Origin of the sequence: Halorhabdus utahensis DSM 12940, from assembly GCF_000023945.1 — an archaeon.
Classification (GTDB): domain Archaea; phylum Halobacteriota; class Halobacteria; order Halobacteriales; family Haloarculaceae; genus Halorhabdus; species Halorhabdus utahensis.
Map to the genome: position 1 here is coordinate 337,326 of NC_013158.1, position 57,671 is coordinate 394,996.

Consider the following 57,671-nt stretch of genomic DNA (forward strand, 5'->3'; position numbering starts at 1 on the left):
GCGTGGCTCCCACCGTTGATATCGACCTCCGAATCCGACAGACTCCCGCCACCGTCAACAGGTTCGATCATGTACTGGGCCGTTACAGTCCCACGGCCGAGCATCCCACATCCACTCACGAGCACAAGCGCGCCTGTCCCCACGGTTCCCAGAACCGTCCGTCGGGTCGGATCGGTGTTCGATCCCATAGCGCCACATAGGATTAAATGTTATATAAATCATGCGTAATGTTTTCTGAACCATTTGATCCCCATGAATGCACAATCCCCTGTCGGAGCAGTCCTCAATTCGTCAGCTCGCATGGCTTGGGATTCCCGTCGCACGCGATGACAGAAGGCTCGCACTCAGATCATCGGCGTCGATCCCACCGCGAGCCGGCGAACTCGGCGAGGAGGAGGCCGATGCCGCCGGCGACCGCGGCGATACCCAGCGCGAGAACGACCGCGAGCGTCGGATATCGGCTGGCGACCAGCGCGAGGACCACGAGCGGGACCGCGACCAGCGCGATCGCCGCGGCGAAGACGGCGAATCGAGCCACGTCGAACAGTAGCGCCGTCGCCGACAGACCGGCCACCATCGCCGAAACACCGAAGACGTAGACCGCGACTGCCGGCAAGATGAGGATCCCGATGGCTACCTCGGCCACGGGAAACCAGACGGCTGCGACAGCGAGCACAGCGAGTCCGCCAGGCACGGCAAGCGCGAGGAAGGCCAGCAACTTCTCCCGAAAGAGTCGACGGGGCGCGAGCGGATAGCGATCGAACTCGGCGGCGTCGTCGAACTGGGTAATCCATGCGTAAGTCGTGAACGTCCCAAGGCCGAGCAACGTCCCGAACGCGATCCCGGGCGCGAGTTCGAGCCCCCCTGCGTCCGCGACAGCGACCAGTAGCCAGCCGGTGATTCCCCCGAACAGCGACAGCGAGAACAGCACCTTCCAGACCGAGCCACTCGATCGCGCCACTTCCCGGAGCGTCCGTCCGGCGACGCCGAATCCGACTGGCAACGGCGGAATTCGAGACGCCGTTTCGCTCGTCTCGATCGGCTCGAAGAATGCCAGCGCGATCGCCCCGCTGAGAACGATCGGGCCGACGACGCGCGCTCCGCTCCCGATGGACGGCTCCCCGTAGAGGCCCGCCGGCGTGAACGCGATCGGATCCACGTTCGCGAGGACAACGACGGCAACGAGGGCGCCGACACCCCCAAGCAGGGCGATCACTGATCTCGTTGCCACGGCGATCAGCCCGAGACTGACCGTCACGCCCATCCCAAACGCGAGCACGAGCGTCACCCACAGCAGACCCACGTCGAGCAGACTTCCGCCCTGGAAAAGGGCACGCGCGGCGTCAGCGAGCGCGATTGGGGCGAGAATCAACCCGGCGTAGTACAGCAGATCTTTCAGGAGGAACGTCGCGAGGACGCGTCGCCAGGAGACCGGCAGCGTCCGGGAACTGCCGACGAGCAGCGAGACGTCCCCAAGGACATTGCGCATCGCGTCCCGGCCGACAAGCCCGATCGTCCCGACCTGCAAACCAAGGAAAGCGACCACCGCGTGCAATCCGCCGACGACAGCCCCGCGCGCGACGCCCAGTTCGCCGAGCAACGTCAGTCCGGCAGCCCCGAGCACGAACATGACTGCCGGAAAGGCAGCGAAGCGCCGCCCGCCGAACAACTGAGCGTGGAGTCGCCACTCCTCGATGAGCATCGCCGAAAGCAGACTCACGAATCCGGACCCCCCTCGTTCGGTTCCGCCGCCACACCACCGGATCGGCCGGCTGCAATCGCCATGTCGCCGCCCTCGACAGTTTTCATGAAGTACGACAGGAGGTCATCGTCGTCGAACTCGGCCGTCTCCTGTGTCCCCTTTAGGTGTCCGCCGTCGAGGATGCCGACCCGATCGCAGAGGTCGGCAGCCACGTCGACGAAGTGCGTCGACAGAAACAGCGTGTTGCCGTTGTTACAGTAGGCGCGCAACTCGCGTTTGACTCGCTCCTGGAGGATTGGATCGAGATTGACCAGCGGTTCGTCGATGAACACCAGTTCGGGATCGTGAACGAACGTCCCCCCGAGCATGACGCGCTGGCGTTGGCCCTCGGAAAGGTCAGCGGCAACGGTATCCAGTGTTTCGCTGAACTCGAGACGATCGGCCCACCGCTCGATGCGATCGTCGATGTCGTCGAGTTCGCGCACGTCGCCGATAAACCGGAGATACTCCCGCGGCGTGAGGAAACTCGGCGGATCCTCGCGCTCGGGGAGAATGCCGACGACCTCGCGCACCTCGCGCGGGTTGGCGACGGGATCGATACCCAGCACGCTGGCAGTCCCGGCGTCAGGTTTGCGCTGGCCGGTCAGGATCTCGATCGTCGTGGTCTTGCCCGAGCCGTTCGGCCCGAGCAACCCGAAAAGCGCGCCCGACTCGACTGTGAGTGAGAGGTCAGCGAGTGCAGTGAGATCCCCATACTGTTTCGTGAGTCCGTCGGTCTCGATCGCCGGCACGGTCACTGCGCCCCCCGTAACGGAGTGACGATCGAAACATGCCGGGCGACCCGCAGTCCCGCGTCAATAGTGCCCATACCGATCGTGGGTGGGGCAACGCCCTTAGCTGTTTGGCCGCTGGGATCCGAACGGTTTTCTCTTTCCCGGGTCCAAATGTGGATATGAGTCGTCGACGGCGCGCGTATTATTATCTCGGTGCCTTCGCCGCCGTGACAATCCTCTATACGATCGCCTACGGGGCCGGCATGGCGGTCTTCGAAAGCGCCTCCCGGACGTTGACCGAGTCGCTGCTGGTGGTCGTCCAGTCCTTTACCACGACTGGCTACGGCGAGGACGCGGCCGCCTGGACCACTCCCCAGATGCGGCTGCTCGCGATCGCGATGCAGGTGACCGGCGTCTTCTTCGTGTTCATGGCCCTGCCGCTGTTCGTCGCGCCCTGGATCGAACAGCGACTGACGACGACTGTCCCCGATTCGATCGAGGACGCCGACGATCACGTCGTCATCTGCGGGTACACCCCGCGAACGGAGATGCTGATCGACGAGTTGCGGATGCTCGAGGAATCGTACGTCGTCATCGAACCGGACCGAGACACCGCGACCGACTATTACGAAGAGGGAATCGCGGTCATGCATGGCGATCCGGAGTCGATCGATTCTCTGACCGCTGCGGGCATCGAAGATGCACGTGCGCTTGTCGCCGATGTCAACGACGAAGTCAACGCCTCGATCGCACTCGCCGTCGATCAACTCGCCCCCGAGACCCGGACGATCACGTTCGTCGAGGACGCGACGCTCGCGGATTACCATCGCTACGCGGGGGCCGATCAAGTCTTCACACCACGACATCTGATCGGCGAAAGCCTGGCCCAGAAAGCCACGACGGCCGTCACCGACGAGGTCTCCGACGCCGTCGAGATCGGCGATGAGTTAGAGATCGTGGAGATTCCGATCGAGGCAGGGAGTGACCTCGTCGGGACCACCATCGGCGAGAGTCGCATCCGCGAGCGAACCGGCGCGAACGTCATCGGTGCGTGGTTCCGTGGCCAGTTTGTGAGTTCGCCATCGCCTGCGGATCGGATCAACGCCCGGACGGTCCTTTTGGTCGCCGGGCGTGAACCCCAACTCCAGGCCTTTCAGGAGCTTGCCAGCGCGAAGGCACGGCGACAGCGTCGCGGCCCCGTCCTCATCTGTGGCTACGGCGAAGTGGGATCGACAGTCAAACAGCGGGTTGTCAGGGCAGGATTGCCGGTGACCGTCATCGATCTCGACGAGAAGCCTGGTGTCGATGTCGTCGGCGATGCGACTGATCCCGACACGTTAGAGAAAGCTGATATCGACGAGGCAAGTTCGGTCGTGCTGGCGCTGCCGGATGACACGTCGGCGGTGTTCGCCTCGCTCGTCGTCCGACAACTCGAACCCGACGTCGAAGTGGTCGTCAGGGCCAACGAGACAGCCAACGTCCAGAAACTCTACCGCGCCGGGGCCGATTACGTGCTGGCGCTGGCAACCGTCAGCGGTCGAATGCTCGCCTCGACCATCTTCGGCGAGGACGTCATCACCTTCGATCAGGGCGTCGAAGTCGTCCGCCTCCCGGTCGGCACGCTTGCCGGCCAATCGATCGCATCAGCCGACATCAGGGCCGAGACCGGGTGTACCGTCATCGCGATCCAGCGAAACGGCGAGCTGATTACTGACTTCGATCCGACGTTCACGTTCGAAGACGACGACGAGATAATCGTCACTGGGCCGGACGACCGTGTCAGTGCGTTCACTGCATTAGTCGAGTGACCGCCAGTTCGGCCTCGACGGCCCATCAGTTCAGGAACTGTCTCGCTGCCCGATCGCCACCTGCAGCCGATCCGCGACGGCCTCCCGGAGACGATCAGCCTGCTCGGCGTCGATGTCCGCCGCGACCGCGTCCGTGCCCATCAGACTACTTGAGCCCGCTGTATCGACGATGACCGAGGCCAGCCGACGGCGACGCTGGAAGATCGTCCGCGAGGAGAGGACGGTCTGGACGCGGTAGGTCGGAACGATCGTGATCCGGCGCGACCAGAATCCGTTTCGCGTGAGTGCGTAATCCTCTCCCAAATGATAGCCGCGATGTCGCCACTTGTAGTGGGCCGCGACCGGCACGATTAGAAGGATCACGGCCGAAAAGTACCACGGCCCCGAAACATCTGGATGGAACGTCACTGCATAGGTTCCGGCGATGATGACGAGCGCGACCAGCAGGTATCTGACTGCGTAGCGCTCTCTCGCTCGTTTTGGCGGCCGTTCGAAGGTCACTTCGCCGAACGATTCGATCGAGCGGGCGAGTTCAACCACCCGGTCGCGTTCGGCAATCGGGATGGCCGACTGTGAGCGTGCGCCCGATCCCTGGCCGGGGGCGTATCCCGCCGTCTCGATCGTCAAGCTGGCGTAGCCCAGCCAGCGGGCGAGGACGTTCTCCCGGATCGACAGCGTCTGAACCTTCTCGACGGGGATCGATCCACTGTAGCGCTGGAGAAGCCCACGTTCGTAGCGGTACTCGTCGCCGTGGGTACCCAGCTGAAAATCGTAGTACTGTAACATCGAGATAATGCCACTGAGGATCGCCAACCCGACGATCGAACCGAACCCGACGAGTGGACCGATCAGAAACCACTGATCGATCTCCGGTAGTACACTGGTGATCGCCGCCGGACCGAATACCGATAACGCAACCAGAACCAGCGGGACCAATCGGAGATCCATCGACACGATCCCAAGAATGCCTAATTCACGGGGCGTGATCGAATACAGAGTCTCCGCGGAGTGATCGTCGGCCTCCTCGCCCGCGTCGGGTTCATCGGCGCGCTTGTGACGTCCGACTTCCTCCTGGAGGCGGCCCGCCTCCTCGCGGTTGACGTAGGAAAGCTGAGCTTCGGTTTGGCCGCCGCCGGCGGTCTCCAGGCGAACCTCGGCGATGCCGAGGAGTCGCTGGACGACGTTCTGTCTGATGTCGACGTTTTGGATGCGCCGGTAGGGGATCTCGCGGTCCCGACGCGAGAAGACCCCGGACTCGATGTCGAAGGTGTCCGCTGTGAGTTCATACCGGAACCGGCGGTGGTAGGCAATCTCCCAGCCGGCGACGAGGGCGACGCCGATTGCCGCAATGCCGAGGAAGATCGCCGCCCCCTGCAACATGTTGCCGCCGGAGCCGCCCGACCCCGCAATGCCGGCAACCACAATCGCGCCGCCGATCCTGGCGCTGTTCTCCGCGATCCGATACGGGATCGAAAGTGGATCGAGTCGCATTGTTAGACGGCGTCGTCCCCGGTCGAATCTTTGGCCAGTACTTTTAGCCGATCCTGGAGGTCCTCGGCGGCCCCCGGCGTCAGCCCGGGAATTGTCACGTCGGCCCCTCGTGAACCCGCAGTGTAGACGACCAACGACGACAATCCAAGCAACCTGTCGACGGGGTCACGGCTGGTGTCGATGTGCTGGACGCGAACGAAGGGAACCACAGTCTTGACGTGCGTGAACACACCACGTTCGAGATAGAGAGCATCCTCGCGAACGCGATACTCCCAGGACCGAAAGAGCAGCAAGGCGTGGACGACGCCGACGGTGAGTGTCAGGACGAACGCGCCGATGCCCGGGAGCAGTCCCCACTCGAGCCCGAAGACACTGATCGCCCCGGCGATCGCGCCGAGGACCGCGGCCACGATTCCAACACGAATCGCCCACTTCCATCGAAGGCGACCGTGAGGCGCCCTGACCTCGGTCAGTAACTCGTCCCGGTCGATCCCTTCGGAGCCCTCCGGATCACCCGCCATACTCGGGTGTCTCTCCGCCCCGTCAGATCCCGTCTCGGGGCTCGCCGAGTCGGGATCCGAATCCCCGTTCTGTCGGTCGCCGTCGGTGGTCATATCCACACTGTCCGGCTGGTACCGGCTTAACCGTGGTGCCGGACCTGGGACCAGCGGCACTGAAATATTTCTCCCGGCCAACCGCTCATGGGAAGGCCATGGCGAACAGCGTCGGACTCGTCACCGCGAACCGAGGGTGCCAATCAGGGTGGGCTCGCGTCGTCCGCTTCGACGGCGAGTGCCCACTGTTCGAGCCACTCCCGAAGGCCTGAATCGGGAACGGTCAGCGAGTGGGTGTTCTCCGGGAGTTGCGGGTAGCCGCCGACTGCTTCGTGGTCAGGAATCCAGTAGTCGTACGGCGATTCGGTGTCTGGATCGCCAGCGCGGGTTTCGATCTCGGAGATGATCCGTGAGTCGTCCTCGGTGCGATCGGCCGGGCGTGCGCCAGCGTAATTCAGGTTGTGGTTCTCGACGTCGCTCGAGTCCATCGCGGAGAGCCCATCGGGCCACAGCGGCCGAGACGATAGCTCGGACGTGTCGCCGGTCAGCGGCGTCGACGTGGGATCGGTAACGTTGTCCGCCAGATAGGCGGTGCCGTCTTCGATCACCGTGTCCTCGAGGTCCTGGGGGACGTAGACGTTCCCGACGATAGACGCTTCCGTGTCGCCGTCCATGTTCGTCGCCTCGTTGAAGAAGTACATCACGTTGTTGGCGAGGGCGGATCGAGTCCCACTTTTGAGCCGTGGGACCCGGCCACGGACCTTCGCCCAGACGTTACCCAGCAGCGCGACGTTCTCAGCGCCGTCACCGATGAGCGTCCCGTAGTTGTGATCGGCGCCGTCGTCGTAGGGATCGTACAGCCCCTCGTAGATGAGACAGTTCGTGTAGGTCGTCCGGTCGGTGTCGTACCCGACGGACATGCACTCGTCAGTACCCCACGAGGCCGAGACGTGATCGACGACGTTGTTGGTGGTGTCATCCTGCGTGTTGACCGCGTCGTTGCTCTGGATGCTGCCCTCGGACCCCGGTCCATGACGGGACCGAATGTGCTGGACGACGCAGTCGTTTGCGTCGATCTGGAGCTGGCCTTTGATGAACGTAATCCCGGGCGAGGGCGCGGTCTGGCCCGCGACCCAGCACTTGTCCTCGGTAATCGCCAGTTCCTCACCGCCGAGGTCGATGGTCCCGCTGGTCTCGAAGACGATCACGCGCGGGCCAGAAGTGCTGAACGCACGTTCGACCTCGCTGCGGGTGGCGTTCTGGATCCGAATGACTTGCGTACTGTCGTCCAGCCACGGTGCCGGATCGGCGAACCCGTCCGACGGGTCGAAGTATGATCCGCCGGCGGTGTCAGTGCTGGTCGATGTACTGAACATCGTCGCCGAGCCAGTGACCGGATCACCGTCGCTCGCGTCCCCAATCGCCCGGAACTCGTAGGCGGTATCCGGATCGAGGCCGGAAAGTGTCTCGCTAAACGATCCCGTCGAGGACAGCGTCTGCGCCGCGGTCGTGGACCACGAGGCACTGTCGCGCGCACGGTATTCGAAGGCGACCTCGACTGACGTGGCCCCACCGAGGTCTGTGAGTGAACCTGACAGCGTCGCCGAATGTGTTCCGACGTTCGAGACCGAACCCGTCGAAACCACTGGATCAGCATCGCCGGGGTCGCGTTCGTGGGTGACGCTCCCCGAAATGTCCGGATCGCCGATGTCCCGGTTGTCCGTCGGCGCGAGTCCCGACAGTTCCGAAAATTCGGCCCTACACAGCGTGCCCGAGTTGTGGCTGGTGACCGCCAGCCCGACGTAAGCGGTCTCGGAGACGGATACCCGCGAGTCATCCAGAGCGGCGATCAGCGTCCAGTCGCTCCCATCGGTGGACGCGTAGGCCTCGATGACGTCGCCGGTCCGGACCAGTCGCTGATACTGTGCAGGCATCGTCCCACCCGCGATCTCGCGTTCGTCCTCGCCGACAGCGGCGGTCGTACTCGTGGTTTCCGCACCCGCGCCCTCACGCCACTGGAGCGACGTTTCGTGGCCCGGGGTTTTCCTGACCATCGCGTTCACCGCGTCGGCGGACAGCGACTCACGGACCATCAACCCGGTCTTGGCCCATTCATCGGTGTCGTCGAGACTGTCCACGCTGACCGCCACGTCGAAGTCGCCCTCAACCGGCGCGTAGTAGAAATGGCCCTCGTCGGCCTCGTTCCAGATGTCTGCACCGCCACCCTCGACGGTGACGACGCCGGACCCGCCACCCCCGACCGAGGTCCTGAACGTGTTGACGGAACCGGTGTCGGTATCGCCGTCGCTTGCCGTCGAAACCGCCCGGAACTCGTAAGCGGTGCCCGGTTCGAGTCCAGTAATGGGTTTGCTGTAGGACCTGGTCCTGGACAGGGTCTGAGTCCCCACATTCTGCCAAGATCCCCCCGTGCGCTCCCGATACTCAAAGGAGACGGTCGCCGAGGACGCGCCACCGAGGTCGTCAAGTGACCCCGAGACGGTCGCCCGGTTGCTCGCGACGGTCGACGCCGACCCCGTCGAGACGACGACGCTCGTGTCGGTGTCGGTACGTTCCGAGACACTGCCTGGAACAGTCACGTCCCCGACGTCAATGTTACTCGCGAGTGAGATGCCCGAAAGGTTCGAGAACGTTGCCGTACAGAGCGTGCCTTCCTCGCCGCTACAGACTGCCAGCCCGACGTACGCCGACTCGGCGAAGTCGATGTCGCTCGGCGAGATGGCAGCGATTCGCGTCCAGTTCGAGCCATCCGTCGATCCGTAGGCCTCGATGGTATCGCCGTCGCGGACGAGTCGTTGCCAGGTCGCAGGCATTGTGCCGCCGGCGACCTCGCCCTCGTCGCTCCCGCCCTCGGACGTCGTACTGACCATCTGGTCACCGTCGTCCGAACGCCACTGGAAGGATGTCTCGTGGCCAGGTGTCTGTCGAACCATCGCCGTCTCGGCGTCGGCGTTCAACGTCTGGCGGACCATCAACCCAGCTTTCGCCCACTCGTCGGTCCCTTCCTGTGAGGTTACCTTCACGATGACGTCGAAGTCGCCCGAGACCGCCGTATAGTAGTACTGAAACGCGTCGGCCGCGTCCCAGATATCGTCACCGCCACCTTCGATCGTGATCGGTGTCGCTGCCCTCGCAGGATTGACCGCATTCGTTTCCCCCAGTGCCCCGATGCCCCCTGCCCCAAATGCACGCAGGAACGTGCGTCGGCTGTGCTCTATCATTCAGCAATCCAGTTCAAATTGTCTTATAAAACTATATAAAAGTGTCTGTTGCGGGCTGGTCCCGCTGACACCCGCCGGCAAACCGGGCAACCCAGAATAGAGATCTGGCAGGCGATGGTGACAGCATTGTAGTTCTGTACGGGGAGCCGACAGTGAAGCGGCTATGCACGGAGCGCGGTACCGTCGGGTACTCTCGCAGTCCGGAAAGGAATCTGCGAACAGACGAGGGGCCAGTGCCACCAAACCAATGTTTATTGGGTAGGCATTCAACTGGTATAGTATGGCAGATGTACTTGTCGTCGGCGGCGGTCCCGCCGGCCTGAGCGCCGCACTGTTCACCGCGAAAAACGACCTCGAAACGATCGTCTTCGACACCGACGAGACCTGGATGCACAAGGCCCACCTGTTCAACTACCTCGGCATCGACTCGATGGACGGCAGCGAGTTCATGGATGTCTCTCGCGAGCAGGTCGAAAGCTTCGGCGTGCAACGCAACCAGGGCGAGGAAGTCACCGCTGTCGAGGACGCCGGGGACGGGTTCACCGTCACGACTGACGCGGGCGAATACAACGCCGACTACGTCGTCCTGGCAACCGGTGCCGACCGATCACTTGCCGCGGAACTCGGCTGTGCGACCACCGAAGAGGGCATCGTCGACGTCTCGGTCAACATGGAGACCAGCGTCGAGGACGCCTACGCAACGGGCGCGATGGTTCGCGCCGAGGAGTGGCAGGCGATCATCGCCGCCGGCGACGGCGCAGCAGCGGCGCTGAACATCCTCAGCAAAGAGAAGGGCGAACATTATCACGACTTCGACGTGCCCGCCGACGCGGAGTAATCGACTTCTCGATCCGATCGACGAGGTCGACTTCTCGAACTGAACGACCGTGGCGCTCGATCGGTTTTTCGTTTCCCTCGGCACAGCGGCGGCCCTTCCCAGACGAGTGAAAAATCGACTCGACAGAAACGATCGACTTACGCGAGCGGTTCGACGAGGTCTTCGAGGGCCGCGCGCGGGTCGTCGGCCTTGGCAACACCGCTTGCGAGGAGGACGCCCGTCGCGCCAAGCTCGCCCGCGGACTCGACATCGTCGCCGGTCGAGATCCCGGCTCCACAGTACACTTCGACATCTTCGTCGACAGCTTCGGCCGCCTCGACGGCGTCGGTTACGATGTCGGGGTCGCCCGTCGCGACGGAGACATCACCGCCGATGAGTTCCGGCGGCTCGACGGCGACCGAGTCCGGGCCGAGCGCGGTCACGGCCCCGATCTGTGCGGGGTTGTTCGCACACACGCAGGTTTCGAGGCCGGCGCGCTCTGCGGCCTCGACGGAGCCGTCGATGTCTGCGAGTTTGAGTCGGTTCTCGGAGTGGTTGATCAGCGTGCCGACCGCGCCGGCATCGGCGACGGTTTCGGCGAGCGTGTGGCCGGTATTGCTACCATACTCGATCGAGTCAACGTGCTGGGCCCACGTTTCGACGCCGGTATCGGCGACGCGCGCGATGTCGGCATCCTGGGCGGCGACGCCGATGCGGACGCCCGACTCGTCGCTGACGTCCTTGGCGGCTTTGGCGACTTCGACGGGATCACACGGGTACGTCTTGAGATTGACGAGAACGAACATTGCAGCTACGGATTCTCTGAGCGCAGGAAAATAGGTTTCGAAGCAGACCCAGCCGCGCTGTCCCGACCCTGAAACAGTGGGCATTAAGAGACTGCTACTCGAAGTACGAGCCGACCACCGTGACCGACGGAACTGAGCGGACGACGGTACTCATCGTCGAAGACGAACAGCACCTTGCCGATCTCTACGCCGAATACCTCCCTGAAACGTACGACGTCCGGACCGCGTACAACGGTGCGGATGCACTCGAGATACTCGAAGAACCGATCGACATCGTGTTGCTGGACAGGAGGATGCCCGTCATGTCCGGCAACGAGGTGCTCGCGTCCATCGAAGAGCGGGGGATCGAGGTCAGAGTCGCGATGGTGACGGCCGTCGATCCTGACTTCGATATCATCGACCTTGGTGTCGACGATTACGTCGTCAAGCCGGTCAGCAAAGACACGCTCATCGGCGTCGTCGAGCGCCTCGAGACGGTCTCTGCATACAACGACCAACAGAAGCGACTCACGGCAAAGAAACTCAAACGAAACGTCCTCGAGGTCGAGAAGGCCCGACCGGAGTTAGAAGCGAGCGAACGATTCAGCGAGCTCGAAGCGGAGATCGACGAACTCGAAGCCGAGGTCCAGGCCCTCGAAACGGAGATCACTGAATCGACGATCGAACGCTGACGGGTTTTTTGATCGGCAGCCGAATCAGGAATCCTTTCGTTCGACGACGTCACCGAGCGTGTACTCGCCGACTGCCGAGCCACTGTCCCAGTCAGCATCATCGTCCGTGCCGCCGCTCTCTGTGAGTTCGATGTCCAGAGCACGTTCGAGCTTTTGCTGGACGTCGTCGCTCGGGAGATGGTCACCGTGCTCCAATTTTCGAATGAGGCTGGCTTTCTCGTTGAGTTGATCAGCGAGTTCTTCCTGGCTCATGTCGGCTGCTTCACGGGCCGATCGGATCCGCTGATCGAAGTCCTGGACGAGTTCGTCCATCTCGTCAAACATGTCTCGACGGCTACCGCCCCCGGAGGACCCCCCGGACCCACCGCCACCGCTGGCCGAGCCCGAACTGCTGGAACTGGACGAACCCGACGAATCCGTCGAGTACTTCGTGGACGCACTCGAGGACTCCTGGGTCCGCACTTCCGTGCCGAAGTCGGCACACTCATCACAGACGTCCAACTCCGCACCCTCCACCTTGACGGTGTTCGGCGCAGCCGTCTCGGCCCCGCACATCTCACATTGAACCATGTGAGAGGGTTACTTGCCCCGGGGCATAAATCGCACGCCCCACGTACAGCATGCGGATGCTGCCGCTTTCCCTACCCTCATGGCCGTCTGTAGCCGACTCACACCAATGTCATCGACGCAGACCGAGTCGCCCGTCGAACGGTTCGTCACGTCCCTCGAGGAACTCGACGTGACCTGGACCCGAACGGACGCTGATGCCGTCGAATCGACCGTCGCTGAGTTACTCGATGAACCGGCTGTCGGGATCCCGATCCCGATCGACGGGGCGTCGCTGCCGTCAGCTGTCGACACCGATCCCGATCCGGCTGCCGTCCGGGCAGCCGCCACCGGAGTGACACCCGCGACACTCGGGATCGCAGACTACGGCAGCGTTTTGTTGCCGTCAGACGACCACGGGTCGGGGTTGCTGAGCCTCTTTCCGGAGACCCACATCCCCGTCGTCAGCGAGCGCGACGTCGTGGGGACGATGGCCGACGCCTTCGGGGAACTCGGCCCGCAGCTCCGGGACGACCGGGGCGACGTGATCATCGCCACCGGGCCGAGCGCGACCTCGGACATGGGAGAGATCGTCCGTGGCGTCCACGGACCGACAGACGTCCACGTCGTCATCGTCGAACAATGAGCGGGAAAACGTCCAAACGCGATGCGACAGGCACATCGAAGCGTGCCAAAGCGGCGAAGATCCGGGAGATTATGGAGCAGGAAGGCGCGGCTATCGAGACGAACACCCAGGGCTTCAACGACGGCCGCTACGAGTCGGTCGCCCGCCTCGAGGACTACCAGGGACTCAAAGACGAGGCCCGCGCGATCAAGGAGGACGCGATCGATCGGCTGCCGGAACTCATCGAGGAACTTCGGGATAGCGTCGAGGAAAACGGCGGCACAGTCTATCTCGCCGAGGACGAAGCCGAGGCCAACGAGTATATCGAATCGGTCGTCGCCGACGCGGACGGCGAGCTCGTCGCCAAGAGCAAGTCGATGACGACCGAGGAACTCGAGGTCAACGAGCATCTCGAAGCAGCGGGCGTCGACGTCGTCGAAACAGACCTCGGTGAGTGGGTCCTCCAGGTCGCCGAGGAGGCCCCCTCGCATCTGGTTGCGCCGGCCATCCACAAGTCCCGCGACGAGATTGCCCGACTGTTCGAGGAACGCTTTGACCCCGACGTTCCCCTCGAGACGGCCGAAGACCTCACGAACTTCGCCCGGGAGCAACTCGCCGACGACATCGCAAACGCTGACGTCGGCATGACGGGCGCGAACTTCCTGACGGCCGATTCAGGAACGATGGCGCTCGTGACGAGTGAAGGCAACGCCCGCAAAACCGTCGCCAGTACGGAGACACACGTCGCGGTCGCGGGCGTCGAGAAGATCGTTCCCAGCGTCGAGGACCTCCAGCCGTTCGTCGAGTTGATCGGCCGCTCGGGCACCGGCCACGACATCACCTCCTACGTCTCGCTGTTGACGCCGCCGATCGACGCGCCGACCTTCGACGGTGATGCCTTTGGCGATCCGGACGACCGGGAGTTCCACCTCGTCCTCGTCGACAACGGTCGGATGGCCATGCGCGACGACGAGGACCTCGAAGAGACACTGTACTGCATCCGGTGTTCGGCGTGTGCGAACTCGTGTGCCAACTTCCAGCAGGTCGGCGGCCACGCCTTCGGCGGCGAGACCTACACCGGCGGGATCGCCACCGGCTGGGAGGCCGGCATCGGCGGCGAGGAGAGTGCCGAGGAGTTCAACGATCTCTGTACCGGCTGTAGTCGCTGTACGGAGGCCTGTCCGGTCGGCATCGACATCCCCTGGATCAACACGGTCGTTCGCGACCGGCTCAACCGGGGCGACGATCCGGGTGCGTTCGATCACCTCGTCTCGGGATTGACGCCGGATCCAGAGCCTGCCGGGCTTGACCTCCAGAAGCGCTTTTTCGGGAACTTCGCGACCGTCGCGAAACTCGGGAGCGCGTTCGCCCCGCTGTCGAACTGGGCTGCCGAACTCCCGCCATCGCGTTGGATCGCCGAGAAACTGCTGGGAGTGGATCGCCGTCGCGAGATGCCGAAGTTCACACGTGGCACGCTTCGCAAGTGGGCAAAAGGGCGAGAACCACCAGCGGATCCCGATCGCGAGGTCGTCCTGCTGGCGGACACCTACACGAACTATATGCACGTCGAGCGCGGGAAAGCGACGGTCCGGGCGCTTGAGGCACTCGGCACTGAGGTCCACATCGCGGATGTCTCCGAGAGCGGTCGGGCCGCCCTCTCCCAGGGGATGATCGCGACGGCCCGCGAACAGGCCGAAGCAGTCGCCGACTCGCTGGATCCCCATCTGGATGCTGGCCGCGACATCGTCATGGTCGAGCCCAGCGACCTCGCGATGCTCCGGAATGACTACGAACGGTTGCTCGACACAGAGACGTTCGACCGGATCGCCACGAACAGCTATGAAGTGCTGGAGTACGTCTACGGCCTCGTCGAGAACGGGGCCGACATGGGCGCGCTCGCGGACGGCCACGGCGAGGAGATCGCGTATCATAGCCACTGTCAGCAACGGACACTCGGGCTCGATGCGCACACCGAAGCGATCCTCGATCGGCTGGGCTTCGATCTTGCCACCTCCAAAGTCGAGTGCTGTGGCATGGCCGGCTCCTTTGGCTTCAAACAACAGTACTACGACGTGAGCATGGCCGTCGGTGACGACCTCCGCGAGCAGTTCACGACGCCCGAGACCGAGGATCGGACGGTCGTTGCGAGCGGAACGTCCTGTCACGACCAGTTGACGGATCTACTCGAACGGAAGGTCACGCATCCGATCGAGTTGATCGCACCCGCGGAGTGAACAGACCCAGCGCTGGCGCTGGCCGCGGTGTGGGCCACGTTCTCTGTAGATCGACAGGAGAGTCTCGGCAGAACTCGGCGGCATTCGGTACTCTCGGCCGTATCGGTCGGTTCGACGGAAAAACGAGAGACTGAGAAGCGTCACCAGGAGATGACCGGCAGCGAGAACGACTCCCGAAGCGTCACGGTACCGGTCGCGTCCTCGTGGACGACTACCGCGGTGTCGAAGTCCCCGGCCAGCGGCGAGGTCGACAGTTCGTATTCGACGCCCGTCAGTACCTGTGCACAGATACCGTCCCGATACGTTTCCTGCACGGTGAACGCGACGGTGTCGGGGTCCAGACGATCGACGCCCACCAACTCGGCACCGACGCAACTGTTCCGCCCGGCGATCGACCCCTGGAACACGGCCTTTGCCGGTGAGGCGTCGACCAGCTCCACGTCGTCTTCGTGATCGGTAGCCGAGCGACCGATGACGTCGAAATCAGTCCGGTAGGGCCATTGGGGCTTGTCGGTCGGGCCGTGATGGCGCCGACTGTCGCGGTCGGACTCCGCGGCAGCGACACCGGAAACGCCAGTCACCAGGGCAGCTGTACTCCCGATCGATCGGAGGAAATCACGACGTTCCATACGTCGGCAGATATGACAGTCGAAATTGTAAAAATTCGATCTTATCGGCAAGATAATCAGTCGTCGGTCAGTCACCCGGATTCGGGTATCTACGGAAGCACGTATTCACCAACGGCGTCGTTGCGGTGGACTCCGGGGCGGCAATTCCGTGACAACACGATCGCCTGAAGGGATTCCGAACGCTGAAATCCTCGCAACGACGAGGATCCCAACGGTCTGTCGTCCCGATATCGGAGATCCATGTTGCCCTGTGCACCCGAACGGCCTCGACACAATGGATGCCCGGGACCGTTCTCGACGGCCTTGACCGGACTGGCTCGCATTTGCCACACGTGGAGGGCTCGTCAATACATTGATAATCCATCAGAAAGATATCCGGACTCGTGTCCATGGGCGCTGCGGAGAACGCCACGGCCGATCGAGGGCCCGTAGTAGCCGGCGTGATCGTGAGTGTGGGCTCGGCGACACTGGTAGCGCTGATAGCGAGCGGGATCGTGTCGCCCTTCTCGATATTCTCGCTGGAAATAGCTGTGATGCTCGCCGTGATCGGCTGGCTCGGGGGCGTCCGCAACGTTTGATCGGCTCGAGAAGTCCGGACAGGTGACAGACCAATCCCTCTGTCAGAAGAGTGCCCAAACCTATGTACTTTCTTCGCCAGGGTCCGAGCCGTTCCCGGCGAGGTCGCCCATGGCGTAGTAGAACCGCTGGAGTGCGGTAAGATGACCGACGACGGCGAAGACGACCAGCAACCAACCGATCACCGACAGCCCGGAGACCGGGTCGGTCACGACAGCAGCAAGGAGGGCTCCAAACCCCATGAGTGCGAGGCGATCGGCACGTCCGAGCAGCCCGCCGTAGACGCGGTCGAGGCCGACGGCCTGGGCCTGTGTTCCGAGATACGAAGTCATCAACACGCCCGTGATGGCGGCCACGCCGAGGTCCCAGCGGTCGATCCCGGCCGCGAGGCCAACGAGCAACAGCAGATCGGCGTAGCGGTCGAAGACGTGATCGAGCAGGTCGCCGGCCGACGAGTCGGTACCGAGTTCACGGGCGATCCCGCCATCAAGTAGATCCAGCCAGCCATTCGCGAAGACCAACCCGGCAGCCCCGACGTACCAGACTGGCTCGGATCCGCCGAGATAGAACGCCCCGGCCGCTCCGCCCGCCACGAGAAGCGCGAGGACGCTGATGAAATTCGGCGTCAGGCCGAGCCGAACGCTAGCGGCAACGAACGGCGCGAGCAGCCGATCGGAGAGCGGTCGCAGTTGATCCAGTGTCATAGGTACTCGATGTAGGAAACGACACCTGGATTCGGTTCACAATCCCCCGCGATCACCGACTCGATCTCGGTGGCGACAGCATCCGGCGACCGGTCGGTCGTCTCGATCTCGTAGACGCTATCGGTCCCGTGTCGATCAACGGCTTCAGTGAGGACCACGTCCAGCGCTTCGCTTTCGGCGTTCTCGGTTGCGCTCGCTGGCGACTCGCCACGCTCCCGGAGTCGCTGCTCGATCGTCTCAGGATGACACCGCAGGACGATTACCCGGTCTGCGGGGACGTGATGCGCGAGGTGACTTTCGATAAGTACGTCGTCGCGCCCGTCGAGCCACGATTCGACGGCGTCGAGATCCGCGATCGTCGAGCCGCGATCGTCGTCGACGCCCTGGGTGAACCCCTCGCGGTCGATTACCTGATTGAGGTGGATCACGTCGAGGGCGTCGATCTGCTCGCTCGCAGTGGTCTTGCCCGTCCCCGGGGTTCCGGTCACGGCGACGCGCACCTTAGAGCACCTCGTTGATCGTCTCGACGGCCCGCCTGGTTTCCTCACGCGTACCACACGAGACACGGATGTGCTCGGGTAACCCGAAGCTCGAACAGTCCCGGACGATCACGCCGCGTTCCTTCGTTGCCTGGGCGACCCGGCTGGCGTCGCCGACTTCGACGAGGACGAAGTTCCCGCCGGTCTCGTAGGTCTTCGCGTCGAGGTGCTCGTAATAGTACTCCCGGCCCCACTCGACGAGGTCGGTGATCGCGTCGACGTGTTCGTCGTCTTCGAGCGCGGCAAGGCCGGCCCGGCAAGCGATCTCGCTAGCCGAGAAAGGCGTGTTGATCCGCTCGTAGGCGTCGGCCCACTCCGCGGGCGTGATGGCGTAGCCCAACCGGAGTCCAGCGAGGCCGTAGACCTTCGAGAACGTCCGGACGACGGCGACATCGTCGCGCGCTTCGACCAGTTCGACGGCGCTGGGCCGATCGGCGAACTCGTTGTAGGCCTCGTCGACGACCACCAGCGTCCCGTCGTCCGTCCGCTCGGCGATCTCCTCGACCTCGGCGAGCGAGACTGTCGATCCGGTCGGATTGTGCGGACTCGTGAGGTAAATCATCCGCTCGCCATCGTAGGCATCCAGAATCCGATCCGGCGACTGCTTGAAGCCGTCGGCCTCGACGAGCGGGTAGGTGTGGACCTCGCCGTGGTGATACCGGACGCTCATCGAGTGATAGGTAAAGTCCGGATCGGGGACGAGCGCGGCCTGTCCGGGATCGATCATGGCCCGGGCCAGACAGTCCATCGCGCCGTCGCCGCCGTTGGCGAGCCAGATCTGTTCGGGCGTGACGCCCCAGCGCTCGGCAAGTGCCTCGCCGAGATCGGCGTGGGAGGCCTTGGGATAGGAGTGAAGCGCTTCGGCATGCTCGCGAATCGCTTCGACGGCTTTCGGGCTCGGCCCCAGCGCGTTCTCGTTCGAGGAAAGTTTGATCAACTCCTCGGGATCGACCCCGAGTTCGCGGGCCGTCTCTTCGATCCCCCGTCCCGCCCGGTATATCGTATGCGACGACAGGTCCCGTGTGTCCATACCGGTGGCAAGCAGGCGGGCGGTCTTAAGCCTGCATACCTGTGGCTGTCCGAGCGTCGAAACGAACGGAAAACGGGTCGACCCGTCGAAATCAACCGGCTGGCCTCAGGCGAAGGTCTTCGACACTTCGTCGTCACTTTCCTCGGCCTGGATCTTCTCCCAGGCGTCCCGGAAGTCGGCCTCGGTGACTTCCGTCCGGTCGTCACGGATTGCGAACATCCCGGCCTCCGTACAGATGGCCTTGATCTCGGCCCCGCTGGCGTCAGTCGCCTCGGCGGCGAGGGACTCGAAGTCGACTGTCTCGGCGAGGTTCATGCCACGCGTGTGGATCTTGAAGATCTGTTCGCGACCCGTCTCGTCGGGTTTGGGCACTTCGATGAGGCGGTCGAAGCGGCCGGGTCGGAGGATGGCCCGATCGAGCATGTCGAAGCGGTTGGTCGCGGCGATGATCCGGATCTCCCCACGCTCGTCGAAGCCGTCCATCTCGGAAAGGAGTTGCATCATCGTCCGCTGGACCTCGGCGTCGCCGGAGGTCTTTGAGTCCGTCCGCTTGGCGGCGATGGCGTCTATCTCGTCGATAAACAGCACCGAGGGCTCGTGCTGGCGGGCGAGTTCGAAGAGATCACGAACCAGCTTCGCGCCCTCGCCGATGAACTTGTGGACGAGTTCGGAGCCGGCCATCTTGATGAACGTGGCGTCGGTCTGGTTGGCGACCGCTTTCGCCAGCATCGTCTTCCCAGTACCGGGTGGACCGTGCAGGAGGACACCGCTCGGCGGGTCGATCCCGACTTCGTCGAACATCTCGGGGCTCTTCAGGGGCATCTCGACGGTTTCCCGGACTTCCGAGACCTGGTCGTCGAGGCCACCGATGTCCTGATAAGTGACGTCCGGGCTCTGGTCAACCTGCATCACGCGAGCGCGGACGTCCGTCTCGTCTTCAAGCGTCTTGACGATCGAGAGGGAGTTGTTGACGGCGACCCGGTCGTCGGGTTCGAGGTCTTCGCGCATCTCTTCGGTGACCTCGGTCAGGGCTTCCTGGTTGTTGCCGTGCTGTTTGATCACCACGCCGTCTTCAGTGAGTTCCTGGACCGTGGCCACGAACAGCGGCGACTGCTTGAGCTTCTTGTTCTCGTGGGTGAGTCGTTCGAGTTTCTGTTTGTACTTGTTGTTCTCGGCGTTGGCATCAAGCAACTCGTCCCGCATTTCCTCGTTTTGGGACTCCAGAAGGTCGAGCTGTTCTTCCAACGCTTCGATCTTTTCTTGCTTGGAGACGTCGTCGTCGTACGGCTGGTCGACGTCGTCCACCGTATCTGTCATTGAACCACTCTAGCGGATCGGTCGGTAAGAGACTTCGGGTCAGCACAAACGGCGGTGGGAGGGCTCGTGTATTTATGCGATGGCAGCGCTGAGTCCCCGCCGAGGCGTCAGCCACAGCCGAGCCGATCTTCTCCGTCGGATTGACCGAGACGAGGGGGATCCGAAAGACCAATAAATTACCACTGAGCATATTTAGGAATGACAAATATTATTACCCTGTATCCAGAATCGGGTGTTACGATGAGCATCACGGAACCCACACAGGTCGACACAGCACAGGACACCAGCTGGGACGCGGTCTCGGACCTCCCGCCGAGCGCCAAACTCGTCGCGAAGTCCCTCGAGTATCAGGGGAGTCTGACCCAGAGCCAACTCGCCGAGGAGACGCTGTTGCCAGCCAGGACGGTCCGATACGCACTCAGCCGGCTCGAGGAGGTCGACGTCGTCGAGTCACGCTTCTCGTTCTCGGACGCTCGCAAACGGGTGTACTCGCTCACGATCGAGTAGCGTCCCGACGGACCACGATCGAAATCGGCTCCCACCCTGGCGGAGCGGAGATCACTTCCACGCCGGTCGCGCAATCCCTTTAGGACCCCGCGGAGTACCACGTCACAATGACGCAGGTGCTCCACACCGGCGACACGCATCTCGGCTACCGGCAGTATCACTCGCCGGAGCGCCAGGGGGACTTTCTGTCCGCCTTCCAGCAGGTTATCGACGACGCGATCGAGGCAGACGTCGACGCCGTCGTCCATGCTGGCGATCTCTTTCACGATCGACGGCCCCGGTTGCAGGACATTTTGGGTGCGCTGGGAACGCTACGAGAACTCGACGCGGCATCCATTCCGTTCCTGGCGATCGTCGGCAACCACGAGGGCAAGCGCGACGCCCAATGGCTCGATCTCTTCGAATCGCTTGACCTGGCCATCCGACTCGATGAGGAGCCGACCGTGATCGGCGAGACAGCCTTCTACGGGCTGGACTTCGTCGCCCGCGCCGCCCGTGACGATCTGGCATACGACTTCGAACCGCACGATACCACCCACGCCGCGCTGGTCTCTCACGGCTTGTTTCAACCGTTTTCCCACGGCGATTGGGACGCAGAAGCGATCCTCGAACAGGCCACCGTCGACTTCGACGCGATGTTGCTCGGCGACGATCACACGCCAGCCAGACGCGAAGTCGACGGGACCTGGCTCACGTACTGTGGGTCGACCGAGCGGGCGAGTGCGAGCGAGCGCGAAGCGCGCGGGTACAATCTCGTGACGTTCGACGACGGTGTCGACATCCGTCGGCGATCCATCGAAACGCGACCGTTCGTTTTCGTCGACCTCGAACTCGCCGCAGGCGAGGGGGCCGAGCGCGTCCGGACCCGGGTCGGGCAACACGACCTCGAAGACGCCGTGGTGATCGTCACCATTGAGGGCGAAGGTGAACGCGTCCCGCCGGCCACGATCGAGGAGTTCGCCCGCGATCGCGGTGCACTGGTCGCCCGCGTCAACGACCGTCGCGAGATCGACGAGGAGGCCGCCTACGACGTGCGGTTCGCCGACCCCGACGACGCCGTCCGCGACCGTATCGACCAGCTCGGGCTCAGTCCCGCCGCCGCGGAACTCGACGAGGTCGTCCGGGCGAGCAAAGTCGCCGATTCCAACGTCGACGATTCGGTCGAATCGCGGGTCCGTGAACTGGTCGATGAGGGAGACGCCGAACAGTTCAAACCAGCGCCGGCCGAAGGCGACGGGGAAGCCGACGACGGGGACAACATGGAAGCCGGCGACAGCGACGACACAGAGGGCAGCGACAGCGACGACGAGCCGGCTGGCGACAGTATCGCGGACGCACCCGCTGAAGACGGGACTGAGTCGGAGGGCTCTGAAGCGAACGATACGCAAGCCAACGGCGAGGGGACAGATGGCCCAGACCAGCCGAACGACGGGCAGACCGAGAAAGACGGAAACCAGCCGAACGACGAGCAAACAGACGATGGCGAGGGGCAGGCAACCATGGGTGAGTACCTGTGAGGTTCGAGCGCGTCCGGTTGGAGCACTTCAAGTGCTACGCGGACGCCGATTTGCGGCTGGAACGCGGCGTGACGGTCTTCCACGGCGTCAACGGGAGCGGAAAGTCCTCGCTGCTCGAAGCCTGCTTTTTCGCCCTGTATGGCGCTCGCGCGCTCGATCGAACCCTGGACGAACTCGTCACGATCGGGGCCGAGGAGGCGACGGTCGAACTCTGGTTCGCTCACGGCGGCGAGTCTTACCACATCAAGCGCCGGGTCCGCGTTCGAGACGATCGGGCGACGACCGTCGAATGCGTCTTGGACGAATCCGACGGCGTGGTGGAGGGGGCCAGAGACGTTCGCGAGCGCGTCGCGTCGCTGCTCCGGATGGACCACGAGGCCTTCGTCAACTGCGCCTATGTCCGCCAGGGCGAGGTCAACAAGCTCATCAACGCGACGCCGGGCGAGCGACAGGACATGATCGACGACCTCCTCCAGCTTGGCCGCCTCGAAGACTACCGAAAGCGTGCCAGCGACGCCCGGGTCGGCGTGGGTCGTGTCCTGGAGGGCAAACGCGAGTCCCTCTCACAGCTCGAGTCCCAGATCGAGGCCAAGGTGGAGAAGGAACTCCACGAGCAACTCAACGCCGCCGAGAGCGAACTCGCCACGGTCCGGGAGGAACTCGAACGCTACGACGAGCAGCGCGAGACCGCACGCGAGACGCTCGACGCGGCCAACTCGATCCTCGAGGAGTACGAACAGCGTCGCGAGGAACTCGACGAGATCGAAAGCGAGATCGCCGAGTTGACCGAGACGATCGAGGCGACCGAACGCGAGCGTGAGGAGCTGGCGGACGAGATATCCGATCGCCGCGACCGCCGCGAGGAAATCAGCGACCGGATCGAATCCGGGCTCGATACGGCCGAACTCTCGGCCGAGGCCGACCGGGAAGCCGTCGAAGATCTGGTTGATGACCTCGACAGGCGCGACGACGAGATTCGCGACGAGATCGAGCAACACCGTCTCGATCTCCAGCGTCACCGCGAGAACGCCGAGAGTGAACGCGAAGACGCCACTGATGCCGAGGAACGCGCAGCTGAGAAACGCGATCGGGCCGCGGAACTCGAATCGGGCCTCGAAGAAACACGCACTGATCTCGAGGACCGCCGTGAGAGACTCGCAGAACTGGACAGCGAGATCGAATCGATCGAGGAGACGTTCACGGACGCACCTGTCGAACTCGGGAACGCGGAATCGTTCCACGAAGAAATCGCCGACGAACTGGACGCCGTCAAGAGCGATCTGACCTCGCTCGAAGCCACGATCAAGTCCCTCGAAGGCGACATCGAGGAGGCCCAGGACTTACTCGACGCTGGCAAATGCCCCGAATGCGGCCAGGATGTCGAGGAGGCACCGCGAGTCGAGACGCTCGAAGACGATCGCGAACGGCTGGCCGACCTTCGGGCCGAGCGCGAGGAGTTAGAGGAGACCCGCGAGACAGTCGAGGCGCGGCTGGACCGTGCCGAGACACTGGTCGAGCAGGAAAGCGAACGGAATCGACTCCGAGACAAACGCGAAACGCTTGCGGAGTTGATCGCTGAACGCGAGAATTCGATCGAAGAAACCGAGGAACGCATCGAAACACTCCGGGCTGAAGCCGACAAACTGGATGCCGAGGCTGAACAGCACCGCGAGTCCGCCGAAGAAGCCGAAGACGCAGCCGAGGAGTGCCGGGAGGCCATCGCCGAATGCAACGAGCGGCGTGGCGAACTCGCCGATCGGATCGACGGGCTCGAAGATATCGTCGCGGACTTTGAGCGGCTGGACGCCCTCACCGACGAGATTGAGGCCCGTCAGGAGCGTCGCGAGCAACTCGACGAAATGAACGACGAGCGCCGCGACCGCCTCGGGACGCTTCGGGAACGCCGCTCGGAGCTAGCCGACGCCATCGACGAAGACCGACTGGCCGAGGCACGCGAGGACAAGGAACGCGCCGAGACGTATCTCGAAGAGGTCGACGGGGAAATCGACGCTCGCGAGGAGCAGCGGGATGAACTCCAGGCCCGCATCGGTGCCATCGAAAACGAGATCGAGGAGCTCGAATCGCTGCGTGATCGCCGCGAGCAACTCGCCGAGACGGTCGAGCGTTTGGAGTCCCTATACGAAGAGGCCGAGCAGTTACAGGAGATGTACGGACAACTCCGGGCGGAACTGCGCCAGCGCAACGTCGAGACCTTAGAGTGGATGCTCAACGACACCTTCGATCTCGTCTACCACAACGACGCCTACGACCGGATCGAACTCGACGACGAGTACCACCTCACGATCTACCAGAAGGACGGCGAGGCACTCGATCCCGATCAGCTGTCGGGCGGCGAGCGCGCGCTGTTCAACCTCAGCCTCCGGGCGGCGATCTATCGACTGCTCGCAGAGGGTATCGAGGGGACGGCACCGACGCCACCCTTGATCCTCGACGAGCCGACGGTCTTCCTCGACTCGGGCCACGTCTCACAGTTGCTGGAGTTGATCGAGTACATGCGCACCGAGATCGGTGTCGAACAGATCGTGGTCGTCAGCCACGACGACGAGCTGGTGGACGCGGCCGACGATCTGGTCCACGTGGCCAAGGATGCGACGTCAAACCGCTCGCGCGTCGAGCGCCGGGACACCCCGGAGTTGCCGGCCGATTAGGCCCGCCGGTCACGAGTCGCTTGGGGCTGCATCCTTGCTGGTCAGCAGTTCGATCGCCTCCTCGGCGTCCGGGGTCGTCGCGTACCCGCGCTCGCCGGCGACCCGTTCCTCGACGATCAGTCCCGCGACGCGAAACTCCGCCAGCCGGCCGTGGAGATCGCTCTCACAGTACTCGTACCGATCCAGAAGCGTCCGGACCGAAAGTGGTCCGTCACGGGCGAGTTCGAGAAGCAGGCCCAGGTCACGCTCCTGGTGGACGACCGATAGCACCAGCCGGACGGACTCGGGAACGGCGGTCGCGGCAATCGCAAGCGGGGACTCGCCCTCGACGATGGTCAGTGCGTCCGGCGATCGATACGTTTCAGTTCCCGTCTTCGGGTCGCGGACCAGCCACCCGTCTGTGGATCGCTTTTCGAGGATGTAGCGAGAACCCGATTCGTCTTCGACAATGCGCACACGGGACGTATCGACTGGGAATACATGGGATTGCCGTTCCCGGCAGGTGCCCGTGGCGTCACTCCGGGCCATCAAAACGGCGATAGCGGACGAGTCCGTACCCACCCACCACGCCACCGCCGGCAATGATCAGCACTCCGAGCAGGGTCCAGTCGGTGAAAACGGCGACCAGGATCCCCACCGAGACGACAGGGATCGCGATTTTCAGGACGACCACGAGCCGCCAAAACAGGCTCCGTACTTCGGGATCGACCTCAGTAATCCGCTCCAGATCTTCGGAATCAGCAGAGCCTGAAGCCGGCGGCTCCGCGCTCCCGTCGCTGCCACTGATTTGTGCCGTAGGCTGGTCTCGGTCGGCCACATGAAAAATCGAGACCGGGTCGCTAAAAGCGACTTCGGTCCGGACTACCGGCAGTCAGGCAGGGCCGCAGCGCCGTCGCTGTAGATCCACGCCATCGGATTCGCCGCGTCATAGATTACCGTCCCGTCGTCTGTTTCGTACCGCTCGATCGTGTCCGCAGTTGCCGGCAGCACCGGCGACTGGTCGGTCGTCGCTCGTTCGCTCCGACTACCGTTGGCGGGGTTCGACATTGCAACCGACGACTGGTATGGTATGTCGTGGCATAAGCCTTCTGGCAGCGGCCGACCGGGGGGTTTTAGGGCGGCAGCCGGCAACCAAGCCATCAATGACCGATTCCGGGGAGCAGCGCGGGCTTGGAGCGTTTGCCGACGACGACAGACCGGCTGCCGAGGCACGTGCAGTCGCGGGCAACGGTGGCCACGAAGCGAGCGTCGTCGACGCCGACGAATGGCGATACCCCGAGGCTGATGGCACTGTCGAACTCGCAGTGACCCAGGTCGACTACACGATCGAGGGGGGAGGAAGCGACGAGTACCCGGTCGTTCACGTTTTCGGACGCAGTGCAGACGGCGAGCTCTTCCACGTCCAAGTCTACGAGTTTCGACCATACTTCTATGCGCCGGCCGACAACGTCGACGAGGAGCGACTCGCGAATTACGACAGCGTCACCGGCTGGGAACGGACTGGCGACGATGGTGAACCGTACGAGTCCATTCGTGGCGAGGAACTCGTCAGGATCTTCGGCCAGACACCGCGGGACGTCGGGCAGATCCGTGACGACTTCGATCACTACGAGGCGGACATCCTCTTCCCGAATCGCCTCCTCATCGACAAGGACATCACCAGCGGCATCCGGGTCCCCGATCGTCGCACGGAGAACGGAACGATCCGGATCCCACACGACGAGATCGAAGCCATCGACTACGACGCCGAAGCGCGAGTCAACACCTTCGACATCGAGGTCGACGACCGATCGGGTTTCCCCGAGGACGGGGAGGAACCCATCATCTGTCTCACGAGCCACGACTCCTATCGCGACGAGTACGTCGTCTGGCTGTACGACTCGCCGGTCGGGATCGACCCGCCGGAGGCCCTCGAACAGTACGAGCCCCTGGAAGACGAATTCGAGGCGGATGTCCGTGTCTTCGAGGAAGAGGAGCGGATGCTCGAAGCGTTCCTCGAGTATATCGACGAGACCGATCCGGACATCCTGACGGGCTGGAACTGCCTGCCCGCGGACGCTCAGATCTCGATGGCTGATGGGGCCACCAAGGAGATTCAGGACGTTCAGATCGGGGATACAGTGGTCGGTAACGACGAGCAGGAGACGACCGTTGCCGAGGTCACGAGCAAGTGGGAAAGTCGAAAGGAAGTTTTCGAGTTCGAACTCGAAGACGGTACGACACTTCGATCGTCCGGCGATCATCGAATCAAGGTCGGCGACGACCAGCAAGTGAGTTGGAAAGACGGTCGTGATATCGAACCGGGAGAATACGTTCTCAAGCCGCGTACGCTTACTGCCCGCGAATACGTTCCATCCCTTTCCGAGCTGATCCCGCTCGACCGACAGCGATTTTCGGATAAATCGTCCGTCAAAGCGTTCAAATCCGGCCTTCCCGAAGGAGCCATTACCGAACTTTCGGAGACGTTCGGTGTGTCGAAGGAGACGCTTTACCATCCGACACCGAGTGTCTGGCACCTCGAACGATGTCGTATCGCGAGGGAAACGTACGACGCCGCGCTGCCGGACGGTGGTCGGGAGTATCGGCGCACCGGCGTGGATTTGGATCGAAATATCACTGAAAAAGAACTGTACCTGGCCGGACTCGTCCTGACTGACGGATCGATGTCGCAGTCCGATGGAGTCCGATTCTATAATACGCGGAGAGAACTCCACGAGGAATTCCCGGGGGACAACCACCTCGAACCGGACGGGAAGGGCTGTTACAAGCAGAACGTCCTCGATTATGCCCAGATGTATGCGCTCAACGGACTGGGCATCCCGTTCGGGAACAAAAACGAACGGGGAGTCGATCTCTCGACGGTATACGAACTCCCGGAAGCGTACATCGGGCGATTCCTGGCCGGCGTCGTCGACGGGGACGGAAACGTCTCGTCGTCTGTCACTGTCGCCGCGGAAAATCACTCGATCGGCGACTGGTACGCGAAGCTGTTCAGACGACTCGGTATCTACGCTGAACGGACGAACGAAACTGTCCGCGTCTCGAGTGCGAAACGCGACATCAAGCGGTTCAAGCAGTCCGTCTTGCCGTACATGAGTCACGAAGAGAAGGTTGCCGCTATCGAGGAGTTTGACGGGGGGAAAAGCGGGCAGTCGGAAAACATACCGTACGCGATCTTCGAGGCGGAGACAGGATCCGACGAGAAGCGCATCGGCCGGGACAAGCACCGTCGGGGAACCCATCTCAAACGACACGAGACGTCGTCCACCGAATGGGAAGAGTACGTCTTCGTCGCCGTAGAGAACGTCGAGATCGTCGGCACGCAGACGACCTACGATATCGAAACCACGACACACAGCTTCCTCGCTGATGGATGTCTCGTCCATAATTGCGACGACTTCGACGCCCCCTATCTCATCGACCGATTACAGGAACTCGACCCGGGAACCGATCGAAACCTCGACATGAACCGGCTCTCCCGGGTCAACGAGGTCTGGGAGAGCGACTGGCAAGGGCCGGACATCAAGGGCCGGGTCGTCTTCGATCTCCTGCGGGCGTACAAACGGACGCAGTTCACCGAACTCGATTCCTACCGCTTAGAGGACGTCGGCCAGGAGGAACTCGGCGCGGGCAAGGAGACGTATACGGGTGACATCGGGACGCTGTGGGAAGAGGATCCCGAGCGACTCCTCGAGTACAACCTCCGTGACGTCGAACTCTGCGTCGAACTCGATCGCAAACAGGACATCATCGCCTTTTTCGAGGAGGTAGCCACCTTCGTGGGCTGCAAACTCGAGGACGCCCCGACGCCGGGCGACGCCGTCGACATGTACGTCCTCCACAAGGCTTTCGGGAACTTCGTCCTGCCCTCGAAGGGGACCGTCGAGTCGGGCGAGGAGTTCGAGGGCGGAGCCGTCTTCGAGCCGATCAGCGGCATCAAGGAGATGGTAAGTGTCCACGACCTGAAATCTCTATATCCGATGTGCATGGTGACGATTAATGCATCCCCGGAGACGAAGGTCGACCCCGAAACCTTCGACGGGGAGACGTTCCGTGCACCGGATCCCAGCGGCCAGCACTTCCGGAAGGAACCCGACGGGATCGTCCGGGAGATGGTCGAAGAGTTATTGTCAGAGCGAGAAGAAAAGAAGTCCCTCCGGAACGATCACGAGCCCGGAACCGAGGACTACGAGCTCTATGACCGCCAGCAGGGAGCCGTCAAGGTTATTATGAATAGTTTATATGGGGTTTCGGGGTGGGACCGATTTCGCCTGTACGACAAGGACAACGCGGCGGCGGTAACCGCAACAGGGCGGTCGGTGATCGAGTACACCGAGTCGGCCGTTAACGATCTCGGCTACGACGTGACATACGGCGATACTGATAGCGTCATGATAAGTATGGGAACGGACATGTCCGTCGAGAATGCCATCGACCGCTCGTTCGAGATCGAGGAGGCGATCAACGCCTCCTACGACGAATTCGCCAGCGAGACGCTCAATGCTGAGGAGCATCGGTTCCAGATCGAGTTCGAGAAGCTCTACCGGCGCTTTTTCCAGGCGGGCAAGAAAAAGCGCTATGCGGGCCACATCGTCTGGAAGGAGGGCAAGGACGTCGACGACATCGACATCACAGGCTTCGAATACCAGCGCTCTGACATCGCACCGATCACCAAGCGCGTCCAGAAGGAAGTTCTGGATCTGATCGTCACGGAGGGCGACGTCGAGGCCGTCACGGAGTACCTCCACGACGTGATTGCGGATTTCCAGGCGGGCAACGTCGACATCGAGGACGTCGGTATCCCCGGCGGGATCGGCAAGCGCCTGAACAATTACGACACCGACACGGCCCACGTTCGGGGGGCGAAGTACGCCAACGAGCTCCTGGGGACGAACTTCCAGCGGGGCAGCAAGCCGAAACGGCTCTACCTCAAGAAGGTCCACCCCGAGTACTTCCGCCGGATCGAGGACGAACGTGGTCTCGATCCCTCCCGGGATCTCATCTACGGCGAGTTCAAGCGTGATCCGGACGTGATCTGCTTCGACGTCGCCGAACAAATCCCCGAGGAGTTCGAGGTGGACTGGGAGAAAATGCTGGAGAAAACACTCAAAGGCCCGATCGCCCGCGTTATCGAGGCCCTCAACGTCTCCTGGCAGGAGGTCAAAAGCGGCCAGGAACAGACGGGACTCGGACAGTATATGTGAGTCACGGGGGTCAAGCCGAGACAGTATTGGCCCGGATTCTGTCCCGTACATGTGCGGGATTTCGCCCACGTTCTTGGTTTTTCGTTAAAATTCCTTTGGAGAATCTCAAAGCAAGTATGTAGTCATGCGAAAGCATTATGGGTACGACAGCCCGAGTTTCGGTTGACCTAGAACATGGCAACACTCGAAATCAACAATCTTCACGCGAAAGTCGCTGAGGACGGAGGCGAAGGAATTCTCGAAGGTGTCGACCTGACCGTCGAGGCGGGCGAGATTCACGCGCTGATGGGACCGAACGGCAGCGGGAAATCGACGACGGCGAAGATCATCGCCGGCCATCCCGCCTACGAGGTAACTGAGGGCGAGGTGCTCATCCACCTCGACGGTGACGAGTTCGACCAGGAGATCCCCGACGACAAGCGGACCTGGAACCTGCTCGAACTCGAACCGAACGAGCGCGCCGCGCTCGGCATCTTCCTCGGGTTCCAGTATCCCGCGGAGATCGAAGGCGTGACGATGGTGAACTTCCTCCGGACGGCGCTCAATGCCAAGCTCGAGGAGCGCGAGGAACTCTTCGAGGACGAGGAGGAGGCCGCAGCTGAAGACGAGGAAGACGAAGGCTACGAGACTTCGCCGATGGAGGGCCCCGCTGACGAGGGTGAGGTCAGCGTCGCCGAGTTCCAGCAGCTCCTCAAAGAGAAGATGGAACAACTCGACATGGACGAGTCCTTCGCCGAGCGGTATCTCAACGCCGGCTTCTCCGGTGGCGAGAAGAAACAAAACGAGGTACTCCAGGCAGCGATTCTCGAACCGGACATCGCGGTACTCGACGAGATCGACTCGGGGCTCGACATCGACCGTCTGCAGGACGTTGCCAACGGGATCAACTCCCTCCGGGACGACCAGGGGACCGGCGTCCTCCAGATCACCCACTACCAGCGCATCCTCGACTACGTCGAACCGGATCACGTCCACGTCATGCTCGACGGGGAAGTCGTCGAGAGCGGCGGGCCGGAACTTGCCGAGAAGCTCGAAGACGAGGGATACGACTGGGTTCGCGAGCAAGTATACGAGGCAGCCTGAGGTGACCATCACATGAGTTCAGACAACAACCTCGAATCGACCGACACAGAGGCTCGATTCGAATTCAAGAAAGAGCAGAGTTCAGCGTTCGAAGCCGAAGTTGGTCTCAACGAGGAGACGGTCCGAAAGATCAGCGAAGACAAAGACGAGCCCGAGTGGATGCTCGACCGCCGGCTCCGGGCCCTCGAGCACTACCAGCAGATGCCGATGCCGAGCGACTGGCCCGGCCAGCCGGACCTCTCGGAGGTCAACGTCGAAGATATCATCCCGTACATCCGCCCCGACATTGAAGCACGCGGTGGCGCCGAAGAGTGGGACGACCTCCCCGACGAGATCCAGGACACCTTCGACAAACTTGGCATCCCGGAGGCCGAACAGCAGGCCCTCTCGGGTGTCGGTGCGCAGTACGAGTCCGAGATCGTCTACCAGAACATGCAGGAGCAGTGGGAGGAGAAGGGCGTCGTGTTCATGGACATGGACAAGGCCGTCCAGGAACACCCCGAGCTCGTCCGGGAGTACTTCATGACGAAGTCCGTCCCGCCGAGCGACAACAAGTTCGCCGCGCTCCACGGCGCAGTCTGGTCGGGCGGCAGCTTCGTCTACATTCCCGAGGGCGTCACCGTCCAGATGCCCATCCAGGCGTACTTCCGGATGAATTCGGAAGGCATGGGCCAGTTCGAGCACACGCTCATCATCGCCGAGGAGAACTCCGAAGTCCACTACATCGAGGGCTGTTCGGCTCCCCAGTACGCTCGCCACAACCTCCACAGCGGGGGCGTCGAGGTATTCGTCAAGGAGGGTGCCCACGTCCAGTACTCGACGGTCCAGAACTGGTCGAAGAACACCTACAACCTCAACACCAAGCGAGCCATCGTCGAGGCCGACGGGACGATGGAGTGGATCTCGGGGTCGATGGGATCGAAGGCGACCATGCTGTATCCCGCCACGATCCTCAAGGGCCCGGGGGCGACTGACAATCACATCACGATCGCCTTCGCCGGCGAGGGCCAGAACATCGACACCGGCGCGAAGGTCTATCACAACGCACCGGACACCAAATCGACCATCGAGTCGAAGTCGATCTCCAAGGACGGCGGCCGCACCAACTACCGCGGCCTCGTCCACATCTCCGACGGCGCGGAGAACTCCTCGACGAACGTCGAGTGTGACGCGCTGATGTTCGACAACGACAGCACGTCGGACACGATGCCGTACATGGAGATCCAGGAGAGTCAGGTCGACGTCGCTCACGAGGCGACGGTCGGCAAGATCGGCGACGAGGACGTCTTCTACCTCCAGAGCCGCGGACTGGACGACGACGACGCAAAGCAGATGATCGTCGCCGGGTTCATCGAGCCGATCACCGAGGAACTGCCCATCGAGTACGCGGTCGAACTCAACCGTCTCATCGAACTCGAGATGGAGGGGAGTCTGGGATGAGCACGCAGGTACGCGCCACTGTCACCGCCGACGACGTCGAACAGATCTCCGCCGAGCTGGGCGAACCCGAATGGCTGACCGAAACGCGACTCGAGGCCTTCGAGGCCCTTGCGGACCTCGACATGCCGTCGGTCATCCGGACGCCCGGTCGGGACTGGACGAACCTCGATGCGCTCGATTACGAGAGTCTCGTCGATCCGCTCGCCTTCGAGGAAGAGAAAGACCGGATCGAGGCCGAGGGCGTCGATGTCCTCCCGTGGGCCGAGGCCCTCGAAGAGCACGGCGACTTGATCGAAGAGCACTTCGGCAGCGTCGTCGATCCCCAGCGTGACTATCTGACGGCCCTCTCGACCGCGCTGTTCAGTGCCGGGACGGTCGTCTACGTCCCCGAGGGCGTCGCCGCCGAGGACGTCAAGATCCGGACCCGGATGAACTCCCGATCGCTGTTCAATTACACGCTCGTCATCACTGAGGAGTCGGCCTCCGTGACGATCTTAGAGCGCCAGGAAACGGGCGAGGAGCTCCCCGGCGAGCAGTACTACTCGGGCGTCGTCGAGGTCGTCGCCAGCGAGAACAGCCACGTCCAGTACGGCTCGCTGCAGAACCTGAGCGAGGCCACCTACAACTATTCGGTCAAGCGTGGCCACGCCGATCAGTACGCCACGGTCGACTGGATCGAGGGCAACATCGGCTCACGACTGACCAAGACGAACGTCGAGACCCGCCTGCTGGGCGACAGCTCGGAATCTCAGATCGTCGGGGCGTTCTTCGGGCACGAAGATCAGCACCTCGACATCGCCTCACGCGTCTGGCACGAGGCCGAACACACGACGGCCGATCTCGTGACCCGCGGCGTGCTGGACGACGAAGCGCGCTCGGTCTACGAGGGCGTCCAGGACGTCGGCACGGACGCGTGGGACACCAGCTCCTACCAGCGCGAGAACACACTGATGTTGAGCGACGACAGCGAGGCCGACGCCAGCCCGAAGCTCATCATCAACAACCACGACACCGAAGCCAGTCACTCCGCGACTGTCGGACAGGTCGACGCCGAGGACCTGTTCTACATGACCTCCCGCGGTGTCGACGAGGAGTCGGCGACGAACATGCTCGTCGAGGGCTTTTTCGTTCCAGTGCTGGAGGAAGTCGCGGTCGACGAGCTGCGCGAGGACCTGGACGAACTGGTCGTCGACCGGCTCGCCGAGTAGGACAGCCGACGACTGCCGTTCTTGGATCGGAGCGCGGTGATGCTGCTCTGACCGCGCTCGTGGCACGACCTCAGAAGGTCACCGTTTCACTCGCCGAACCACATGTTTCGCCGAAGAAGTAATTCGCACACCCTTCGGCTGCCAGATAGACCGTATCCGAGGCAAAGTCGATCTCGATGTCGATCGATCCCTCGGCGAATCCCACGTCGAACTCGGCATGTGAATCGCGACTGGAGCAGTCGTAGTGGTTCGACTCCGTCCAGACGCCGTTTTCGATGTCCAGCGAAACCTCCGCGTCACAGGTGTCGTACTCGATCGTATATCGGATGTCGATATCCGCGTTGGTGTACGGGATCTTGATCTTGAGGTGGCCGTCGTACGTCTCGTCCGCAGCGACAGTCGCCGTCGCAATCGTGCCGGTTATGCCGACGGCCCCAACAGCGGAACCAGTTGACTTCAGGACGCTACGCCGGGTGAGTGGTTCACCATCTGACATGGCAATCGGACATCACGACCGATCAGTAAAAAATGATTTTATAATTTCAAATATGGCCTACTTCTATGACGGCGGTCGGCCATCCAACGAGGAGCGGTCACGCTAACGCGACCAGCCTGTCGTTGGGTCGTGCCCGGAGGCGTCGGATCCTGAGCCGGTTTCGATGACAACACCGACGTGACAGCCACCGCGGCCCATTGCTGGTGCTGGGTCGCCGTCCCGGAGTAACCGCCTCACAGCGGTCGCTGAATGTCAGTGTCCACCTGCGCCATAGGCACCGGCTCCATCCCGAGTCACCGAGTGGCTCAGCAATCGGCCCTTCCTGCGCCAAAAGCGTCACATCCAGAGAGAGCGTCTCCTCGCAAGCATAGCACTATTGTCAGTTGGTTTCTGATGGTTCGGGGAGGGAGAGCGTTAAGTGACAGGCTCTCTGAGTGGTGGATATGAGTCTGGGCCAGCGGGTCGGCGACGATCACCAGCTCGCGCGCCTGTTGCAGATCGGCGTGGTTCTCCAGGAGGTCGTCGAAGCACGAGCGCGGAAACATCTCGAATCGAGCGAGGCGATCGATGCGGAGCTTGCGACGCTCCTGGAAGACGCCGTGACGCAAGCGAACCACCACCGGGCACGTCTGGAGACACTGATTGCGGATCTCGATGCCGATAGCGTCGACTACGAGGACATCGAGCCACTCGTCGAAGCCCAATACCAGGCCGACCAGGACTTCGACGACATCCTGTACGATCAACTCTGTAACGTCGAAACCGCCTACAAGTTCTTCGACGATCTGCTCGACGCGCTCGAAACGAGCGACACCGACTTCGGGGTCGATCACGAGGAACTGGTCTCTGTCCTGGAGACACTGCGTGAAGCGGAGGCGCGTGGCGTCGAAACGGTCACCGATCTCATGGAGGCCCAAGAATGAACACTGCCGAACAATATCTCAAGGCGATTTACCTGGTCCAAAAGCAGGAAGACGGTCCAGCACCGACCGGTCGGATCGCCGAGCGCCTCGGCGTGAGTCCGGCCAGCGCCAACGAGATGGTCGGCAAACTCGAAGACCGGGACCTGCTCGAGCACGAGAAATATACCGGCGTGACGCTCACGGACGACGGGATCGCCCGGGCGCGGGATGCCCTCCAGACGTACTGTATCATCGAGCGTTTTCTCGTCCAAGTGCTCGACGTGAAAGACTTCCGCGGCGAGGCCAAGCAACTCGAAAGCGTCATCGACGAGACGGTCGCCGAGCGACTGGATACGATCATCGACCGGCCGGGAGAGTGTCCGGACTGTTTCGACGCCGACGGGGACGTGTGTGGTCGACTCGATGTCGAGGCTGAAGCGTCCGATTGAGACTGGCAGCAATCGACGCGGGGCTGTCGCGACCGGTCGCAAGGATAACGCTATTAAAGACTCATCGACAAGGTTCGATCGCAGTCCCGTGGTGTAGTGGCCAATCATAGAGGCCTTTGGAGCCTCTGACGGCGGTTCGAATCCGCCCGGGACTATTTTGCCGCGAGCAATGTCGCGAGCGGCAAATACGTCCAGCGGATTCGAAGCAGGGAGTGTAGCGAACGAAGTGAGCGAAACGACCGCGGTTCGAATCCGCTGAGAGAAAACCACTCTCTCAAGTCGTGCTTCACGTTGTTCAGCACGACGCCGGAAGAGCGAAGCTCTTCCGAGCCCTCGTTCACTTCGTTCACGAGGACGCCCGGGAATACTCAAAATTCTTATATAATCTCTGACGGCCAGATGTGGCGACACGGGCCGCCTGCAGGCTAGATAAACCGACATATACTCTATTTAACTAGATATCATCAGGGGCTGCAGGCACCCGCATACGGGGGGTGGGTGGCGTGACCCTGATCCAGCCGGTCACCCACGAGACCAAGGGCTTCTCTACTACGGAACCTTATCGACGCACTCGGAACCGGTACTCACTCAGCAAGTCTGTCCGGACAGATTGGGCTAACGACCATTTTCGGCAGCGTCGACATCGAAGTCAAACAATCAGGTAACGGGAAGAAGAACAAAGGCAACGGGAAGCAAAAAGGACCGAAATAACGAACCAGTCCCATGAAAGACCGAATCAGGATCACTCACCCATGACACGGTCAAGACCGACGCCGGAGACGGATCGCTCCGGGCGTCTGGCGTTGGGGCGGCCGATACTCGTGGCACTCGGCCTGGCAGTCGTGTTGTGCATGACGGCGCTCGCGGGGGGTGTCGCCGGGATGCCCAGCGGCGACGCGGATACGCAAACCACCATCCAAAATACGTCGAACGGGACGAACCTGACCTATCCGCCGCCCAACCTGAGCAAGACGGTTGTGATCGGACCATCAGAAACGCATGTCAAGGTCAAGGCGTCGTATCCCGTTCGGACCATGGCCGAGCAACGGCGATATCGCAACAAGACTGGCAACTTCCCGTGGTTTAAAACCGACGACGCACTCAGACACGCCTTCCGGGAACGTGACGAACACCTCGTCAAAGAGGAGCAATATAGTGAGTGGTCGAACACTATAACTGATCCGAAACTCGGTCAGATTTATGTCGAAATGTCGTTTGCGTGGAAAGAAGGCGCGCGGACGACCAACGCAAATTCCTCCGTCAGTCCGGCCTGGTCTGGAGGGGAATCCGCGTTCACCAGCAACCAATCGAAACTCCTCCTCGGACCAGCATTCTCGGACCATCTCTCGAACGGCACACGCGTCAAAATCAAGGTCCCAACAGACAGCTGGGTCGCCGAAAACTCGACCGTGGAGTCGTATACGACTGGTCCCCATGGGCAGACCCGTGTGTACGCCTGGACGGTCAACCAAACTGGGAGAGATCACCGGGTCGTGTTCAACCGGAGTGTCCTCGGACCGGAGAACACGTCCGAGAGCGGCCCATTCGGACCTGCCGGTGGGATCGTTCTCTCGCTACTCGCCGTCTTTCTCGCCGTCGGCGTACGTAGCCGGATCTACCGGTTCTGAGACGATGCCGGTATCGAATCAGTCTCAAAACGTGAGATCGTGCTTCTCTGACTGTCCTCGCGTCGGAGTTGATGATAGCAACGCGAGTCGAAGGCATAGAACAAAGATACCAACGACTATTTTCGGCAGCGTCGACATCGTAGTCAAACAATCAGGCAAAGGCAACGGGAAGATGAACGGTAACAAATAACGAACCAGGCCCATGAAAGACCGAACGAGGATCACTCACCCATGACACAGCCAAGACCGACGCTGGAGACGGATCGCTCCGGACGTCTGGCGTCGCGGCGGTCGTTACTCGTCGCCGTTGGCCTGGCGGTCGTGGTGTGCTCGACAGTGCTCGCGGGGGGTGTCGCCGGGATGTCAAGCGGTGATGCGGATACCCGAACAACCATCCAAAATACGTCGAACGAGACGAATTTGACCTACCCGCCGCCCAACCTGAATACGACAGTCAAGGTCTATCCAGGAGCTTCGCGAGTCGAGATCCAATCGTGGTATTCCGCCCGAACCATGACTGAGCGGCGGCAATACCGCAACAAGACCGGCAACGTCACGTGGTTCAAAACCCATGACGCTCTCAGGCACGCCTTCCGCGAACGTGGTGAACATCTTTCTAGACAGCGACATTCTGTTGATGTGGCGACTTCGATTAACAATCCGAAACTCGGTGAGATATATGTCGACATGAGATTTGAGTGGAATAATGGGACGCGGATGACAAGCGAATCTTCTCCCGGCAGTTCGGATTCGTCCGGATATTCCGCGTTCTCCAGTAACCAATCGAAACTCATCCTTGGACCGGCACTTTCGGATCATCTTTCGAACGGCACGGTCGTCAGGATCGAGGTCCCAGCAGATACCTGGATCGCTGAGAACTCGACCGTTCCCGCGGGGAAGACTGGCATCCATTGGGAAACTCGCGTCTACGCCTGGACGGTCAACCAAACTGAGACGGAACCCCGGGTCGTGTTCAACCGGAGTGTCCTCGAAACGGAGAGCGCAGACGGATACGGCTCGCTAGGCCCCGCCGGTGGGCTCGTTCTCTCGCTACTTGCCGTCTTTCTCGCCGTCGGCCTCCAGAGCCGGTTCTAACGGTACTTAGACGATGATCTCATCGAATCAGTCTCAAAACGTAAATCGTGTTCCTGATTGTGTGCCGCATTTGGTGATGCAACGTGAGTCGAGGGTATCTAACAAGGGTACCAACGACCATTTTCGGCAGCGTCGACATCGAAGTCAAACAACCAGGAAACGGAACGGGAACGGGTGGTCACTGCCCAACTCTCAGATGAAGCCTCGTTGATAGTTACAGCCCGATGTGGAGATTCCTGCCCAGATACCCATCGGCTGATGAAGTAGTTTGTATGTTGGTTGAACGCGTCGTCGTGCTGCAGCCAGGCACTCTATCTTGGATGTGGGACCTGACAAAATTAGATAGATTTGGCGTGCGAAGCGTTCTTTGACAGACTCATAGCAGGCAGTCACTCGGGAACGGCGTCGAGCAGGTGGTCGTCGTCTCCCAGACAGTTCCGGAGATGTGTTTCGGGATCTGCCTCGGTCGGGCCGGATTCGGGCCTTTCAGGCCGGTCACCCTTCACAGAGTCAGTGAGGGACATGATAACCCGATCGTCCCCATACTCGTCGAACAGATGCGTCAGCATGTGGGCCAGCTCCCACGCTGGACGTGGCTCGTCGTATTCGGCGAGATCATCGATCTGTGCGTAGCCCGGCGGCCCGCGTCGGACCTGAACTTGCCACCGCGTGAAGTTCACCGAACGGTCGTCCCCCCAGTCCGAGCCCCGGATCTCTCTGACCGTTATCGCGACGTCGTCGTTTTCGTAGCCATGTTTGGTGTCTTCCCACCCGCCCGCAGGTGAAACCATAGCATAGCGTGGTCCGGACACTACTCAAATTCTTCGTTGGCGTCGCCGCTTGGTCGCACCGCCACCAGCACAATCCCAAACCGCTCGAGGGTGAACAATCGAGCTGTACATCTCAGCGTCGGAGAAGGAACGGAACGGGGAGATCTTTGAGACACTGAAGCAAGACCGAGAGGAGATTGAATCGAACTTGGGTACTGAACTAGTCTGGCAGCGGTTACCGGAAAAGCAGGCGTGCCGGATCAAATGGCCGAAACCGATTGACGGAAGAATTACCGAATTAACGGGCGAGCAACAGACTGAGCTGATTGAATGGCGCGTAGATGCGATGGATACATTTCAAGATGTCCTCGAACCCCGCGTCACAGAGCTTTCATAGGCTCAACTCCTCGCCACACTCGTTGACTCGGATGGCGAAAGTTCCCGAGTTGTGGCTCTCGGGATGGACACCCGACTCACAGAGTCCTCTGGCTAGGAAGATTCAAAAGTCGAAAATTCATCTCCGCCACGAAGCAGAAAACCTCCACGGAGAGACACTGTTGGTTCCGGCGCTTGCGTCCACTGCCGTTCGATCATCTCATCGAAATGTTTTTGTGAGTGGTTAGCACGCTATCCCATACATGGATCTCTTGGTGTTCGCTGTCACGGGGGTGGGGTTGGGAATCGTCGCGGGAGGGCTCTGGTATGTGATCGGGCAATGGATCGTCCGCCGGGCGTCGGATTCGACGACAGCGATGGAAGGGGTCCGTCGGTGGATTACGTACGGAGAATTTTGCGGCGGACTTTCGGCGATGGTGATGTTCTTCTGGGGGGTCTTCGGTGACGTGAGCGGTGGCCCGGGTTCGATAGAAGTGCTACCGGAATCTTTTGGGACGAGTCTCGATCTGGGATTGCTGTTTTTGTTCGGCTTGCTCCCGATCGCATCGACGAAAATCGCGCTTCTCCCGGCGATCGATCAAGTCCGAAACAAAGACAAGTCCGTGTCAGCAGAATTCCGCGATCTGATACAGCACTATGCAATAGCAGGAATGCCCATAGTGGGGAGCGTCATGATCGCTACGGTGAGTTTTCACTATTGGGGGCTCGCTGCCGCGGCCATGATCGGGATCTGGATTTACCAGTTTGTGATGTGGATTGGCAAACCATGGATGTCCGGACGGTTACGGACCGTCAGACCCCCAACAAGGACGGAATCCGAACGACTCGCTGACCTGTGTGCCAGTGTCGATCTGCGGGTCGATTCGTATCTGGTGGTCGAAAACAGCGATGGAACGATCGGGTTCGACGTTCAGGGATCGCCGCTGTATCGAGCACTGGTGATCGCGGCCCCAACACTTGAAATGGACAGCGAGGCGCTTCGAGCAGTGCTGGCTCAACAGGCGGGACTCGTTCGACAGCGCTATCGAGTGCTTCGGTTGATCGCGTTCTCCGTGTTTCTCGTCCCGATCGCAGGGATTATGATTGCCAGTAGCCAGGCCCACGATCCGCTGGGCTTGCTTTTCAGTGGGGCTCTCGTCGTCGGGTACTGGGTGGCTTCGAGAGGACTTCGAAAGCGGGTATATGCTGCCTTTGAGTATGCCGTCGAGATAACGTCATCCGAGGCAGTGATCGAAGCCTACGAACAGGTGTCTCATGTCAACGACATCGATGGCAGCCAATCACGTTGGAGGACGGTTTTGTACGCTGAACCGCCGCTCGAAGCGGTGCTCGACCGACTTCGCGAGCGCCAGGAATGAAGCCGCGGCTCGAACAGATAGCTCTCAAAAATCGAAGTAGGTGGTTCGTCGCGGTGAGCGACGAATAGTGCAGAATTACTGACGAACGAGATTCGCCGCGCGGGGTCCTTTCGGGGAGGACTCGATATCGAACTCAACCTCAGTCCCTTCTGTCAGATCCTCACCGCCGACATCCTCCATGTGGAAGAAGACATCTTCGTCTTCGTCGAGGTCGCCGTCATCAGTCGAAATGAAACCGTAGCCGCCTGTGTCGTTGAAGAAATCAACCTTACCGTTTGCCATTACAACCAACTGTAGGACCGAGTGCGCCATAACCCTTCCGAGAGGGGCGTTACCACAACGCTTCTCACCTCAAATGGGATCGGAGTGGCTGATTGACGCGAGCGGAAAGCCGGGTTCGGTGACCCGGCGGGCGGCGATCGATGACAGCCGATGGCAGAGACATCCAGATTCACCAGCGACGGTGAAATCCGGTCGGCGAGAGACGATCGAGGGGGCAATCGTCAAGGTCGGCAACCGGGTCGAGTCGCCGACCCACGTGGCCCTTCGTGGTGTAGGTATGTAAATCTAATGTACAATCTCAATTGGGGAAGCTGGTCCCAGAATGGAGACATCAGCAGGCCGGACGCGGGGGCACGAACCAGTCGGCTTGACTTGCCAAAACATCTGCCAGGAGACGGCGCGATGACATCGACACGGGTGAGCAAAGCCGGGCGGGGGAAACCCGGCAAGCTGACAATTGATGGCATCGGACGGACAAAGTCGCCCGGATCACCGCGGTGGGGGGAGCCGCGATGAATGCCTCGCGTACAGCAACCACGGAGTGGTCGCTGGGGTCGATACGATGTGGACGCGCACCGACCCACATCAGCGATTGGCTGAATGTCATGTGAATGTACCGAGCGTTTTCAGGATCAGAAGCCAGTGGATGGGTTCATTGCTCACTGATTTCGGCGACTGGCCGTCGCCAGAATGCACGGAGACGAGTCGTCGTGGGGTCGCGAGTCAGTTCACTCCTCGTAGGCGAGATTCATGAGCCACTGGGTGAACTGTCCACTCTGCGCGTCGACCTCGTCGTCGCCGACGAACGGCGAGAGCATGTCGCCGGCCATCAAAAGCGAGAAGTTCAGATCCTTGGCTGTCGGCGTCAAGTGGTAGGTGTTGTGGCCATCGTAGACTGTTTCGTTGCGTTCGATGAGATCCTGTTCGGCCAGCGAATCGACGATCCGGGAGCCCTTGCGTGAACTCACGTCGAGTTCCTTCCAGAAGTCGCTCTGGTGGATGCCGCCAGTCTCGCGGATGAGTTCGAGGCCCCGTCGTTCATCCTCGGAAAGGTCGGACTCCGACGAATCAGTGCTCATGTCAGTACCTGGGGCAGGTTGGCGCTTAAACCTGACCTTCGATATCTTGGCGCTCCCCTCCAACCGGGATCCCCAATCATTCGCTTTGATTACTGATGAGAGCCGTCGATTGTCGCCTGCATTACTCGGAGTTGACACCCTATTCGTTGCATACACAAAATGGGCCGATACCGCTCCGCTGACACCTCTCTGTGGCGAACGCGAGAGGTTTAATACCACTGAGTCAAACCACCAAGTGGTGAAACGACGCACGTTTCTTCGAACGGCCGGGGTCAGTGTTCTGGGGACAACGGCATTGTCCGGCTGTGCTGGCGAGGACGGAACCGACACGGAACAGACAACGGAACCGTCGTCTGAAACGACCGATACGGTGACGGCTGACGGAACACCGCCCACCGATACGACGACCACTGAGACAACGACGACTAGTTCGTCTTCGACGGACACACTGACGGTGGCGACGTACTCCTCGTTCACCGGTGAGGATACCGCCGGAAACTGGCTCAAGTCCGCCTTCGAGGCAGAGTATCCGGACAAAACCGTCGAGTTCACGACACCGGAGAACGGCCTCAATCAGTATATTCTGCGCCAACAGGAGGGTGCCGGGATCGACGCCGATCTCTACGTTGGACTCAATACGTCCGAACTCGTCAGAGCCGACCAGGAAATCGATGGATCGCTGTTTCAGACGGTCCAGGATGATCTTGCCCGGGCTGGCAACGTCAAATCGGGTCTCGAAATCGATCCGGACGGCCGGGCGATCACCTACGATACGGGATATATCTCGCTGGTCTACAACGGCAACGAGGTCCAGAACCCGGCGACCTTCGACGCGCTAACGAGCGACCAATATCAGGGAGATCTTATCGTACAGAACGCCCAGCAGTCCGATCCCGGACGGGCGTTTCTCCTTTGGACCATCGCCCAGAAGGGAACTGACGGCTATCTGGAGTACTGGCAGGATCTCGTCGATAACGACGTGACGATCCTCTCGGACTGGGAACCTGCCTATCAGGCCTACATGAACGACGAAGCGCCGATGGTGGTTTCCTATTCGACCGATCAGGTGTATTATCACGGCGAAGGTGTCGACATCCAGAAACACCAGGTCGGTTTCCTGAACGACCAGGGGTACGCCAACCCTGAAGCGATGGCGCTGTTCGATGACGCAGATGCCCCGGAACTCGGCCGGGAGTTCATGGACTTCGTGCTCTCCCCGAAGGCACAGTCCGAGATCGCCGTCCGGAACGTTCAGTTCCCCGCTGTCGAGGGCGTCGACCCCGGCGAGGAGTTCTCACAGTACGCCTACGAGCCGCCAGAGCCCGTCACCTTCAGCTACGACGAACTGTCCGGCAACGTCGAGGGCTGGATCGAGGACTGGGCGCGCGAGATCGTCAACTGACGATGCGCTGGCCGTCGGCCGACCGACTCGCTGTGCCGGCCGGCCTGGTAGTGACGCTTTCGATCATCACGGTCGTGTTTTATTACCCGGTGGGACGAGTACTTCTCGACGCAATCGATCCGGGAGGTTCCTTGTTCGGACCGATCCGAACCATTCTCACCGATCCGTTTTACGTCGGGGTAGCCCATCACGCGTTCGCCGATCCGCTCGGCGTTCCGGCGGGTATTCTCGCGTGGCTCGATAACGGCGTACCGCTGTCCGCGATCGAGTTCGGCCTGTTCGGGTTCACGGCCTACCAGGCCGGCCTCTCGGCGCTTGCCAGTATCGCGCTCGGGCTACCCGGCGCGTACGTCCTTGCCCGCTATGAGTTCCCCGGCCGGGAGACGCTCAGGTCACTGACGATCGTCCCGTTCGTCCTCCCGTCGATCCTCGTCGCGGTCGGGTTCCAGGCGATGTTTGGCCACACAGGCCTGCTGAACGATTTCCTCGCCACTCTCGGGTTTGAACGGGTCAAATTCCTGTTTACACTACCGATCGTCATTGTCGCCCATGCCTTCTACAATGCGCCGTTGGTCACGCGCCTGGTGTCGGCGACCTGGGAGGGCATCGACGCCCAACAGATCGAGTCGGCCCGGGCCATGGGCGCGTCGCCGCTCCGGGCGTTTCGGGATGTCGTGGCCCCGCAGTTGCTCCCGTCAGTCCTGACAGCCGGCCTGCTGGCATTCATCTTCTCGTTCATGTCCTTCCCCATCGTGCTGGCGCTGGGCGGCCTCGAACTCCAGACGGTCGAGGTCTGGTTGTACGCAAAAGTCCAATCGCTCGCACTCGGGGAGGCCGCGGCGCTGGCAGTCGTCGAGACGGTGATCTCACTGGGGCTGATGTATCTCTATCTCCGGTATGAAGCTGAGCAGATCGTTGCTCGGGGTGATGGAACGTCCCAGTCTCGCAGACCGCTGTTGGCTGGGGCGAGGACGCTGGCCGATCCACGCCGTCTTTTCGTGTTTGGATACGGTCTCCTCGCCGCGGTCGTCTTTCTCGGCCCCGTAGTGAGTCTCATACTGGAAAGCATCACAGGGCCGAGCGGGGAGTTTACCCTCGCGTACTACGAGTTCCTGCTCGCCCAGCAGGCCTCGGCCGCTATCGGGACGGTCAAGCCGTTGCCGGCGATCCAGAACTCGCTGCTTTTTGGTGTCGGGACGCTACTGCTCGCCGTACCGATGGGTGTTGTCGTGTCGATCGTGGCCACGCGCGAGGGGCGCGGTGGTCGAGCGGCCGAAGCGCTGTTGAGCGCACCGATCGCCGTCAGCGGGATCGTGGTCGGTCTTGGATTGTTACAGTCGCTCGTCTTCGGCGTCGCTGTGCTCGGTCATCGACTCACCGTCACGGGGCCGGTTGCCGTCGTCGCAGCGCACGCCGTGGCAGCCTACCCCTTCGTCTCGCGTACCGTCACCCCAGCACTCGCGAGTCTCGACGACCGGCTTGGCGAGGCTGCTCGATCCCTCGGTGCGTCGCGAGTTCGGGCGCTCCTGTCCGTCACGTTGCCGTTGATCGTCCCGGCACTGCTGGCCGGTGCAGCGTTCGCCTTTGCGATCAGTATCGGCGAGTTCGACTCGACCGTCCTGCTGTCGGAAGGCGGCGGCAGCTACACCATGCCCGTCGCGCTCGAACGGTACATCGGCAACCGGTCGCTGGGACCGAGTCTCGGCCCCGCGACGGCGATGGGAACCGTCCTCCTCACAGTGACAGCCATCAGTTTCGTCGTCATCGACCGCGTCGGGGGGCGATACGATGGCTGAAGAGGGGGCTGCTGAACCCGGTGTCGAACTCGATGGGGTCGCCGTCAGGTTCGGCGACGTGACCGCCCTCTCGGACGTGGATCTCTCGATCGCCGACGGCGAGTTCTTCACGCTCGTCGGCCCCTCGGGGTGTGGCAAGACGACGACACTCCGGACGCTCGCGGGCTTCGAGATGCCGTCCACGGGCACAGTCCGGATCGACGGGGCCGACGTCACAGACCAGTCGCCGGAAGATCGCGACTGTGGCATCGTCTTCCAGAACTACGCACTCTTTCCGCATATGACGGTCCGTGAGAACGTCGCCTACGGTCTCCGATACCGGTCGCCCCCGGGTGGGGCCGACCCCGACGAGCGAGTGACGGCGATGCTGGAGCTGGTCGACATGGGTGGGATGGGCGATCGAACGCCAGAGTCGCTGTCGGGGGGCCAAAAACAGCGGATCGCACTCGCGCGTGCGCTCGCCCCCGGCCCGGACGTCCTCTTGCTCGACGAGCCACTGTCGGCACTGGACGCACGGTTGCGCGAGCGACTTCGGGTCAGCATTCGGGAGATCCAGCGGGAACTCGACATTACGACGGTATACGTCACCCACGATCAGGAGGAGGCCCTGGCAATCAGCGACCGGATCGCCGTTGTCAATCACGGACACGTCGAACAGGTCGGGACGCCACAGGCGGTCTACCACAACCCGGCGACCCGGTTCGTCGCCGAGTTCATGGGTGAGAACAACGTCTTCGACGCGACGATCGAACGCCGTGATCCGCCACGGGTGACAGTCGAAGGGACGACGATTCCGCTGGAGGAATCGCTTCCCAATCAACAAGGGGTGACAGTCTGTGTCCGTCCGGAGGACGTCACACTCGGCGATGGCGACGTCACGCTGTCAGCAAGCGTCGAACACGTCGAGTTCCTCGGAGACGCCTACCGGGTACACTGTGAGTGGAACGGACACGCTGTGTTAGCAAAGACCGGAACGGCACCGACTGGCGACGCCGTCTCCCTCGGGATCGACGCCGCTGACGTGACCGTGGTCGGTGACGGGAAATCGTGACGGTCCTCGCCACCGTGGCAAAGCAGGAGACACTTGTTCGGTGACCGCCGACCGCACGTATGCCCGACCGCGGCAAGATCGACACCGAGACGTTCGATTCCGTCATCGCCCCACATCTCGGGGCAGACCGCGAGGACGTGACGATCGGCCCACAGCACGGCGTCGATTTCGGCGTCCTCTCGGTCGAGGAGAGCGCAGTCGTGGTAGCGACCGATCCGATCTCGATTCTCCCCGAACTCGGCTTCGAACGGGCCGGGCGAGTGGCACTGGACATCGTCCTGACGGACGTCGCCGTCTCCGGGATTGCACCCACTCATATAACTGTCTCGCTATCGCTCCCACCGGAAATGACCGACGAGGAACTCGGCCAAACCTGGCGAGGGATGGCCGACCATGCGGAGAATCTGGGCGTCAGCATCGTCTCGGGACACACGGCCCGATACGAAGGTATCGAGTACTCGTGGGTCGGTGGGGCCACGGCGCTCGGCGTCGGTGATCCGGCCGACATCGTCCGACCGGACGGCGCAAATCCCGGTGACGCAGTCGTTCTCGCGACCGGCCCCGGCGCGGAGACGGCCGGCCTGTTCGCGACGCTGTTTCCGGAGGCGCTCGAACTGCCAGCGAAGACGGTCGCGACCGCTCAGGAGTGCGTCGGGGACATTCTTGGGGTCGCCGACGCAACGACAGCAGCGGCTGCCGGCGAGCTGACGGCGATACACGACACGACAGAGGGAGGAGTGATCGGCGGCCTCACGGAGATGGCAACCGGAGCAGGCGTCACGTTCGACGTCCGGCGTGATCCTGCCCCAGTCCAGCCCGGTGTGGCCGCAGTCTGTGACGCGATCGGCGTCGACCCGTGGACTGTGACCAGCGCGGGAAGCCTCCTCATCACAGCGCCGCCCGCAACTGCTGAGAGCGTCGTGGAGGCTCTCGAAGCGCATGGAACACCGGCAGCTGTCATCGGATCGGTCGAGGAGTGCAGTGACACATCTGCCGATGTCATCCTCGATGGCGAACGCGTCGAACCCCCGGAGAGTGATCCGGCGTGGGACGCGATGGCCAGACTGAGACAGTCCGATTGAGAAGCGGGGTCCGATCCCGATCAGCGGTGGCGAATCCGCTCGATGACAGCCTCGCGATCGACCGTCCCCGAAACCGTCCGGGGGATCGCCTCGCCGATGGCAATGGACTTTGGAACCTTGAAGGACGCGAGCTCCTCCCGGCAGAGGGATTCGATCTCATCGGAATCCGGTTCAGTGTCGTTCTGGGGGACGACGAGCGCGCCCACGCGTTCGCCCCACTCCTCGTCGGGGATGCCGACGACGACTGATTCGGCGACGCCGGGATGAGACTCGATGACTGACTGAATCCCCCCCGGATCAACGTTCTCGCCGCCGGTGACGATTCGGTCGTCGATGCGACCGACGACGTACAGTCGCCCGTGCTCGTCCCGATAGCCCAGATCGCCCGTGTGAAGCCCGCGTTCGTCGAACACACGGCGGGTTGCCTCGTCGTCGAGATAGCCGGGTGTGACGGTCGGGCCGTCGATGACGATCTCGCCAGTCTCCCCCGGCGCACACGAGTCGCCGTCGTCGATGATCGCGACCTTCGTGAACATGAGCGGCTGGCCGACTGTCCCCGGATTCTCGAACGCCTGGGTCGGCGTCGCGGTGGCAACTTGCGAGGCCGTCTCGGTCATCCCGTAGGTAGGATATGCCGGCACTCCGGCCGCCTCGCTCCGTTCGATGAGGTCCCGGGGCGCAGCTGCCCCACCCAGCAACACGAACCTGAGCAGATCGGGTGGAGACCACCTCTCCTCGAGCAACCGGGAGAGCATCGTCGGTACGAACGAGATCCCAGTCACGTCGAAGTCCCGAATCACTGCTGCCGTCTCGGCCGGCTCGAATTCGCGCTGGAGGACGACGCTCGTCCCGTACAGCGTCGAACGTACCAGCGGAGCCAACCCGCCCATGTGAACCATCGGCACCGAAACGAGCCAGCGGTCCCGGCGGGTGAGACCCAACCGGAACGCGGACGCGATCGCGCTCGCAAAGAGATTCGTCAGCGTGAGTTTCACGCCCGTCGGCTCGCCGGTCGTCCCCGAAGTGAACATGATCAGATGGGTGTCCGACGGGTATCGTGCCCGCGGCGTCGTGCCACCGTCATGTGCTGGAAGTGCAGCGACCCCGGACACGTCGGTCTCATCCACACTGAACACAGGACACCCCTCGATGTCGGCGATCGCCTCAGCCGTTCGATCCGTCGCGACGATGGCGTCGACGGCAGCCTTCTCGGCGAGGAAATCGAGTTGTTCAGTGGGTTCACGGGTGTCCAACGGCACGATCGCCGTGCCGAGTCGCCAGGCCGCGTGGGTCGCGCGGACGAAGTCGATGCCCGTCTCCATGGCGATCCCCAGCCGGTCGGGCCGGCCCTCACAGGCGGCGGCGATCCGACCGGCCAGCCAGTCTGCCTCGTCGAACAGTTCCTCGTACGTCCAGCGTTCCCCCGTCTCTGACTCGATGACTGCCGTCCGATCCGGGGTCGAACTTGCCCGCGCAGTCAGTGGGTCGACCTGCGGCCAGGCGTCGAGCGTTCTCATTGTCCATGGTTCCGGCCCCGTTACACTTGAACGGCGCTACGATTCTCAGAATCTCCGAAGGTCTTCCGTGCCGATTACCGGCGCAAACTGGGATCGACGCCGATTCCGAGGGCGTCGGGCACCACCATTCGGCCTTCGCTGACCGGCGCAGGATCGGGTGCGAAATCGTCCGCGAGTCGGTCGGCCGTCGCGAGACCGCAAGCCCGCTCGATCCGCAGACTCGCCGCCAGATGGAGTGCGGCCGTCCGCCCAACAACCCCATCAACCGTCGTCGTGACGACCGGATCAAGATGTTGCTGTCTCGCTTCGAGTGCCAGCGTCCGCGCCCGTCGAATCCCGCCCACAGCCATCGGTTTCAAAACGAGAACATCCGCCGCCCCAGCGTCGAGAATCGCGTCGAGACCCACGTCCCGAAGCGACTCGTCGAGTGCGATCTCGACGCCGCGATCCCGCAACGCCGCGTGACCGTCGAGATCATCGGCGGCCAGCGGCTGTTCGATGTACGAGACGTCGAGGGGTACCAGACCGTCGATCGCCCGGCGCGCATCAGCGACCGTCCAGGCAGCGTTCGCGTCGACGCGAACTTCCGGTTGCGGGCCGATCGCATCACGGACCGCCCGGACGCGGGAAACGTCCTCGCCGATCGAGCGAGCACCGACCTTGAGCTTGACCGTCTCGAACCCCGCATCGATGGCGGCTGATGCCCGTTCGGCCGTTTCTTCGGGGGACGCGTCCCCGACGGTTGCGTTGACAGGGACAGACTGACTTGGGGACGGATCCAGAGACGCCGCCAGCGACTGCCCAGCCTCGCGAGCATGGCGGTCGGCGATCGCGAGATCGAGTCCGTGTCGCGCCGCCGGCGTCTCCGATGGGTCGAGTTCGTCAAGCGCAGCGTCGAGCCCGCGCTTGCGGACCACCGACTTCGTCGTTTCAAGCACCTCCCGACAGCCCTCAAGTGACTCTGTCCAGCCAGGGAGTGGCATCGCCTCGCCAATCCCCGGTGAGTCTTCGAGCCTGACGAGAAAGCCTTCCCGGCGTTCGATCGTGCCAGTAGCCGTCGAGAGCGGCGAGGCGAGAGGCAACGAAACGGGGTCGACCTCCATCAGATCACCTGCGGCAGGGCGAGTCCGACCGCGAACAGCACGGCGTGGGCAACCATCACCTGGCCGGTCCGTTCGAGTGCTGGATCGAGGACGTCGCCCCCCGATTCAGTCAGCACAGTCAACGTCACCGATACCGCAAGTGGAAGCGTCAATAGCGGGAGCAACGCCGGCAATCCGAAGTCGGAATCGAATGCGAAGACGACCGGGACAACGTACGCCGTCCCGATCATGAAAACGTATTCGAGGCGACTCAGTCGGTCGCCCAGGATGACAGCGAGCGTGCGCTTGCCGGCCTTGCGATCCGTCTCGATGTCGCGGATGTTGTTCACGTTCAAAATGGCAGTCGAGAGCGTCGCGGCCGGGAGGCTCGCGACGACGACCGCGAGGCTGACCGTCCCGCTCGGCACCCACAGCGGGAACAGGTCGGCCATCGTCGACGCTGCCTGGACGTAGTATGTCCCGACCACGGCAAAGACGCCGAAGTAGACGAACACGAACAGATCGCCAAGCCCGTAGTAGCCGTAGGGATACGGCCCCCCGGTGTAGAGGATGCCGGCGGCGATCCCGGAGAGCCCCACGAAGAGGATCGGCACGCCGCCGATCGCTACGAGATACAGCCCGACGCCGATCGCCAGCCCGTACGTGACGATTATTGCGCGCTTGACCTCGTCGGGTTCGATCAACCCGCTTGCAGTGACGCGGGTGAAGCCCTCGCGTTCGTCCGTATCGGCCCCCTTCACGGCGTCGAAGTAGTCGTTGGCGAAGTTGGTCCCGATCTGGATCAGGAGTGCGCCGACCAGCGCCGCGAGCGTCGGGAAAAGAGCGAAGACGCCGTCGTGGACGGCGACGCCAACACCAACGATGACCGGCGCGGTCCCGGCCGGGAGCGTGTGCGGTCTGGCGGCCATCACCCACGCTTTCCGCTTGGAGACGTCTGCCGCTGGCCTACTCATTAGGTCGGTTTCGGGGCCGCGTCCGTGTTAAGGTACCGGAGAGACCTGGCTGAGAAAATGCATGACGATAGCAAAGAGCGTACGGCTCGCCTTGGCGAGCCGCTTCACTCGACCGAGCGATGTCGAGGCTCGAACGAAGTGAGAGCCTCGGAATTGCGAACGGCGACCAGCGGGAGCCGTGAGCAGCGAGGTCGAGTTGTTTTTGGTCCAGCTTTTTGCAAGGTGCCTTCCCGCAGGCCGCCAACGGCGGCCGAGGAAAGGCACCGCAGTAAAAAGGTGGTCTTCAGTAGTGCCAGGGGTACTCGTTGAAGTCCGGTTCCCGCCCCTCGTTGAAGGCGTCCCGGCCTTCCTGCGCCTCGTCGGTCATGTACGCGAGGCGTGTCGCTTCCCCCGAGAACACCTGCTGGCCGACCATGCCGTCCTCGGGGAGGTTAAAGGCGTACTTGAGCATCCGCATCGCGGTCGGGGACTTGCCCTCGATGCGCTTGGCCCACTCCAGGGCGGTGTCCTCCAGTTCCTCGTGGGGGACGACGTCGTTGACCATGCCCATATCGGCGGCTTCCTCGGCGTCGTAGCTCTTTCCGAGGAAGAAGATCTCGCGGGCCTTCTTCTGGCCGACCTGGCGGGCAAGATAGGCAGAGCCGAACCCGCCGTCGAAACTCCCCACATCGGGATCAGTCTGGAGGAACTTCGCGTGTTCCTCGCTGGCGAGCGTCATATCACAGATCACGTGCAGCGAGTGGCCGCCGCCGACCGCCCACCCGGGGACGACCGCAACGACTGGCTTTGGCATGTGGCGGATCTGACGCTGGACTTCGAGAATGTGGAGGCGGGGGCCTTCCTGGGATCCCCCAGCATCGCCACTGCCATCGTCCGCGTACTCATAGCCGGCGTCGCCGCGGATCGACTGGTCGCCACCCGCCGAAAACGCCCAACCGCCGTCCTTCGAAGAGGGGCCGTTGCCGGTCAGCAGGACAGTGCCGACATCGGTCTGGCGCTTGGCGTGATCGAGTGCCGTCGCGAGTTCGTCGACCGTCTCCGGCCGGAAGGCGTTGCGAACGTCGGGACGATCGAACGCGATTCGCACCGCGCCGACGTCGCGTGCCCGGTGATACGTGATGTCCGCAAAGTCAAACGACTCGATCGGGGCCCATCGATCCGGATCGAACAACTCCGAAACCATATCGGGAATCCGGGTTGCCGGCGCAAAAGCGTTCCCCGACGTCACGGAGACGCCGGGTGTCTGACGCTCTGCCAAAAGTTAAGGGACCCCCTCCCTACGATCCGTGTATGTCCATCGACCGAGACGCGACACCGCAGGAGATCACGTCACTGGTGGGGCGAGAGGTGTATTCGAGCAACGGGGTCTACGTCGGCGAAATCGAAGATCTACGCCTCGATCTCGACGCCGAAGCGGTTACCGGTCTCGCCCTCCACCAGTTGAACACCGAACTGTTCGACGCCGAGACGGCCAGCGCCCGCGGCGCGATCGTCCCGTATCGCTGGGTGCAGGCTGTCGGCGATATCGTGATCATCAACGACATCGTCGAACGCGTCCACGGGGCCGACGCAGACGAATCCGAGGAAGACATCGTCGCCTGACCGCAGTTTCTGCACGCAACGTCCGTCCGAGCCTCAACTCCCGTTCGAACTGTCGCTTCCTTCGACGCCCATCGCCTCGAAGAGTTTCGTTCGGACCGCTTCTTCGGTGAGTTCGAGCAACGTGTCCCGGTTGTCGTCGCTGGTCTCGATCCCGGTGAAGATGCCCAGCGGAATCTCGACGGAGGCGTCCGTCGAATGCCCGGCGGTTTCGCCGATGTCGCTGAAGGCCTCAGCGAGGACGTTGCCGATGTTCATCCGGATGTCCTTCGAACGAGCGGCCAGGTAGATGGTGTCGTCGGCGATGGCGAAGACAGCCGTCGTCGTGATCCCTTCGAGATTGAGGAGTTGTTGAGCGGCCTGCGTGAGCGCGTCGCGGTCGCGAATGAATCCCGCATTCGAAACCAGGTGACTCCCCCGGACCTGGCGATTCCGGATCGCTTCGGCGAGGACGTCGAGCGTTTCCGGACTCATACTCGGGGACTCGACCTGTTCGAGGGTGTCGTGGTCCGCAAAGGGATACAGGTAGGCGGCGGCGGTCAGATCTGCCGGCGTGGTGTCACGCTTGAAATCGAGCGTTTCGGCGCGGATGCCATATAAGAGCGCCGTGGCGACTTCCTGATCGAGACTGAGATCGAACTCCTGGACGTATTTCGTGAGAATCGTCGACGTGGCCGAGACGTTCGGCCGGACGTCGGTGAATTCAGCCTCCATCTCGGCTTCGACCTCGTAGTGATCGATGACGATGTCGATCGGCCCATCGACGTTCGAGGACAGTTCGCCGCTTTTGGCGTAATCGACCAGGGCAGACGTATCGTAGTCGGCGAGATCGACCGATTCACTCGACACCAGTTCGAGACCGAGCAGATTGACGAACGCTCGATTTTCGTGGTGGCCGATTTCACCCTCGTAAATCACGTCCGCCTCGACGTCGTGGTGTTCGGCGATCGCCCGAAGCGCAACCGCACTGGCGATCGAGTCCGGGTCCGGTCCACGATGGATCAAGATCGCCATGCGCTTGTCGGTCGCTTCGATGACGGCGGCGAGCTGACGGGCCTTGTGCTCCAGTTCGCCGGTTTCTAAGGCTCGCAATGCCGAGTCAGCGATCACGGCCGACGGATTGATGACCACGTTCGCACCGAGTTCCGAGAGGTCGTCCGCGGAAACCGGGTCGGACGCCCGGGCGACGATGAACTGGTCGTCGCTGTGGGCGCGAAGGTTCTCGACCGCGGTTTCGTTGGCCTCAACGTCCGAAGAGAGGATCAACACGACGTCTCGTGCCGCGAGATCGGCGACGATCGATTCGTCGCGGATGTCGGCCGTCTCGGCGTTGAGATCCTGATCTCTGAGTGCTTCAACCCGGCTCTCGTCCTGGTCGAGAATCAGGACGTCTTTCCCTTCCCGTTCGAGTTCCTCGGCCACCGCGTGGCCGACGCTCCCACACCCAAGGATCGCATACGAAGACATGGTGGCCATCGTAATCCCGCTACTCATAGTGACGAAACCGAAGGATCCCAGACCCTTATATCATCGCGGTTGTTCTCGGTTCCGAAAACTACCCGGATAGCCGCCGGAGTGCGGTCGGGCGAGACGAAAGGAAACGTATTTGAATCGCCCGACGAAAATCACGATTGCGTGGGCCGGTAGCTCAGTCCGGCAGAGCGTCTGACTCTTAATCAGACGGTCAGGGGTTCAAATCCCTTCCGGCCCGCTCACTCTGGCGCTCACAAATCCGTGAGCGCCTGTTGTGCGTCGCCGAAAGGGTTTGAACCACGCGAGTCACAGCATCCGAGCGAAGCGAAGCCGGAATATGAACGATGAGATAGTTCAAGCGTCCGCCCGGGCTACGGAGCGAGCGAACTCAAGGAGCGCCGACTTCGAAATGCCGCTCCCGGCAACTGAGTACCGCGCATCCGGCGTGGTCCAGGAGACACGCAACTCGGTACCAAGGTTGCGAAGCGTCGCGTTCCACTCTCCGACAGTCACCGCCTGTCCGTCCGTACTCGGCACGTATCGGGTCAGGTTGCTTTTCGAGACCGTGAGGACCGACGTCTCGTTGGCGTACTTGAGTCCGATGCTCCGGACGCGGTCGGTGACTGTCCGCGTCGCTTCTACCAGACGTAGCGTCTCAGGAACGGTCGGGTTCGGAACGGAGAACGACGCCACGGCGCGAAGGCTGGCAATGTCGACATACTCCTGCTGGCGCGCACTGTCAGCGTCGACGACGGTGACGTTCGGCGGCGGATCGAACCGGAACGTCTCCGCGGACAGCCCCGGATTGAACGTCACGTTCCGGTATGTGGTGGTGATCGATACGGGATCGCCGTCCCGGACGTATTCGGTGGTCCGCTTGATCGGTACGTACCACTCCGTATCGATCCACAGCGTCTGCTGGAAGTCGGCAACGACGCCAGCAGTACTGGTGTTTGACTCCAGATGCAGCACATATGCTGATCTCCCGTCGACAGTAGCAGTCCCGTCATAGCTGACAGTCATCGAACCGGCGATGCCTGCCGTTTGGTCACTGCTCTCCGGCACGAACGGCAACGGATCAATATCGTGCGCTTCCCCCCCATCCTCGGCGGCTCCTCGTTCGATGATAGCGAACAAGCGATCGAGCCGTGACGGAAGCGCCCTGGAAGTGTTCACACCGTCTATGCGCTTTGCCTCGGCAGAACCATGAGTATAGATCCACAGCGTAGTCCCGTTGGAAACCTGAATCTCCCGTCCAGTCGGCCCGTCTGTCACGTCTTCAAACCGATACTGACCAGTCCCTGGCCGTCGATAGACCCGGTCCAGGAAGCGAGAGGTGCGGTTATCACGATTGACGACCGTTTCTTTATCGGCAGTGAACCCATCGAGGGAGTCGTATCGTTCAGTAACGGATACGGCAAAGTCGGGCCCCCCAGAGTCAGCACTCACCCAGACGCCGACCGCGACGCTACTGCCGATCAGCAACACGGCAAACGCCACGATCCAGACAGATCGTCGCGAACGCGATCCCACCATCTACATGTATGACGTCCGGGACCGGACCAATAGTCGTTACGATCAGTCCAGGAAATTGGACGGCGTTCGTGGACGAAATATACTCCTGCGGTCGATACCGACCCCGATCAGTCTTCGAGCGCGTCGGCAATCCGTTCGAGTTCACGTCGCACGTCGTGAACTTCGTCACGGAGCTTGCGAACCTCGCGGGTGATCTCCTCGTTGCTGTCTTCTTCGCCCTCGCCTTCCGGTCCCATTTGCCCAGGTCCGCGACCACCTGGACCACCGGGGCCACCCGGACCACCACCCATCATGCCGCTCATCATCTGGGCGAACGGGTTGCCACCGCCCATCCCGCCGGGGCCGCCGCCCATGGACTCCTCCATCCGTTCGCGTCGGTCTTCCATGTCCATGTCTTCGCCACCTTCCTCGGCGCGCTCCTGGCGGATCTCCTCGACACGCTCACGGAAGGACTGCTCCTCATCGCCCGGTTCAGCGTCCGATTCTTCAGTGTCCTCAGGTTCGTCCGTCATGATTTTGGGTTTGCCATGCCGTCGGAAAAACGTTGCCGTCCGCCGACGAACCCTGGAGAAGGCAAAACCGATTCGAAACCCCGACCGGTGGCCGCTTCCCCACGTGACTGGGGGGGCGAGCAATAACTGAGCCGGCGACGAAGCAGTATGGTCATGCCGTCGCCAGCGAGCGCGGACGTGAATCGAATCACTCAAACGAACCGAGGCTGACCTGGAGATCACGAGCCGTTTCGCTTTGGGTAATCTCACACCCCACGAGATCACGCATATCGACCGCGTACGCCGTTCCGTTCCGCTCGATGACGAGGATGCGGCCCTTGGTTCCCCGAACCGATCCCGACAGAAGCGTCTCGGCGACCGGCCGATCGTTCAGCTCCAGGCCGTACGCGAAATCGAACCGCTCGAGCACCTCGAACGCCCCGAGCAACTCCTCCCACTCGTCCAGCAGGACGGATCGATGGAGACCGGCCACTTTGCGATCGACCCTGACGCTATCGCCGACAGTGGTTGCGATGTCTGCCTCGATCTGTCGGGCGATCCGGCCGTTATCGACGGTTCGAATATGGGCCCCGCGATCGGCTCCCTGCTCGCGAAGGCGTCGTTCGAGTCGCCAGGACCGGGTAACACCGACCTTGAACGTCTCGGGTGCGAACGCCGCCAGATAGACCGCGTGCTCCTCACGACAGCTTTCCAGGGGGAGATTACAGTCGCCCTGACATCGTGCACACGGCCAGCGATCAGTATGTTGGGGGCAGTAGGGGGCCGCTGTGGCGTCACAGCGGACGTGTGTCCCGTCGTCGATCGTTCCGGCACAGTGGCGGTTTTCGAGCGTGTACGTCAGAGTCTCGCCAGGATCGAGGTTCACTTCTCGAACTGCACCACCATCATGACTCACCAGCAGCCTGGCTGGTTCCTCCACACGTGGCCGGTACCCCACGACTTGCACGGTCGGTGGTAATCTACACCAACTCTTGGCTGTTGGGATCTTGGAGCCTGAACGGGTGGGCCGGCACCACAACAACCGAGGGCGAATCCGCAGACAAAAAGGTCGAGAAACGTGCATGGAAAGAACGGCATTCCGTGATCCTTATGCGGGTGCCCGCCGCGTCAACGGATATCGATGGAACCCGGAGAACGGCAGACCGAGAGACGAGGGGTGAGGGGAGCCCCGTCGAGACGGAGTCTGTTGCGTGCCGGCGGAGCGACCGTTGCGGCAGGGCTAGCCGGCTGTAGCCTGCTGGACGGAAACAACGATACAGCGGAGCTACAATCCTGTCCGATCGACGTCGAGGAGTCAGCCGCGGCCTACCGGACGCACCCGAACGACGACGTGCGGATGTGGCGTGGTGGGCTCCGTCGGCTCGGCTACTATCCCGAGGAGACCGTCCCCGAGTCGGTATCGGTCAACTGGACGTTCCCCATCAACTATATCGGTCACACGGCGGCGAAGTCCAGCCCGGTCCCGACACCGGATGGCGAACAGATCCTGTTCGCGGGCGACGA

53 protein-coding genes and 2 tRNA genes (2 of these 55 cut by a window edge) are annotated in these 57,671 nt (G+C 62.1%); 27 read left to right on the forward strand and 28 right to left on the reverse strand.

Annotation, left to right across the window (positions count from 1 at the left end; genetic code table 11):
* The 3 genes from HUTA_RS01700 to HUTA_RS01710 form a co-directional block, all read right to left on the reverse strand.
* Positions 1-188: the beginning of a hypothetical protein gene (locus HUTA_RS01700; RefSeq protein ID WP_012795414.1), read on the reverse strand. It extends 253 nt beyond the left edge of the window; 188 of the gene's 441 nt are visible here — the first part of the coding sequence; its start codon is at positions 186-188; the stop codon falls past the left edge of the window.
* A 161-nt stretch (positions 189-349) separates the two neighbouring features.
* Positions 350-1,720, reverse strand: coding sequence for a hypothetical protein (locus HUTA_RS01705; protein ID WP_143920314.1), 1,371 nt, complete (start codon positions 1,718-1,720; stop codon positions 350-352).
* The gene (locus HUTA_RS01710) at positions 1,717-2,493 is read right to left on the reverse strand and encodes an ABC transporter ATP-binding protein (RefSeq protein WP_049941394.1); all 777 of its coding nucleotides are present in this window, start codon (positions 2,491-2,493) and stop codon (positions 1,717-1,719) included. Before HUTA_RS01710 ends, HUTA_RS01705 begins: the two co-directional genes overlap by 4 nt.
* A 161-nt stretch (positions 2,494-2,654) precedes the next feature.
* On the opposite strand from HUTA_RS01710, the gene HUTA_RS01715 reads away from it, so the two are divergent.
* Positions 2,655-4,283, forward strand: coding sequence for a potassium channel family protein (locus HUTA_RS01715; RefSeq protein WP_012795417.1), 1,629 nt, complete (start codon positions 2,655-2,657; stop codon positions 4,281-4,283).
* A 30-nt stretch (positions 4,284-4,313) separates the two neighbouring features.
* Here the strand turns inward: HUTA_RS01715 and HUTA_RS01720 are convergent, their stop codons facing one another.
* The 3 genes from HUTA_RS01720 to HUTA_RS01730 all read right to left on the reverse strand — a co-directional run bounded on the left by HUTA_RS01720 (position 4,314) and on the right by HUTA_RS01730 (position 9,567).
* A complete protein-coding gene (locus tag HUTA_RS01720; RefSeq protein ID WP_012795418.1) occupies positions 4,314-5,774 on the reverse strand; it encodes a PH domain-containing protein in 1,461 nt (486 codons plus the stop codon).
* 2 nt (positions 5,775-5,776) lie between these two features.
* Complete coding sequence (locus HUTA_RS01725) at positions 5,777-6,388, reverse strand: PH domain-containing protein (protein ID WP_012795419.1); 612 nt, start codon at positions 6,386-6,388, stop codon at positions 5,777-5,779.
* Between the two features lie 143 nt (positions 6,389-6,531).
* The gene (locus tag HUTA_RS01730; protein WP_012795420.1) at positions 6,532-9,567 is read right to left on the reverse strand and encodes a DUF1349 domain-containing protein; all 3,036 of its coding nucleotides are present in this window, start codon (positions 9,565-9,567) and stop codon (positions 6,532-6,534) included.
* Positions 9,568-9,847: 280 nt separating this feature from the next.
* Between HUTA_RS01730 and HUTA_RS01735 the strand changes: the two genes are divergently transcribed.
* Entirely contained in the window at positions 9,848-10,405 is a 558-nt protein-coding gene (locus HUTA_RS01735) for an NAD(P)/FAD-dependent oxidoreductase (protein ID WP_012795421.1), read from the forward strand.
* A 137-nt stretch (positions 10,406-10,542) separates the two neighbouring features.
* Here the strand turns inward: HUTA_RS01735 and tpiA are convergent, their stop codons facing one another.
* Complete coding sequence (tpiA, locus tag HUTA_RS01740) at positions 10,543-11,190, reverse strand: triose-phosphate isomerase (RefSeq protein WP_012795422.1); 648 nt, start codon at positions 11,188-11,190, stop codon at positions 10,543-10,545.
* A gap of 119 nt (positions 11,191-11,309) precedes the next feature.
* On the opposite strand from tpiA, the gene HUTA_RS01745 reads away from it, so the two are divergent.
* A complete protein-coding gene (locus tag HUTA_RS01745) occupies positions 11,310-11,861 on the forward strand; it encodes a response regulator (protein WP_012795423.1) in 552 nt (183 codons plus the stop codon).
* Positions 11,862-11,885: 24 nt separating this feature from the next.
* Here HUTA_RS01745 and HUTA_RS01750 read toward each other — a convergent pair whose 3' ends face one another.
* Complete coding sequence (locus HUTA_RS01750) at positions 11,886-12,431, reverse strand: multiprotein bridging factor aMBF1 (protein ID WP_012795424.1); 546 nt, start codon at positions 12,429-12,431, stop codon at positions 11,886-11,888.
* Between the two features lie 106 nt (positions 12,432-12,537).
* On the opposite strand from HUTA_RS01750, the gene HUTA_RS01755 reads away from it, so the two are divergent.
* On the forward strand, positions 12,538-13,053 hold the full coding sequence (locus tag HUTA_RS01755; protein ID WP_049941395.1) for an LUD domain-containing protein: 516 nt from the start codon (positions 12,538-12,540) through the stop codon (positions 13,051-13,053).
* Positions 13,050-15,266: an LUD domain-containing protein gene (locus HUTA_RS01760; RefSeq protein WP_012795426.1), complete on the forward strand. Its 2,217-nt coding sequence runs from the start codon at positions 13,050-13,052 to the stop codon at positions 15,264-15,266. The genes HUTA_RS01755 and HUTA_RS01760 overlap by 4 nt, the downstream gene beginning before the upstream one ends.
* 140 nt (positions 15,267-15,406) lie before the next feature.
* On the opposite strand, the gene HUTA_RS01765 is transcribed toward HUTA_RS01760, so the two are convergent.
* Entirely contained in the window at positions 15,407-15,895 is a 489-nt protein-coding gene (locus HUTA_RS01765) for a hypothetical protein (protein ID WP_012795427.1), read from the reverse strand.
* A gap of 389 nt (positions 15,896-16,284) precedes the next feature.
* On the opposite strand from HUTA_RS01765, the gene HUTA_RS01770 reads away from it, so the two are divergent.
* On the forward strand, positions 16,285-16,473 hold the full coding sequence (locus HUTA_RS01770; protein WP_012795428.1) for a hypothetical protein: 189 nt from the start codon (positions 16,285-16,287) through the stop codon (positions 16,471-16,473).
* A gap of 60 nt (positions 16,474-16,533) precedes the next feature.
* Here the strand turns inward: HUTA_RS01770 and HUTA_RS01775 are convergent, their stop codons facing one another.
* The 4 genes from HUTA_RS01775 to pan1 form a co-directional block, all read right to left on the reverse strand.
* Complete coding sequence (locus tag HUTA_RS01775; protein ID WP_012795429.1) at positions 16,534-17,175, reverse strand: CDP-alcohol phosphatidyltransferase family protein; 642 nt, start codon at positions 17,173-17,175, stop codon at positions 16,534-16,536.
* Positions 17,172-17,675: an adenylate kinase family protein gene (locus tag HUTA_RS01780; RefSeq protein WP_012795430.1), complete on the reverse strand. Its 504-nt coding sequence runs from the start codon at positions 17,673-17,675 to the stop codon at positions 17,172-17,174. Before HUTA_RS01780 ends, HUTA_RS01775 begins: the two co-directional genes overlap by 4 nt.
* Before the next feature lies 1 nt (position 17,676).
* Positions 17,677-18,744 (reverse strand): histidinol-phosphate transaminase, encoded by a 1,068-nt coding sequence (gene hisC / locus HUTA_RS01785; protein ID WP_012795431.1) that lies wholly within the window; start codon positions 18,742-18,744, stop codon positions 17,677-17,679.
* Positions 18,745-18,849: 105 nt separating this feature from the next.
* On the reverse strand, positions 18,850-20,061 hold the full coding sequence (pan1, locus tag HUTA_RS01790; RefSeq protein ID WP_012795432.1) for a proteasome-activating nucleotidase Pan1: 1,212 nt from the start codon (positions 20,059-20,061) through the stop codon (positions 18,850-18,852).
* A 240-nt stretch (positions 20,062-20,301) separates the two neighbouring features.
* Between pan1 and HUTA_RS01795 the strand changes: the two genes are divergently transcribed.
* The 3 genes from HUTA_RS01795 (at position 20,302) to rad50 (ending at position 24,754) form a co-directional block, all read left to right on the forward strand.
* Complete coding sequence (locus HUTA_RS01795) at positions 20,302-20,568, forward strand: winged helix-turn-helix domain-containing protein (protein ID WP_012795433.1); 267 nt, start codon at positions 20,302-20,304, stop codon at positions 20,566-20,568.
* Positions 20,569-20,675: 107 nt separating this feature from the next.
* Positions 20,676-22,085, forward strand: a complete 1,410-nt coding sequence (gene mre11 / locus HUTA_RS01800) for a DNA double-strand break repair protein Mre11 (RefSeq protein ID WP_012795434.1) — start codon at positions 20,676-20,678, stop codon at positions 22,083-22,085.
* Complete coding sequence (gene rad50 / locus HUTA_RS01805) at positions 22,082-24,754, forward strand: DNA double-strand break repair ATPase Rad50 (protein WP_012795435.1); 2,673 nt, start codon at positions 22,082-22,084, stop codon at positions 24,752-24,754. Before mre11 ends, rad50 begins: the two co-directional genes overlap by 4 nt.
* A 9-nt stretch (positions 24,755-24,763) precedes the next feature.
* On the opposite strand, the gene HUTA_RS01810 is transcribed toward rad50, so the two are convergent.
* Genes HUTA_RS01810 through HUTA_RS01820 form a run of 3 tightly spaced genes read right to left on the reverse strand, consistent with a single transcriptional unit; the run spans position 24,764 to position 25,801 of the window.
* Positions 24,764-25,210, reverse strand: a complete 447-nt coding sequence (locus HUTA_RS01810) for a DUF7346 family protein (RefSeq protein WP_012795436.1) — start codon at positions 25,208-25,210, stop codon at positions 24,764-24,766.
* A 58-nt stretch (positions 25,211-25,268) separates the two neighbouring features.
* On the reverse strand, positions 25,269-25,571 hold the full coding sequence (locus HUTA_RS01815; RefSeq protein ID WP_012795437.1) for a DUF7322 domain-containing protein: 303 nt from the start codon (positions 25,569-25,571) through the stop codon (positions 25,269-25,271).
* A 44-nt stretch (positions 25,572-25,615) separates the two neighbouring features.
* A complete protein-coding gene (locus HUTA_RS01820) occupies positions 25,616-25,801 on the reverse strand; it encodes a DUF7331 family protein (RefSeq protein ID WP_012795438.1) in 186 nt (61 codons plus the stop codon).
* 95 nt (positions 25,802-25,896) lie between these two features.
* Between HUTA_RS01820 and HUTA_RS01825 the strand changes: the two genes are divergently transcribed.
* The 4 genes from HUTA_RS01825 to sufD all read left to right on the forward strand — a co-directional run bounded on the left by HUTA_RS01825 (position 25,897) and on the right by sufD (position 33,689).
* Complete coding sequence (locus tag HUTA_RS01825; RefSeq protein WP_012795439.1) at positions 25,897-29,958, forward strand: DNA polymerase domain-containing protein; 4,062 nt, start codon at positions 25,897-25,899, stop codon at positions 29,956-29,958.
* A 174-nt stretch (positions 29,959-30,132) separates the two neighbouring features.
* Positions 30,133-31,041: an ABC transporter ATP-binding protein gene (locus HUTA_RS01830; protein WP_012795440.1), complete on the forward strand. Its 909-nt coding sequence runs from the start codon at positions 30,133-30,135 to the stop codon at positions 31,039-31,041.
* 12 nt (positions 31,042-31,053) lie between these two features.
* Positions 31,054-32,481, forward strand: a complete 1,428-nt coding sequence (gene sufB, locus HUTA_RS01835) for a Fe-S cluster assembly protein SufB (protein WP_012795441.1) — start codon at positions 31,054-31,056, stop codon at positions 32,479-32,481.
* Entirely contained in the window at positions 32,478-33,689 is a 1,212-nt protein-coding gene (gene sufD, locus HUTA_RS01840; RefSeq protein ID WP_012795442.1) for a Fe-S cluster assembly protein SufD, read from the forward strand. The genes sufB and sufD overlap by 4 nt, the downstream gene beginning before the upstream one ends.
* 70 nt (positions 33,690-33,759) lie before the next feature.
* Here sufD and HUTA_RS01845 read toward each other — a convergent pair whose 3' ends face one another.
* On the reverse strand, positions 33,760-34,185 hold the full coding sequence (locus tag HUTA_RS01845; protein ID WP_012795443.1) for a hypothetical protein: 426 nt from the start codon (positions 34,183-34,185) through the stop codon (positions 33,760-33,762).
* A 443-nt stretch (positions 34,186-34,628) separates the two neighbouring features.
* Here HUTA_RS01845 and HUTA_RS01850 point away from each other — a divergent pair, with 443 nt between their 5' ends.
* From HUTA_RS01850 to HUTA_RS14880, 5 genes are all read left to right on the forward strand, one after another.
* On the forward strand, positions 34,629-35,108 hold the full coding sequence (locus tag HUTA_RS01850; RefSeq protein WP_012795444.1) for a hypothetical protein: 480 nt from the start codon (positions 34,629-34,631) through the stop codon (positions 35,106-35,108).
* On the forward strand, positions 35,105-35,536 hold the full coding sequence (locus HUTA_RS01855) for a metal-dependent transcriptional regulator (RefSeq protein WP_012795445.1): 432 nt from the start codon (positions 35,105-35,107) through the stop codon (positions 35,534-35,536). The genes HUTA_RS01850 and HUTA_RS01855 overlap by 4 nt, the downstream gene beginning before the upstream one ends.
* An 82-nt stretch (positions 35,537-35,618) precedes the next feature.
* Positions 35,619-35,691, forward strand: a tRNA-Gln gene (locus tag HUTA_RS01860).
* Positions 35,692-36,288: 597 nt separating this feature from the next.
* A complete protein-coding gene (locus HUTA_RS01865) occupies positions 36,289-37,164 on the forward strand; it encodes a hypothetical protein (RefSeq protein ID WP_012795446.1) in 876 nt (291 codons plus the stop codon).
* Positions 37,165-37,677: 513 nt separating this feature from the next.
* A complete protein-coding gene (locus HUTA_RS14880) occupies positions 37,678-38,259 on the forward strand; it encodes a hypothetical protein (RefSeq protein ID WP_245529122.1) in 582 nt (193 codons plus the stop codon).
* A gap of 389 nt (positions 38,260-38,648) precedes the next feature.
* Here HUTA_RS14880 and HUTA_RS01875 read toward each other — a convergent pair whose 3' ends face one another.
* The gene (locus tag HUTA_RS01875) at positions 38,649-39,050 is read right to left on the reverse strand and encodes a hypothetical protein (RefSeq protein ID WP_012795448.1); all 402 of its coding nucleotides are present in this window, start codon (positions 39,048-39,050) and stop codon (positions 38,649-38,651) included.
* Between the two features lie 109 nt (positions 39,051-39,159).
* Here HUTA_RS01875 and HUTA_RS14885 point away from each other — a divergent pair, with 109 nt between their 5' ends.
* A complete protein-coding gene (locus tag HUTA_RS14885; protein ID WP_280985287.1) occupies positions 39,160-39,426 on the forward strand; it encodes a DUF4268 domain-containing protein in 267 nt (88 codons plus the stop codon).
* A gap of 355 nt (positions 39,427-39,781) precedes the next feature.
* Positions 39,782-40,783 (forward strand): M48 family metalloprotease, encoded by a 1,002-nt coding sequence (locus HUTA_RS15475; RefSeq protein WP_169304876.1) that lies wholly within the window; start codon positions 39,782-39,784, stop codon positions 40,781-40,783.
* A 75-nt stretch (positions 40,784-40,858) separates the two neighbouring features.
* Here HUTA_RS15475 and HUTA_RS01885 read toward each other — a convergent pair whose 3' ends face one another.
* Entirely contained in the window at positions 40,859-41,065 is a 207-nt protein-coding gene (locus HUTA_RS01885; RefSeq protein ID WP_008527278.1) for a cold-shock protein, read from the reverse strand.
* 728 nt (positions 41,066-41,793) lie between these two features.
* Positions 41,794-42,144 carry a helix-turn-helix transcriptional regulator gene (locus HUTA_RS01895; protein ID WP_012795451.1) on the reverse strand — a complete coding sequence of 117 codons (351 nt, stop codon included), beginning with the start codon at positions 42,142-42,144 and terminating at the stop codon, positions 41,794-41,796.
* A 238-nt stretch (positions 42,145-42,382) separates the two neighbouring features.
* On the opposite strand from HUTA_RS01895, the gene HUTA_RS01900 reads away from it, so the two are divergent.
* The 4 genes from HUTA_RS01900 to HUTA_RS01915 are packed head-to-tail and all read left to right on the forward strand — an operon-like array spanning position 42,383 to position 47,475.
* On the forward strand, positions 42,383-43,546 hold the full coding sequence (locus HUTA_RS01900; RefSeq protein ID WP_049941147.1) for a thiamine ABC transporter substrate-binding protein: 1,164 nt from the start codon (positions 42,383-42,385) through the stop codon (positions 43,544-43,546).
* A 2-nt stretch (positions 43,547-43,548) separates the two neighbouring features.
* Complete coding sequence (locus HUTA_RS01905) at positions 43,549-45,342, forward strand: ABC transporter permease (protein WP_012795453.1); 1,794 nt, start codon at positions 43,549-43,551, stop codon at positions 45,340-45,342.
* Positions 45,335-46,393: an ABC transporter ATP-binding protein gene (locus tag HUTA_RS01910; protein WP_012795454.1), complete on the forward strand. Its 1,059-nt coding sequence runs from the start codon at positions 45,335-45,337 to the stop codon at positions 46,391-46,393. The genes HUTA_RS01905 and HUTA_RS01910 overlap by 8 nt, the downstream gene beginning before the upstream one ends.
* Before the next feature lie 59 nt (positions 46,394-46,452).
* Positions 46,453-47,475: an AIR synthase-related protein gene (locus HUTA_RS01915; protein WP_012795455.1), complete on the forward strand. Its 1,023-nt coding sequence runs from the start codon at positions 46,453-46,455 to the stop codon at positions 47,473-47,475.
* Between the two features lie 20 nt (positions 47,476-47,495).
* On the opposite strand, the gene HUTA_RS01920 is transcribed toward HUTA_RS01915, so the two are convergent.
* From HUTA_RS01920 to HUTA_RS01935, 4 genes are all read right to left on the reverse strand, one after another.
* The gene (locus HUTA_RS01920; RefSeq protein ID WP_012795456.1) at positions 47,496-48,992 is read right to left on the reverse strand and encodes an AMP-binding protein; all 1,497 of its coding nucleotides are present in this window, start codon (positions 48,990-48,992) and stop codon (positions 47,496-47,498) included.
* A gap of 74 nt (positions 48,993-49,066) precedes the next feature.
* Complete coding sequence (locus HUTA_RS01925; RefSeq protein ID WP_012795457.1) at positions 49,067-50,095, reverse strand: mandelate racemase/muconate lactonizing enzyme family protein; 1,029 nt, start codon at positions 50,093-50,095, stop codon at positions 49,067-49,069.
* Positions 50,095-51,048 (reverse strand): 1,4-dihydroxy-2-naphthoate polyprenyltransferase, encoded by a 954-nt coding sequence (locus HUTA_RS01930; protein ID WP_012795458.1) that lies wholly within the window; start codon positions 51,046-51,048, stop codon positions 50,095-50,097. Before HUTA_RS01930 ends, HUTA_RS01925 begins: the two co-directional genes overlap by 1 nt.
* Before the next feature lie 283 nt (positions 51,049-51,331).
* The gene (locus tag HUTA_RS01935; protein ID WP_012795459.1) at positions 51,332-52,231 is read right to left on the reverse strand and encodes a 1,4-dihydroxy-2-naphthoyl-CoA synthase; all 900 of its coding nucleotides are present in this window, start codon (positions 52,229-52,231) and stop codon (positions 51,332-51,334) included.
* Positions 52,232-52,338: 107 nt separating this feature from the next.
* Between HUTA_RS01935 and HUTA_RS01940 the strand changes: the two genes are divergently transcribed.
* The gene (locus tag HUTA_RS01940; protein ID WP_012795460.1) at positions 52,339-52,650 is read left to right on the forward strand and encodes a PRC-barrel domain-containing protein; all 312 of its coding nucleotides are present in this window, start codon (positions 52,339-52,341) and stop codon (positions 52,648-52,650) included.
* A 33-nt stretch (positions 52,651-52,683) separates the two neighbouring features.
* Here the strand turns inward: HUTA_RS01940 and HUTA_RS01945 are convergent, their stop codons facing one another.
* Complete coding sequence (locus HUTA_RS01945; protein ID WP_012795461.1) at positions 52,684-54,141, reverse strand: DHH family phosphoesterase; 1,458 nt, start codon at positions 54,139-54,141, stop codon at positions 52,684-52,686.
* Positions 54,142-54,284: 143 nt separating this feature from the next.
* Here HUTA_RS01945 and HUTA_RS01950 point away from each other — a divergent pair.
* Positions 54,285-54,358, forward strand: a tRNA-Lys gene (locus HUTA_RS01950).
* Between the two features lie 116 nt (positions 54,359-54,474).
* Here HUTA_RS01950 and HUTA_RS01955 read toward each other — a convergent pair.
* From HUTA_RS01955 to HUTA_RS01965, 3 genes are all read right to left on the reverse strand, one after another.
* Positions 54,475-55,296, reverse strand: coding sequence for a LolA family protein (locus HUTA_RS01955; protein WP_169304877.1), 822 nt, complete (start codon positions 55,294-55,296; stop codon positions 54,475-54,477).
* Between the two features lie 467 nt (positions 55,297-55,763).
* The gene (locus HUTA_RS01960; RefSeq protein ID WP_143920398.1) at positions 55,764-56,171 is read right to left on the reverse strand and encodes a hypothetical protein; all 408 of its coding nucleotides are present in this window, start codon (positions 56,169-56,171) and stop codon (positions 55,764-55,766) included.
* Between the two features lie 184 nt (positions 56,172-56,355).
* The gene (locus HUTA_RS01965; protein ID WP_049941148.1) at positions 56,356-57,114 is read right to left on the reverse strand and encodes a DUF2797 domain-containing protein; all 759 of its coding nucleotides are present in this window, start codon (positions 57,112-57,114) and stop codon (positions 56,356-56,358) included.
* Between the two features lie 174 nt (positions 57,115-57,288).
* Here HUTA_RS01965 and HUTA_RS01970 point away from each other — a divergent pair, with 174 nt between their 5' ends.
* Positions 57,289-57,671 carry the beginning of an outer membrane protein assembly factor BamB family protein gene (locus HUTA_RS01970; RefSeq protein ID WP_012795465.1) on the forward strand. 1,027 nt of this gene lie beyond the right edge of the window, so only the first 383 of its 1,410 coding nucleotides appear in the window; the start codon lies at positions 57,289-57,291; its stop codon lies beyond the right edge, outside the window.

Coding starts and splice junctions, on each gene's coding strand:
- HUTA_RS01935 (WP_012795459.1), bottom strand. CDS start 52,231: ATGGTTTCGGAGTTGTTCGATCCGGATCGATGGGCCCCGATCGAGTCG.
- HUTA_RS14880 (WP_245529122.1), top strand. CDS start 37,678: ATGACTGAGCGGCGGCAATACCGCAACAAGACCGGCAACGTCACGTGG.
- HUTA_RS01830 (WP_012795440.1), top strand. CDS start 30,133: ATGGCAACACTCGAAATCAACAATCTTCACGCGAAAGTCGCTGAGGAC.
- HUTA_RS01820 (WP_012795438.1), bottom strand. CDS start 25,801: ATGTCGAACCCCGCCAACGGTAGTCGGAGCGAACGAGCGACGACCGAC.
- HUTA_RS01865 (WP_012795446.1), top strand. CDS start 36,289: ATGACACGGTCAAGACCGACGCCGGAGACGGATCGCTCCGGGCGTCTG.
- HUTA_RS01845 (WP_012795443.1), bottom strand. CDS start 34,185: ATGTCAGATGGTGAACCACTCACCCGGCGTAGCGTCCTGAAGTCAACT.
- HUTA_RS01735 (WP_012795421.1), top strand. CDS start 9,848: ATGGCAGATGTACTTGTCGTCGGCGGCGGTCCCGCCGGCCTGAGCGCC.
- HUTA_RS01910 (WP_012795454.1), top strand. CDS start 45,335: ATGGCTGAAGAGGGGGCTGCTGAACCCGGTGTCGAACTCGATGGGGTC.
- HUTA_RS01920 (WP_012795456.1), bottom strand. CDS start 48,992: ATGAGAACGCTCGACGCCTGGCCGCAGGTCGACCCACTGACTGCGCGG.
- HUTA_RS01720 (WP_012795418.1), bottom strand. CDS start 5,774: ATGCGACTCGATCCACTTTCGATCCCGTATCGGATCGCGGAGAACAGC.
- HUTA_RS01825 (WP_012795439.1), top strand. CDS start 25,897: ATGACCGATTCCGGGGAGCAGCGCGGGCTTGGAGCGTTTGCCGACGAC.
- pan1 (WP_012795432.1), bottom strand. CDS start 20,061: ATGACAGATACGGTGGACGACGTCGACCAGCCGTACGACGACGACGTC.
- HUTA_RS01885 (WP_008527278.1), bottom strand. CDS start 41,065: ATGGCAAACGGTAAGGTTGATTTCTTCAACGACACAGGCGGCTACGGT.
- HUTA_RS01725 (WP_012795419.1), bottom strand. CDS start 6,388: ATGACCACCGACGGCGACCGACAGAACGGGGATTCGGATCCCGACTCG.
- HUTA_RS01775 (WP_012795429.1), bottom strand. CDS start 17,175: ATGACACTGGATCAACTGCGACCGCTCTCCGATCGGCTGCTCGCGCCG.
- HUTA_RS01770 (WP_012795428.1), top strand. CDS start 16,285: ATGGGCGCTGCGGAGAACGCCACGGCCGATCGAGGGCCCGTAGTAGCC.
- sufB (WP_012795441.1), top strand. CDS start 31,054: ATGAGTTCAGACAACAACCTCGAATCGACCGACACAGAGGCTCGATTC.
- HUTA_RS01795 (WP_012795433.1), top strand. CDS start 20,302: ATGAGCATCACGGAACCCACACAGGTCGACACAGCACAGGACACCAGC.
- HUTA_RS01850 (WP_012795444.1), top strand. CDS start 34,629: ATGAGTCTGGGCCAGCGGGTCGGCGACGATCACCAGCTCGCGCGCCTG.
- mre11 (WP_012795434.1), top strand. CDS start 20,676: ATGACGCAGGTGCTCCACACCGGCGACACGCATCTCGGCTACCGGCAG.
- HUTA_RS01925 (WP_012795457.1), bottom strand. CDS start 50,095: ATGGAGGTCGACCCCGTTTCGTTGCCTCTCGCCTCGCCGCTCTCGACG.
- HUTA_RS15475 (WP_169304876.1), top strand. CDS start 39,782: ATGGAAGGGGTCCGTCGGTGGATTACGTACGGAGAATTTTGCGGCGGA.
- HUTA_RS01750 (WP_012795424.1), bottom strand. CDS start 12,431: ATGGTTCAATGTGAGATGTGCGGGGCCGAGACGGCTGCGCCGAACACC.
- HUTA_RS01905 (WP_012795453.1), top strand. CDS start 43,549: ATGCGCTGGCCGTCGGCCGACCGACTCGCTGTGCCGGCCGGCCTGGTA.
- HUTA_RS01915 (WP_012795455.1), top strand. CDS start 46,453: ATGCCCGACCGCGGCAAGATCGACACCGAGACGTTCGATTCCGTCATC.
- HUTA_RS01715 (WP_012795417.1), top strand. CDS start 2,655: ATGAGTCGTCGACGGCGCGCGTATTATTATCTCGGTGCCTTCGCCGCC.
- HUTA_RS01760 (WP_012795426.1), top strand. CDS start 13,050: ATGAGCGGGAAAACGTCCAAACGCGATGCGACAGGCACATCGAAGCGT.
- HUTA_RS01895 (WP_012795451.1), bottom strand. CDS start 42,144: ATGAGCACTGATTCGTCGGAGTCCGACCTTTCCGAGGATGAACGACGG.
- sufD (WP_012795442.1), top strand. CDS start 32,478: ATGAGCACGCAGGTACGCGCCACTGTCACCGCCGACGACGTCGAACAG.
- HUTA_RS01755 (WP_049941395.1), top strand. CDS start 12,538: ATGTCATCGACGCAGACCGAGTCGCCCGTCGAACGGTTCGTCACGTCC.
- HUTA_RS01730 (WP_012795420.1), bottom strand. CDS start 9,567: ATGATAGAGCACAGCCGACGCACGTTCCTGCGTGCATTTGGGGCAGGG.
- tpiA (WP_012795422.1), bottom strand. CDS start 11,190: ATGTTCGTTCTCGTCAATCTCAAGACGTACCCGTGTGATCCCGTCGAA.
- HUTA_RS01765 (WP_012795427.1), bottom strand. CDS start 15,895: ATGGAACGTCGTGATTTCCTCCGATCGATCGGGAGTACAGCTGCCCTG.
- HUTA_RS01875 (WP_012795448.1), bottom strand. CDS start 39,050: ATGGTTTCACCTGCGGGCGGGTGGGAAGACACCAAACATGGCTACGAA.
- HUTA_RS01940 (WP_012795460.1), top strand. CDS start 52,339: ATGTCCATCGACCGAGACGCGACACCGCAGGAGATCACGTCACTGGTG.
- HUTA_RS01930 (WP_012795458.1), bottom strand. CDS start 51,048: ATGAGTAGGCCAGCGGCAGACGTCTCCAAGCGGAAAGCGTGGGTGATG.
- HUTA_RS01945 (WP_012795461.1), bottom strand. CDS start 54,141: ATGAGTAGCGGGATTACGATGGCCACCATGTCTTCGTATGCGATCCTT.
- HUTA_RS01855 (WP_012795445.1), top strand. CDS start 35,105: ATGAACACTGCCGAACAATATCTCAAGGCGATTTACCTGGTCCAAAAG.
- hisC (WP_012795431.1), bottom strand. CDS start 18,744: ATGGACACACGGGACCTGTCGTCGCATACGATATACCGGGCGGGACGG.